This is a genomic window from uncultured Alsobacter sp., assembly GCF_945952055.1.
Lineage (GTDB): Bacteria > Pseudomonadota > Alphaproteobacteria > Rhizobiales > Beijerinckiaceae > Alsobacter.
Window position 1 is genome coordinate 103,641 of record NZ_CAMFHB010000008.1, and the last position, 55,889, is coordinate 159,529.

General features: G+C 69.9%; 50 protein-coding genes (2 of these 50 cut by a window edge). 23 read left to right on the top strand and 27 right to left on the bottom strand.

The window, feature by feature from the left end; genetic code table 11:
• Positions 1 to 197, top strand: the 3' portion of a protein-coding gene (locus Q0Q47_RS08655; RefSeq protein ID WP_293857465.1) for a M20 family metallopeptidase. It extends 961 nt beyond the left edge of the window; the window shows 197 of its 1,158 coding nt (coding positions 962-1,158); its start codon lies off the left edge, out of view; the stop codon is at positions 195 to 197.
• A gap of 140 nt (positions 198 to 337) precedes the next feature.
• On the opposite strand, the gene Q0Q47_RS08660 is transcribed toward Q0Q47_RS08655, so the two are convergent.
• The 6 genes from Q0Q47_RS08660 to Q0Q47_RS08685 all read right to left on the bottom strand — a co-directional run bounded on the left by Q0Q47_RS08660 (position 338) and on the right by Q0Q47_RS08685 (position 6,607).
• On the bottom strand, positions 338 to 1,006 hold the full coding sequence (locus tag Q0Q47_RS08660; RefSeq protein WP_293857468.1) for an aspartate/glutamate racemase family protein: 669 nt from the start codon (positions 1,004 to 1,006) through the stop codon (positions 338 to 340).
• A 4-nt stretch (positions 1,007 to 1,010) separates the two neighbouring features.
• Positions 1,011 to 1,985: an ABC transporter ATP-binding protein gene (locus Q0Q47_RS08665; protein ID WP_293857471.1), complete on the bottom strand. Its 975-nt coding sequence runs from the start codon at positions 1,983 to 1,985 to the stop codon at positions 1,011 to 1,013.
• Complete coding sequence (locus Q0Q47_RS08670; RefSeq protein WP_293857474.1) at positions 1,982 to 3,025, bottom strand: ABC transporter ATP-binding protein; 1,044 nt, start codon at positions 3,023 to 3,025, stop codon at positions 1,982 to 1,984. Before Q0Q47_RS08670 ends, Q0Q47_RS08665 begins: the two co-directional genes overlap by 4 nt.
• Positions 3,022 to 3,909: an ABC transporter permease gene (locus Q0Q47_RS08675; protein ID WP_293857477.1), complete on the bottom strand. Its 888-nt coding sequence runs from the start codon at positions 3,907 to 3,909 to the stop codon at positions 3,022 to 3,024. Before Q0Q47_RS08675 ends, Q0Q47_RS08670 begins: the two co-directional genes overlap by 4 nt.
• Position 3,910: 1 nt before the next feature.
• Positions 3,911 to 4,864, bottom strand: coding sequence for an ABC transporter permease (locus Q0Q47_RS08680; protein WP_293857480.1), 954 nt, complete (start codon positions 4,862 to 4,864; stop codon positions 3,911 to 3,913).
• Between the two features lie 162 nt (positions 4,865 to 5,026).
• On the bottom strand, positions 5,027 to 6,607 hold the full coding sequence (locus tag Q0Q47_RS08685) for an ABC transporter substrate-binding protein (protein WP_293857648.1): 1,581 nt from the start codon (positions 6,605 to 6,607) through the stop codon (positions 5,027 to 5,029).
• 472 nt (positions 6,608 to 7,079) lie between these two features.
• On the opposite strand from Q0Q47_RS08685, the gene Q0Q47_RS08690 reads away from it, so the two are divergent.
• Positions 7,080 to 8,288, top strand: coding sequence for an MFS transporter (locus tag Q0Q47_RS08690; RefSeq protein ID WP_293857483.1), 1,209 nt, complete (start codon positions 7,080 to 7,082; stop codon positions 8,286 to 8,288).
• On the opposite strand, the gene Q0Q47_RS08695 is transcribed toward Q0Q47_RS08690, so the two are convergent.
• Genes Q0Q47_RS08695 through Q0Q47_RS08705 form a run of 3 tightly spaced genes read right to left on the bottom strand, consistent with a single transcriptional unit; the run spans position 8,227 to position 10,275 of the window.
• Complete coding sequence (locus tag Q0Q47_RS08695; RefSeq protein ID WP_367278222.1) at positions 8,227 to 8,655, bottom strand: MmcQ/YjbR family DNA-binding protein; 429 nt, start codon at positions 8,653 to 8,655, stop codon at positions 8,227 to 8,229. The two genes, Q0Q47_RS08690 and Q0Q47_RS08695, sit on opposite strands and share 62 nt — an antisense overlap.
• Positions 8,656 to 8,696: 41 nt before the next feature.
• Complete coding sequence (locus Q0Q47_RS08700; RefSeq protein WP_293857486.1) at positions 8,697 to 9,452, bottom strand: GntR family transcriptional regulator; 756 nt, start codon at positions 9,450 to 9,452, stop codon at positions 8,697 to 8,699.
• Positions 9,412 to 10,275, bottom strand: a complete 864-nt coding sequence (locus Q0Q47_RS08705; RefSeq protein ID WP_293857489.1) for an isocitrate lyase/PEP mutase family protein — start codon at positions 10,273 to 10,275, stop codon at positions 9,412 to 9,414. Before Q0Q47_RS08705 ends, Q0Q47_RS08700 begins: the two co-directional genes overlap by 41 nt.
• Positions 10,276 to 10,446: 171 nt before the next feature.
• On the opposite strand from Q0Q47_RS08705, the gene Q0Q47_RS08710 reads away from it, so the two are divergent.
• From Q0Q47_RS08710 to Q0Q47_RS08720, 3 genes are all read left to right on the top strand, one after another.
• The gene (locus Q0Q47_RS08710; RefSeq protein ID WP_293857492.1) at positions 10,447 to 11,061 is read left to right on the top strand and encodes an isochorismatase family protein; all 615 of its coding nucleotides are present in this window, start codon (positions 10,447 to 10,449) and stop codon (positions 11,059 to 11,061) included.
• A 263-nt stretch (positions 11,062 to 11,324) separates the two neighbouring features.
• A complete protein-coding gene (locus Q0Q47_RS08715; protein WP_293857495.1) occupies positions 11,325 to 12,071 on the top strand; it encodes a hypothetical protein in 747 nt (248 codons plus the stop codon).
• Between the two features lie 4 nt (positions 12,072 to 12,075).
• Positions 12,076 to 12,972: an MBL fold metallo-hydrolase gene (locus Q0Q47_RS08720; RefSeq protein ID WP_293857498.1), complete on the top strand. Its 897-nt coding sequence runs from the start codon at positions 12,076 to 12,078 to the stop codon at positions 12,970 to 12,972.
• Between the two features lie 151 nt (positions 12,973 to 13,123).
• On the opposite strand, the gene Q0Q47_RS08725 is transcribed toward Q0Q47_RS08720, so the two are convergent.
• Positions 13,124 to 14,320: an FAD-dependent monooxygenase gene (locus Q0Q47_RS08725; protein ID WP_293857501.1), complete on the bottom strand. Its 1,197-nt coding sequence runs from the start codon at positions 14,318 to 14,320 to the stop codon at positions 13,124 to 13,126.
• Positions 14,321 to 14,472: 152 nt separating this feature from the next.
• On the opposite strand from Q0Q47_RS08725, the gene Q0Q47_RS08730 reads away from it, so the two are divergent.
• From Q0Q47_RS08730 to Q0Q47_RS08760, 7 genes are all read left to right on the top strand, one after another.
• Complete coding sequence (locus Q0Q47_RS08730) at positions 14,473 to 15,390, top strand: hypothetical protein (RefSeq protein WP_293857504.1); 918 nt, start codon at positions 14,473 to 14,475, stop codon at positions 15,388 to 15,390.
• Positions 15,387 to 16,406, top strand: coding sequence for a branched-chain amino acid ABC transporter permease (locus Q0Q47_RS08735; protein ID WP_293857507.1), 1,020 nt, complete (start codon positions 15,387 to 15,389; stop codon positions 16,404 to 16,406). Before Q0Q47_RS08730 ends, Q0Q47_RS08735 begins: the two co-directional genes overlap by 4 nt.
• A gap of 31 nt (positions 16,407 to 16,437) precedes the next feature.
• Positions 16,438 to 17,310, top strand: coding sequence for a branched-chain amino acid ABC transporter permease (locus Q0Q47_RS08740; RefSeq protein ID WP_293857510.1), 873 nt, complete (start codon positions 16,438 to 16,440; stop codon positions 17,308 to 17,310).
• On the top strand, positions 17,300 to 18,091 hold the full coding sequence (locus Q0Q47_RS08745) for an ABC transporter ATP-binding protein (RefSeq protein ID WP_293857513.1): 792 nt from the start codon (positions 17,300 to 17,302) through the stop codon (positions 18,089 to 18,091). Before Q0Q47_RS08740 ends, Q0Q47_RS08745 begins: the two co-directional genes overlap by 11 nt.
• Positions 18,081 to 18,788 carry an ABC transporter ATP-binding protein gene (locus Q0Q47_RS08750; protein ID WP_367278223.1) on the top strand — a complete coding sequence of 236 codons (708 nt, stop codon included), beginning with the start codon at positions 18,081 to 18,083 and terminating at the stop codon, positions 18,786 to 18,788. The genes Q0Q47_RS08745 and Q0Q47_RS08750 overlap by 11 nt, the downstream gene beginning before the upstream one ends.
• Positions 18,789 to 18,821: 33 nt before the next feature.
• Positions 18,822 to 20,021, top strand: coding sequence for an ABC transporter substrate-binding protein (locus Q0Q47_RS08755; protein ID WP_293857516.1), 1,200 nt, complete (start codon positions 18,822 to 18,824; stop codon positions 20,019 to 20,021).
• Positions 20,022 to 20,180: 159 nt separating this feature from the next.
• A complete protein-coding gene (locus Q0Q47_RS08760) occupies positions 20,181 to 20,918 on the top strand; it encodes an SDR family NAD(P)-dependent oxidoreductase (protein ID WP_293857519.1) in 738 nt (245 codons plus the stop codon).
• 249 nt (positions 20,919 to 21,167) lie between these two features.
• Here Q0Q47_RS08760 and Q0Q47_RS08765 read toward each other — a convergent pair whose 3' ends face one another.
• From Q0Q47_RS08765 to Q0Q47_RS08780, 4 genes are all read right to left on the bottom strand, one after another.
• A complete protein-coding gene (locus Q0Q47_RS08765; RefSeq protein ID WP_293857522.1) occupies positions 21,168 to 23,279 on the bottom strand; it encodes an acetate--CoA ligase family protein in 2,112 nt (703 codons plus the stop codon).
• 10 nt (positions 23,280 to 23,289) lie between these two features.
• On the bottom strand, positions 23,290 to 24,099 hold the full coding sequence (locus Q0Q47_RS08770) for an enoyl-CoA hydratase/isomerase family protein (protein WP_293857525.1): 810 nt from the start codon (positions 24,097 to 24,099) through the stop codon (positions 23,290 to 23,292).
• A gap of 31 nt (positions 24,100 to 24,130) precedes the next feature.
• Positions 24,131 to 25,054, bottom strand: a complete 924-nt coding sequence (locus Q0Q47_RS08775) for a pseudouridine-5'-phosphate glycosidase (RefSeq protein WP_293857528.1) — start codon at positions 25,052 to 25,054, stop codon at positions 24,131 to 24,133.
• A 224-nt stretch (positions 25,055 to 25,278) separates the two neighbouring features.
• Positions 25,279 to 26,388, bottom strand: coding sequence for a carbohydrate kinase (locus tag Q0Q47_RS08780; RefSeq protein ID WP_293857531.1), 1,110 nt, complete (start codon positions 26,386 to 26,388; stop codon positions 25,279 to 25,281).
• 131 nt (positions 26,389 to 26,519) lie between these two features.
• On the opposite strand from Q0Q47_RS08780, the gene Q0Q47_RS08785 reads away from it, so the two are divergent.
• From Q0Q47_RS08785 to Q0Q47_RS08815, 7 genes are all read left to right on the top strand, one after another.
• Positions 26,520 to 27,473, top strand: coding sequence for a 2-oxoglutarate and iron-dependent oxygenase domain-containing protein (locus tag Q0Q47_RS08785; RefSeq protein ID WP_293857534.1), 954 nt, complete (start codon positions 26,520 to 26,522; stop codon positions 27,471 to 27,473).
• Between the two features lie 38 nt (positions 27,474 to 27,511).
• Complete coding sequence (locus tag Q0Q47_RS08790; RefSeq protein WP_367278224.1) at positions 27,512 to 28,549, top strand: ABC transporter substrate-binding protein; 1,038 nt, start codon at positions 27,512 to 27,514, stop codon at positions 28,547 to 28,549.
• A 206-nt stretch (positions 28,550 to 28,755) separates the two neighbouring features.
• The gene (locus Q0Q47_RS08795) at positions 28,756 to 29,808 is read left to right on the top strand and encodes an ABC transporter ATP-binding protein (protein ID WP_293857541.1); all 1,053 of its coding nucleotides are present in this window, start codon (positions 28,756 to 28,758) and stop codon (positions 29,806 to 29,808) included.
• A gap of 2 nt (positions 29,809 to 29,810) precedes the next feature.
• Positions 29,811 to 30,671 carry an ABC transporter permease gene (locus Q0Q47_RS08800; RefSeq protein WP_293857544.1) on the top strand — a complete coding sequence of 287 codons (861 nt, stop codon included), beginning with the start codon at positions 29,811 to 29,813 and terminating at the stop codon, positions 30,669 to 30,671.
• Entirely contained in the window at positions 30,668 to 31,450 is a 783-nt protein-coding gene (locus tag Q0Q47_RS08805; protein ID WP_293857547.1) for an ABC transporter permease, read from the top strand. Before Q0Q47_RS08800 ends, Q0Q47_RS08805 begins: the two co-directional genes overlap by 4 nt.
• Position 31,451: 1 nt before the next feature.
• Entirely contained in the window at positions 31,452 to 34,919 is a 3,468-nt protein-coding gene (locus Q0Q47_RS08810) for an indolepyruvate ferredoxin oxidoreductase family protein (RefSeq protein ID WP_293857550.1), read from the top strand.
• A gap of 20 nt (positions 34,920 to 34,939) precedes the next feature.
• Positions 34,940 to 35,881 carry a nucleoside hydrolase gene (locus tag Q0Q47_RS08815; RefSeq protein WP_293857553.1) on the top strand — a complete coding sequence of 314 codons (942 nt, stop codon included), beginning with the start codon at positions 34,940 to 34,942 and terminating at the stop codon, positions 35,879 to 35,881.
• 12 nt (positions 35,882 to 35,893) lie between these two features.
• Here the strand turns inward: Q0Q47_RS08815 and Q0Q47_RS08820 are convergent, their stop codons facing one another.
• The 10 genes from Q0Q47_RS08820 to bcsS all read right to left on the bottom strand — a co-directional run bounded on the left by Q0Q47_RS08820 (position 35,894) and on the right by bcsS (position 48,623).
• Positions 35,894 to 36,637, bottom strand: coding sequence for a hypothetical protein (locus Q0Q47_RS08820; protein WP_293857556.1), 744 nt, complete (start codon positions 36,635 to 36,637; stop codon positions 35,894 to 35,896).
• Positions 36,638 to 36,657: 20 nt separating this feature from the next.
• Complete coding sequence (locus Q0Q47_RS08825) at positions 36,658 to 37,908, bottom strand: serine hydrolase (protein ID WP_293857559.1); 1,251 nt, start codon at positions 37,906 to 37,908, stop codon at positions 36,658 to 36,660.
• A 102-nt stretch (positions 37,909 to 38,010) separates the two neighbouring features.
• Positions 38,011 to 38,238, bottom strand: a complete 228-nt coding sequence (locus Q0Q47_RS08830) for a helix-turn-helix domain-containing protein (protein ID WP_293857562.1) — start codon at positions 38,236 to 38,238, stop codon at positions 38,011 to 38,013.
• Complete coding sequence (locus tag Q0Q47_RS08835) at positions 38,163 to 38,723, bottom strand: cyclic nucleotide-binding domain-containing protein (RefSeq protein ID WP_293857565.1); 561 nt, start codon at positions 38,721 to 38,723, stop codon at positions 38,163 to 38,165. Before Q0Q47_RS08835 ends, Q0Q47_RS08830 begins: the two co-directional genes overlap by 76 nt.
• 21 nt (positions 38,724 to 38,744) lie before the next feature.
• A complete protein-coding gene (locus Q0Q47_RS08840) occupies positions 38,745 to 40,184 on the bottom strand; it encodes a response regulator (protein WP_293857568.1) in 1,440 nt (479 codons plus the stop codon).
• A 168-nt stretch (positions 40,185 to 40,352) separates the two neighbouring features.
• The gene (locus Q0Q47_RS08845) at positions 40,353 to 42,092 is read right to left on the bottom strand and encodes a hypothetical protein (RefSeq protein ID WP_293857571.1); all 1,740 of its coding nucleotides are present in this window, start codon (positions 42,090 to 42,092) and stop codon (positions 40,353 to 40,355) included.
• An 11-nt stretch (positions 42,093 to 42,103) separates the two neighbouring features.
• Positions 42,104 to 43,210, bottom strand: coding sequence for a glycosyl hydrolase family 8 (locus Q0Q47_RS08850; RefSeq protein WP_293857574.1), 1,107 nt, complete (start codon positions 43,208 to 43,210; stop codon positions 42,104 to 42,106).
• Positions 43,207 to 45,456 carry a cellulose biosynthesis cyclic di-GMP-binding regulatory protein BcsB gene (locus Q0Q47_RS08855; protein ID WP_293857577.1) on the bottom strand — a complete coding sequence of 750 codons (2,250 nt, stop codon included), beginning with the start codon at positions 45,454 to 45,456 and terminating at the stop codon, positions 43,207 to 43,209. The genes Q0Q47_RS08850 and Q0Q47_RS08855 overlap by 4 nt, the downstream gene beginning before the upstream one ends.
• Positions 45,453 to 47,843, bottom strand: coding sequence for a UDP-forming cellulose synthase catalytic subunit (gene bcsA, locus Q0Q47_RS08860; RefSeq protein WP_293857580.1), 2,391 nt, complete (start codon positions 47,841 to 47,843; stop codon positions 45,453 to 45,455). Before bcsA ends, Q0Q47_RS08855 begins: the two co-directional genes overlap by 4 nt.
• Positions 47,844 to 47,855: 12 nt before the next feature.
• Entirely contained in the window at positions 47,856 to 48,623 is a 768-nt protein-coding gene (bcsS, locus tag Q0Q47_RS08865) for a cellulose biosynthesis protein BcsS (protein ID WP_293857583.1), read from the bottom strand.
• A 419-nt stretch (positions 48,624 to 49,042) separates the two neighbouring features.
• On the opposite strand from bcsS, the gene Q0Q47_RS08870 reads away from it, so the two are divergent.
• Positions 49,043 to 49,678: a response regulator transcription factor gene (locus Q0Q47_RS08870; RefSeq protein WP_293857585.1), complete on the top strand. Its 636-nt coding sequence runs from the start codon at positions 49,043 to 49,045 to the stop codon at positions 49,676 to 49,678.
• Between the two features lie 18 nt (positions 49,679 to 49,696).
• Here Q0Q47_RS08870 and Q0Q47_RS08875 read toward each other — a convergent pair whose 3' ends face one another.
• On the bottom strand, positions 49,697 to 50,029 hold the full coding sequence (locus Q0Q47_RS08875) for a hypothetical protein (protein ID WP_293857588.1): 333 nt from the start codon (positions 50,027 to 50,029) through the stop codon (positions 49,697 to 49,699).
• 245 nt (positions 50,030 to 50,274) lie between these two features.
• Positions 50,275 to 51,291 carry a flagellar motor switch protein FliG gene (fliG, locus tag Q0Q47_RS08880; RefSeq protein WP_293857591.1) on the bottom strand — a complete coding sequence of 339 codons (1,017 nt, stop codon included), beginning with the start codon at positions 51,289 to 51,291 and terminating at the stop codon, positions 50,275 to 50,277.
• Between the two features lie 205 nt (positions 51,292 to 51,496).
• Here fliG and Q0Q47_RS08885 point away from each other — a divergent pair, with 205 nt between their 5' ends.
• Both Q0Q47_RS08885 and Q0Q47_RS08890 read left to right on the top strand, forming a co-directional pair.
• Complete coding sequence (locus tag Q0Q47_RS08885; RefSeq protein ID WP_293857594.1) at positions 51,497 to 51,982, top strand: response regulator; 486 nt, start codon at positions 51,497 to 51,499, stop codon at positions 51,980 to 51,982.
• On the top strand, positions 51,967 to 52,428 hold the full coding sequence (locus tag Q0Q47_RS08890; protein ID WP_293857597.1) for a response regulator: 462 nt from the start codon (positions 51,967 to 51,969) through the stop codon (positions 52,426 to 52,428). Before Q0Q47_RS08885 ends, Q0Q47_RS08890 begins: the two co-directional genes overlap by 16 nt.
• A 170-nt stretch (positions 52,429 to 52,598) precedes the next feature.
• Here the strand turns inward: Q0Q47_RS08890 and Q0Q47_RS08895 are convergent, their stop codons facing one another.
• Entirely contained in the window at positions 52,599 to 54,926 is a 2,328-nt protein-coding gene (locus Q0Q47_RS08895; protein ID WP_293857600.1) for a hypothetical protein, read from the bottom strand.
• A 219-nt stretch (positions 54,927 to 55,145) separates the two neighbouring features.
• Here Q0Q47_RS08895 and Q0Q47_RS08900 point away from each other — a divergent pair, with 219 nt between their 5' ends.
• Positions 55,146 to 55,889, top strand: partial view of an alpha/beta hydrolase gene (locus Q0Q47_RS08900; protein WP_293857603.1) — the 5' portion only. It continues 243 nt past the right edge of the window; only the first 744 of its 987 coding nucleotides appear in the window; it begins with the start codon at positions 55,146 to 55,148; the stop codon falls past the right edge of the window.

A 55,889-nucleotide genomic window follows, 5' to 3' on the forward strand; every position in this document is an offset into this window, starting at 1 on the left:
AGCTCGGCTTCGAGGTCGAGGCGGTGTTCGGCGGCGGCTGCGCCGATTCCGGCCTCACCGCGGCCCAGGGCTGCCCGACCCTGTGCAGCGTCGGCCCGGTCGGCGGACACGGCCACACGCCGGAAGAGTTCTGCGACCTCGACACGCTGGTGCCCTGCGCGCAGGCGCTGGCGCTTTCCGTGATGCGGTTGGACTAGCCCTAACCTCTCCGCCGTCTTGGCCGGGCTTGGCCCGGCTCAATGGTTGAAAGCTTTAGTCGTGGGTGCCCGGGCCAAGCCCGGGCATGACGACCCATTCGTTGCGATACGTTTCAATCAGGGCCAGCCCTGTAGCAGCATCACGCCACGGCCGAGCGCGCCTCGCCGGCCCGCCGGATCGCGAGCCGCACCGCGGCGGGCACCGGCTCGATCACGGGGCAGGACAGCAGCGCCGCCAGCGTCCGTGCCGCCCGCGCCAAGGGGCCGCCGCCGATGACGATCGCCTCGGCCCCATGCTCGTCGATGGCGCGGCGGCAGGCGCCGTGCAGGGCTTCGGTGAGGCGGTCCGGGTCGGCCATGAGCCGCGCGGGCTCGCCTTCGGTCAGCACCACGCCGGCGAAGAACGGCGCGTGGCCGTAGCCGGCGGCGGTCGTGGCGATGGACCCGGAGAGCTCGGGCGTCGTGGTGACGACGGCGAAGCGCCGGCCGCCCTCGGCGGCTTCGGCCATGCCGGCCTCGGCGATGCCCGTCACCGGGCAGGGGCAGGAGGCGCGCACCTGCTGCAGGCCGGGATCCCCGAAGGCGGCGACGATGACGCCGGACGCCCCCTTCAGGTCCGCGTCGGCCAGCGTCTCGGTGACCGACCAGGCGGCCCGGCGCAGCATCTCGGGGTTGGTGATCAGTGGCACGCCCTGGCGCACCGTCAGGCCGTCGATGCGCACATCCGGCGGAGCGCTCTCGCGGGCGATGCCGACCATGAGCGTCGTGGTGACGGCGTTGGTGTTCGGGTTGATCAGGACGAGGCGCATGAGCTCATTCCGCAGGCGTCATGGCATTGAAGCACGCAACCGCCCTGCCCTGTCCATCGACCATCAGCTCGGGGGGCGTCGTCTGGCAGGCGGACGTGGCGCGGCTGCAGCGCGGGCCGAAGGCGCACCCCGGCGGCAGGGCGGCGAGGTCGGGCGGCGAGCCAGGGATCGTTTCCAGCCGCTCGCCGCGGGCGACGCGTTCGACGCGCGAGGCCAGGAGGCCGCGCGTGTAGGGGTGGCGGGCATCGTGCAGAAGCGCCGCGACCGGCCCTGTCTCGACGATCCGCCCGGCATACATCACGGCCACCCGGTCGGCGATTTCCACCGCCACGCCGATGTCGTGGGTGACGAAGATGATCGACAGCCCGAACTCCCGCTGCAATTCGCGCAGGAGCAGCAGAATCTGGATCTGGACGGTGGCGTCGAGCGCGGTCGTGGGCTCGTCGGCGAGCAGCACGCTCGGCTTGCAGGCGAGCGCCAGCGCGATCATGGCCCGCTGGCGCATCCCGCCCGACATCTCGTGCGGGTAGGCGTCGAGCCGCCGCTCGGGCGAGGGAATACGCACGCGCTCGAACAGCGCCAGCGCCCGGGCCCGGGCCTCTGCCTTCGACACGCCCTCGTGCCGGACCACCGCCTCGGCGATCTGCTCGCCGACCGTATAGACCGGGTCGAGCGCCAGCATCGGCTCCTGGAAGACCATGGAGACGACGCCGCCGCGCAGGTCCGCGAGGGCGTCGGCGTCGAGCGCGTTCACGTCGCGCCCGCTCACCGTGACCTTGCCGGAGGTCCGGCTGCGCTTGGGATTGTGCAGGCGCAGGAGCGAGCGCAGCGTCACGCTCTTCCCCGACCCGGACTCGCCCAGCAGCGCCAGCACCTCCCCCTGCTTCAGCGACAGGCTGATGCCGTCGAGCGCGCGGACGGGCCGCGACCCGCCGGTGAACTCGACGACGAGGTTCTCGATCTCGACGGCGTTGGTCATGCGGCAAGCTCCGCGGCGGGGGCCCGGCCATGGCCGGAGCCGGGCGCCAGCATCAGGCAGGCTGCGCGATGCTCGGCGCCGGCTACGGCCAGGGCCGGATCGACGGTGGAGCAGACGGCCTCGGCGAAGCGGCAGCGCGTGTGGAAGCGGCAGCCGGGCGGCGGGTCGATGGGGTTCGGCGGGTCGCCGGAGAGCGGTGCCTCGCCGATGCGCCGGGTCGGGTCCATGGTCGGCATCGAGGCGAGCAGCGCCGAGGTGTAGGGATGCGCGGGGGCGGAGAACACGGCCTCCCCCTCCCCGATCTCGGCGACCTTGCCGAGATACATGACCATCACCCGGTCCACCATGTAGCGGACCACGTTGAGGTCATGGGAGATGAAGACGTAGGTCAGGCCGAAGTCGCGCTTCAGATCCTGCAGCAGGTTCAGCACCTGGGCCTCGACCGACTTGTCGAGCGCCGAGACCGCTTCGTCGAGGATGACGAGGCGCGGCTCGAGCGCCAGCGCGCGGGCGATGTTGACGCGCTGGCGCTGGCCGCCCGAAAGCTCGTGGGGGTAGCGGCCGGCGAACCGCCCGGGCTCCAGGCCGACGCGATGCAGCAGGTCGTGGGCGCGGGCCCGCGCCGTCGCCGCAGGGACGCCGTGGACCTTGGGCGCGAAGGCGATCGAGTCCTCGATGGTGAGGCGCGGGTTCAGCGAGGCGTAGCTGTCCTGGAACACCATCTGGACCTGCCGGCGATAGGCCGAGAGCGCCAGGGTGTCGCCCACGGATTCGCCGTCGAAGACCATCTCGCCGCTGTCGGGGCCGATGAGGTGCATGAGCAGGCGCGCCGTCGTCGACTTGCCGCAGCCGCTCTCCCCGACGATGCCGAGCGTCTCGCCCTTCAGGATGTCGAACGAGACGCCGTCGACCGCGCGCACCACGGCGCGTTTGCCGAGCCAGCCCTTGCCGCGCACGGGGAAGTGCTTGACGAGGTCGCGGACCGTGAGCAGCGGCTGGGCCGGGCCGCCGCGGTCTTCCGTTGCCGGGAAGGCGCTCATTTGACCTCCATGGCGGTGCGCAGGCCGTCGGAGAGCATGTTGAAGGACACGGAGGTGATGAAGATCATCAGGCCGGGCAGCGCCGCGACGAGGGGCTGCGTGTAGATCGCCGTGCGGAGCGTGTTCAGCATCAGGCCCCATTCGGGCTCCGGCGGACGCACGCCCAGGCCGAGGAAGGAGAGGCCCGAGGCCAGGATCATCGACACCGACACGAGGCTCGTGGCGTAGACGAAGATCGGCCCCAGCACGTTGCCGAGCACGTGCACGCGGATGATGGTCAGCGCGCCCGCTCCCGACGCTCTTGCGGCATCGATGTAGTCGAGCCCTCGCACCTGCGTCGTCACGCTCTCAGCGACGCGCGCGATAGGCGGAATGAACACGAGGGTGAGCGACACGAGCGCGTTGCCGAGCCCCGCGCCCAGCGCGCCCGACAGCGCCACGGCCAGCAGCACCGAGGGGAAGGCGTAGAACACGTCGATCGTACGCATGATTAGCGTGTTCACGACGCCGCCGGCAAAGCCCGCGATGATGCCCAGCGCACCGCCGATGACGAAGGCGATGGGCACAGGCGTGACGCCCATGATCAGCGACAGGCGGGCGCCATAGATGAGGCGCGAGAGCATGTCGCGGCCCAGTTCGTCGGCGCCGAGGGGATAGTTTGGCGTGCCGATCGGGCGCAGGCGGCGCAGCATCGAGCCCTTGGCCGGGTCGGCCGGCGCCAAATAGGGCGCGAAGATCGCCATGAGCACGATGGCCAGGATGATGACGAGCGCCACCATCGCGACCTTGTCGCGGCTGAGGCGGCGCAGCACGCCGGACCAGTAGCCGGGAGAGCGGGCGACGGGCGCGGCCAGGGAGGTGCCGGCGGAGGCGACGGCGGACATGTCAGGCCCTCTGCACGCGGGGATCGATGGCGGTCTGGACCACGTCGACGAGGAGGTTCAGGACCACGAAGAAGATGGCCAGCACGAGGATCGTGCCCTGCAGCAGCGGCAGGTCGCGCTGGAAGATCGCGGCGTTCAGCAGGAAGCCGGTCCCGGGCCACGAGAACACCGTCTCGATCAGGATCGAGCCGCCGAGCAGGTAGCCGAGTTGAAGGCCCATGACGGCGAGCGCGGTGGGCGCGGCGTTCTTGATGACGTGGCGGAAGACGCCCCGCTCGGTGAGGCCCTTGGCCGCCAGCGCCTGCACGAATTCCTGGTTCAGGATCTCGGCGACGAGCGCCTTCACCGTGCGGGCCACGATGCCCATCGGGATCACCGACATGGTGATCGCAGGCAGCACGAGGAAGCGGATGTAGTCCCAGTTGAGGCCCTTGCTGTCGGAGCCCTGCGGCCCGCCGCCGGTCGCCGGCAGCCAGTTGAGCTGCACCGAGAAGATGATGACCAGCACCATGCCGAGCCAGTAGTGCGGGACGCTGACGCCGAGCACGGCCGTGAAGGAGGAGAGCCGGTCGATGATCGTGCCGCGGAAGTAGCCGCCCAGCAGTCCGAGCAGGCTGCCGAGCACGAAGCCGATCAGCGTCGCCGCGGCGGCCAGCACGAGCGAGTTCTCGACGGCGTTGATGACTTCGCCGGCGACCGGGCGGCCCGACGCGATCGAGACGCCGAGGTCACCCTGCAGCACCCGGCCGAGCCACAGGCCGTACTGGACCGGCAAAGGCTTGTCGAAGCCGTAGAGCTTGCGCATCTCGGCCTGCGTCTCGGCCGAGGCATCGGTCGGCAGCACCGCCGACAGCGGGTCGCCGGGCGCCAGGTGCACCAGCAGGAAACAGACGAGGCTGACGCCGATCGCCACGGGCAGCATCAGCACGAAGCGCTTGGCGGTGTAGAAGAGCATTGCGAGGTCCGGGCGATCTGGTTGAGGCCGCGCTGTCTCTCTCAGCCGTCATCCCCGGGCTTGGCCCGGGACCCACGACTTCGCTGCAGCGGCGCCGAAGTCGTGGATGGCCGGGCCAAGCCCGGCCATGACGGTGGAGAGATGGAGCCCTGGTCGTCAGGCTCACTTCGCCATGGTGATCGGCGAGAAGTCCTGGAACCAGTTCTGGGCCTGCACGAAGCCCTTCACCTTGCCGCTCATGGCACGCGGGTTGACGTCGTGCGTGACCATGAGGAACAGGGCGTCATCCACGTATTTCTCGTGGATCTTCTGCAGGATGGCCGTCTGCGCCTTCGGGTCGAAGGTGTTGCGAACCTCGGCGAAGAGCTTGTCCATCTCGGGGTCGCAATAGTGGCCCCAGTTGGTGCCGGCCGGCGGCTGCAGGTCGCACTGCAGGTGGCGGATGAAGCCGGTGAACGGGTCCTGGATGAAGTAGGTGTAGTTCATGCCCGTGCCGCCGCGCGAGCTCTCGTGCTTGGCGCCCGCACGCCAGATGTTGATGAGGGTGTTCCACTCCACCACCTCGAAGTCGACCTTGATGCCGACCTCGGCGAGGTTCTGCTGCACGAACTCGTTCATCGGCAGCGGCTGCATCTGACCCGAGCCCGAGGCCGAGATCAGGATTTTCGTCTTGAGCGGCTTCTCGGGGCTGTAGCCGGCCTCGGCGAGCAGCTTCTTCGCCGCGGCCGGGTCATAGGTGAGCTTGAAGCTCGGCTTGCCGAACCACTGGTGCCCGGGCGGGAAGAAGCCTTCCGCCGGGATCATCATGCCGGCCAGCAGTTCCTTCAGGCCCTGGCGATCGATCGCGAGGTTCGCCGCCTTGCGGACGCGGATGTCGTTCCAGGGCGACCCCTCGACGCGCGACAGGTGCCAGGTCCAGTTGTGGGGGTAGGAGTTCGTGACGATGTCGAAGCCGGCCTTCTTCAGCGACTCGACGGCATCCGGAGCCGGCGCCTCGATCCAGTCGACCTGGCCCGAGCGCAACGCGGCGACGCGGGCGTTGGCTTCCGGCAACGGCACCAGGACCATCTTGTCGAGCTTGGGGATGCGCGGCTTGTCCCAGTAGTCGGGGTTCGGAACGAGCTCGACGCGCTCGCGCGGCACGAAGTTGACGATCTTCCACGGGCCCGTGCCCGAGGGCGACTTCGCCACGTTGTCCCAGTTCTTGCCCTGCTTCTCCCAGTTGGCGGGCGAGGACATCATGATCCAGGCGAGTTGGTAGGGCAGCGTCGCGTCGGGCGTCTTGGTGACGATCTCGACCGTGAGCGGATCGACCGCCTTGTAGCTGGCGATGGCCGGGATGCGCGAGCGACCCTGGGCCGACTGGCGCGGGTCGAACTGCGGCGACTCCTTGGTCAGCAGCTTGTCGAGGTTCCACACCACCGCGTCGGCGGTGAAGGCGCTGCCGTCGTGGAACTTGACGCCGTCGCGGAGCTTGAACGTCCACTTGGTCTTGTCGGTCGCGTCGGTGGTCCAGGAGGTCGCCAGGCCGGGCACGAGGTCCGACGGCTTTGTCGCGCTCGAAAGGTCCCAGTTCACCAGGGCGTCGTAGGCCGTGAAGCCCAGGAAGCGCTGACCCTCGCCGCCGTTGTCGGTCTGGCCGGTGGTGAGCGGAATGTCGGATGCGGTCATGCCGATCCGCAAGGTGCCTTGCGCCAGGGCGCCGGTGGAAGCGGTCGCCAGGAAAGAAGAGGCCAGGAGCATGGCTGCCCCGGTCATGGCCCAACGCACTGTCATGTCTTTTTCCCCTCCAGGAAGTGTCGGTGGAGCCGGGGTCGCAAGTTCCGGGCCATGGGGCCCAGGGACGGCGGCTCGGGAGGGGACGCGAGTTCTGTCTAGTTTCTAGGCAGCAGGATTGCCGATTGCCAATCCGGCCAGCAGGTCGGGCTCAGCCCTCGACCGTCTCGACGAACTGGCCGCAGTCGACGCTCACCGTGGCGGCCATCGTGGTCAGGGCGGACATCAGGATGTTCAGGAGAGCGGTCATCGGTGCGGTTCCTTTCGATGGATTAACCCTCGCACGGCCCCGTCCTGGCCGATGTGCGGCCCCGCACACGCCCGCGCGCGCCGCATGGCGGACCGATCATCCATGGATGGCCCGCGCCCTCGACCCCGCCTGAGAAATCTGTCTGTGTGTGCGGGAGGGCCATGCAGTGCCACGCAGGATCGCGCCGACATGACGTCATCGCCGAAGGTCGCCGGGTTCGACCTGCGGATCCTCCCCATCCTCGTCATCGTGTTCTTCGTGACGATTGGCATGGGCATGATGATCCCCGTGCTGCCGCTCTTCGCCGAGCGCCACGGCGGCGGAGCGGCGGCCTCGGGCCTCCTGCTGTCCGCCTTCGGCGCGGCGCGACTGATCGTCAACGTGCCGGCGGGCAGCGCGTCCGAACGCTTCGGCCGGCGTGCGGTGATGGCCGCCGGCCTCGCCTTGCTGACGGTGACGTCCTTCGCGGCGGCCCTGGTCGACTCGATCCCGGCGCTGGCGGCGTGCCTCTTCCTGAACGGAGCCGGTTCGTCGCTCTACGTGACGGCAGCCCTCGCCTCCGTCGCGGACATCGCCACGCCCGCCAACCGGGGACGGCTGATGGGCTACTACCAGGCGGGCCTGCTCGCCGGCATCTCGCTGGGTCCCGGGGCGGGCGGCGTGCTCGCCGACCTCTTCGGGCCGACCGGTCCGTTCATCGCCCAGGGCACCGTGATCGCAGCCGGGGGATTTCCCGCGCTGCTCCTGCTCAAGGAGACGCGGCGCCTGCAGGAGGGTCCTGGCTCCGCCTCGGGGCCACGCCCCGGGGTCCTGGCGATCCTGCGGCACGCCCCTTTCGCCGCGGTCTGCGCGCTCATGTTCGGCGCCTATTTCGGCCGCGTCGTCTCCAACTGGCAGATGGTCCCGATCATGGCCCGGGACCTCTTCCACTATGGCCCAAGCACCGTGGGCCTGCTGCTGACCACCGGCGCGGTGGGCCAGTTCATCGCCCTGCCCTCGGTGTCGCTGGCCATCGACAAGTGGGGTGCCTGGCCGAGCACCGTGGCGGGCGCGCTGCTGTCGATCGCCGCCGTCGTGTTCATGGGTCTCTGGCTGAAGGCGCCGGCGCTCTGGATCGGCGTGTTCCTGCTGGGGGCCAGTGGCAGCGTCCTGACCACGGCCTGCTCCGCCTTCGCCATCGAGCAGTCGTCGGGGCCCAACGGCGTCACCATGGGCGCGCTGCGGGCCGCGGGGGATTTCGGCCTCGTCCTCGGGCCGCTCATCGTGGGGGTGGTCGTGACCGGGACCGGGATCGCCAACGACACCAGCCTGCTCCTGGTCGGGCTGGTGATGGCGATCATCCTCGCCGTGTTCCTCGGCCTGACGCGGGACCGCGCCGCGAAGCCGACGGCCGGCTGACGACCGCGTCCGCGCCGCCCAGCGCGATCCGTGTCTTGCGCGGCAACCCCGCGAAGACCAGGTCGTAGCTGTGCTTCAGGTACAGCCTGAGATCGTCGTCGCTCATGCTCTCGTCGGACACGCGCTGGATCCACTTGAGGCCGCGCGAGGCGAGATAGGGCGCGGGTCGCAGGCCCGGCTCGGTCCTGAGCAGCTCGTAGCTCATCGGCGAGGCCTTGAAGGTGATCCCGGCATAGGGATCGTCGCCCGCCCACATGGTGGCGAACATCTTGCCCCCGACCTTCCACACGTCCGCCCCGCCCCACTGGACGACGTGGGTCGTGTGGGGCAGCGAGCGACAGAAGGCGTTGAAGTCGCTGGGCGTCATGGGCTCTTCGACAGGGTTGGGGCAGCCCCGGTCCGAGGCCTTCACACGTTGCGAAGGATGCGGCTCTTCGAAATGAAGGTCTCGGCGACGTGCCAGTTGTAGGAGGCGATCAGCGTGCCTTCCCGGGACACGTAGCGCCGCAGCACGCACAGCGCCACCGACCCGGGCTCGCGGCCGAGATGGCTGGCGATGTCCTCGTTCATGATCTCGCCGCGGATTTCCTGGTCGGCCTCCACGATCTCCTCGCCGGCGCGCTCCGCGAGATGGGCGTAGAACGGCCCGACCACGCCCGGCAGGCTCTTCACGTGCCTGTTGAGGCGCCGGGGAATGTAGGAGTGGGTGTAGCAGACGACCTCGCCGCCCTTCGCCGTGCGCCGGATGCCGGCGATCAGCACCCAGCGTTCGCCCGGCACGCCGCCCACCCCTTCAGCGATCGCCTCGTCGATGGCCACCGTCGCCGTCGACAGCACCTCGTAGTGCGTGTCGAGGGCGAACTGGAAGAGATCGGCGAGCGATGACAGCGACTGGACGTAACGGGCCTGGGGCCTTGCCGCGGTGACGACGCTGCCAGCGCCCTGCCGTCGGCTGACCATGCCCTGGTCGACGAGGCGCCGCAGCGCCTCGCGCACCGTGTAGCGGCTCGCTCCGAACTCCTCGCAGAGCTCGCTTTCCGTCGGCAGGCTGCTCTCGACCGGATAGAGACCGCCCTCGACGCGCCGGCGCAGCTCGTCGAGGATCTGCAGGTAGCGCGGCGGCTCACTCCGTTTCGGCGTAGCGCTTCTCGAACTCCCAGACATCCTTGAATCCGATCAGCTCGTTGAAGGCGGCGAAGGAGAACATCGGAATCGCGGGCGACGTTGTACCGTGCTGCTGCAGGTCGCGGTAGGCGTTGGTCAGGGCCTCGGCGGTGGCGAGGAACCCGACGGCCGGGAAGATGGCGGCGGAGAACCCGATCTCCTCGAGCTTGGACACCGGCAGCATGGGCGTGCGCCCGCCATTGACCATGTTGGCGATCACGGGCTTGTCTATGCGGCGCGCCACCTCGGCGAGCTCGGCCTCGCTCTCGGGCGACTCGATGAAGACGATGTCCGCCCCGGCCTCGCCATAGGCGATCCCGCGCCGGATCGCCTCGTCGAGCCCCAGCGTCGTGCGGGCATCGGTCCGGGCGATGATCAGGAAGTCGGCGCTCGAGCGGCTGTCGGAGGCGACGCGGATCTTGCGGACCATGTCCTCCATCTTGATGACGCGGCGGCCCGGCGTGTGGCCGCACTTCTTGGGGAACTCCTGGTCCTCGATCTGGATCCCGGTGACACCCGCGGCCTCGTAGCCGCGCACCGTGTGGCGGACGTTGAGCAGGCCGCCATAGCCGGTGTCGGCGTCGGCGATGACGGGCGTCTTCGTCATCTGCGCGATGCGGCCGATGACGTCGATCATCTGCGAATAGGTGGCCAGCCCCGCGTCCGGCAGGCCGAGCGACGACGCCACGGTGCCGTAGCCGGTGACGTAGAGGGCCCGAAAGCCCATGCGGTCGGCGATCAGGGCCGAAATCAAGTCGTAGACGCCCGGGGCCGCGATGAAGCGGCGGGCCTCGAGATGCTGTCGGAGTGCGGGATCGGCCATGATGCTCCTGCCGTGATGCGTCCTCACCTTTGTCCGGACATTCTCGATTGTCCGGTGCCGGTTCGCAAGCGTCGCCGTGCCGCAATGGCCCCTTTTCATGCAGATTTGTCCGGACAGATTTTCTGTGCGAGCCTCTGCCCTCCCCCGCCTCACCTCGCACGGGATCGTCGCATGAGCGAACTCGACATCTACAAGCGCCAGGGCTTTGCCCAGTCCGTGGGAATCGGGGCCCAGCCGGCCCTCGTCATCGTCGACTTCGTGGTCGGCTTCACGGACCCCGCCCATTTCGGCGGCGGCAACATCGGGCCGGCCATCGAGCGGACGGTCGGCCTGCTCGCCGACGCGCGAAAGCGCGGTTGGCCGGTGGCCCACACCCGCGTCGTCTATGCCGATGACGGGTCCGACGCCGGCTCCTTCGCGGCCAAGGCCCCGGGCCTGCGCAAGCTCACGGAGACGAGCCCGCTGAGCCAGATCGTGCCGGAGCTCGCGCCCGTGCCGGGCGAGCTCATCGTGCGCAAGCGCCAGGCCTCGGGCTTCTTCGCCACCGAGCTCGCCGGCTGGCTCGCCTGGCGGCGCGTCGACACGCTGTTCATCGCGGGCTGCACCACCTCGGGCTGCGTCCGGGCGACCGTGGTCGACGCCGTGTCCCACAACTTCCGCACCATCGTGCTCGTCGACTGCGTGGGCGACCGCGCCATCGGCCCGCACGAGGCCAACCTCTTCGACATGGGCCAGAAATATGCGGACCTGATGACCGCGGACGAGGTTCTGGCCGCCACGGGTTGAGGCGCTCAGCGTTCTTCGTTTCAGCAGCGGAAAAGCCTGGCTTCATTCCCCCCCTCCCCCGTCCTGCCCGGGCTTGGCCCGGGCATCCACGACTTTGCCGGGGCCATCCTCAAGGCGTGGATGGCCGGGCCAAGCCCGGCCAGGACGGCGGAGAGGGTTGGGCAGAGTGACGGGCAGGAGCGCTGCTGAACGGGTTTCGAGACAGCTTGGGGCCAGGTGAGGCCCGCAAACAGCATCGCAACACACTCCAGGGAGACACCACCATGGTCGATCACCAGGGTTTCCGCCGCAAGTTCGGCGTCCTCGGTCCCTCCACGAACACCATCGTGCAGCCCGACTTCGACGACATGCGCCCCTACGGCGTCACCAACCACTACAGCCGCATCTACACGCCCAACGCCAACGCGGTGAGCAACGAGAGCTTCCGGGCCGGGGCCGAGGTCATCGCCTCCAACGTGCTCGACGCGGTGCGCAGCGTCATGACCTGCGCGCCCGACTATCTCGTCATGGGCATGTCGGCCGTGACCTTCTTCGACGGCGCCAAGGGCGCCGACGCCTTCGTGAAGCAGGTCGAGGAGGTCTCGGGCGTCAAGATCTCCATCGGCAGCCACGCCTGCACCGCGGCGCTGAACGCCTATGGCGGGGTGAAGCGCATCGCGGTGCTCTCGCCCTACTGGCCGGTGATGAACACCGAGGTCGCCCGCTACTTCGGCGACATGGGCTTCACCACGGTGCGCGACGTTCCCCTGCAGTGCCGGTCCTGGACCGCCATCGCCGAGGTCGACGACGCCAGGCTCTGCGCGGTGCTGAAGCAGCTCGACGGCGACGACGTCGACGCGATCGTGCAGGTCGGCACCAACCTCTCGATGGTGCGGCTCGCGGCCTTCGCGGAGCTGTGGCTGGGCAAGCCGGTGATCGCCATCAACACGGCGACCTACTGGCACGCGCTGCGGACCAACGGCATCATGGACAAGAAGGGCGGGTTCGGCCGCCTGATGTCGGACTTCTGAGCCCATGGCCACTCCCCCGGACCTCGCCCTCGGTGGGGTCAGCGTGCACCGGGTCGTCGACCTCGACCCCTTCGTGCTGCCCTTCGACATGATCTTCCCGGGCGCCGACCCGGCGGCGCTCGGATCGTATCGGGCCGAGTTGGAGGGCCACGTCGACCTCGACCGCAAGGAGGTGCTGCTGGCGATCCAGACGCACGTGGTGCGGATCGCGGGCCTGACGATCCTGGTCGACACCTGCGTCGGCGAGCACAAGCCTCGCCCGGTGCGACCGGACTGGAACCAGCGCGCGGCGTCGGGCTACCTGGACCGGCTCGCCGCGGCCGGCGCCAGGCCCGAGGACGTCGACATCGTGCTGTGCACGCATCTCCACGCCGACCACGTGGGCTGGAACACGCAGCTTCGGGATGGGCGCTGGGTGCCCACCTTCCCGCGCGCCCGCTACGTCATGGGGCATGGCGAACTCGCCCACTGGCAGGCCGCCGTCGCCAAGGACCCGACCGTGAGCCATGGCTGCTTCACCGATAGCGTGCTGCCGGTGATCGAGGCCGGACAGGCAGCGCCCATCGCACCGGGCGACTCGATCGCCGAGGGCGCGATGACGCTGGCCCTGCCCGGCCACACGCCCGGCCAGATCGGGCTCAGGATCGAGACCGGCCAGCGGCCCGTCTTCTTCTGCGGCGACGCGGTCCACACGCCGGCACAGGCGCTGGAGCCCGACTGGTCGAGCCGTTTCTGCACCGACCGGGAGCAATCGGCCGTGACGCGGCGGGCGCTGTTCGAGCAGGTGGCCGCCGAGGATGCGGTGCTGGTGCCGGCTCATTTACGAGCAGCCGGGATGCGGCTGCGGCGCGAGGGCTCGCGCTACAGGCCGACGATGTGCGGGTGCGACGGGAGCTGCTGAGCATTTTCAAACAGCTCCCATCTCTCCGCGTCCTGGCCGGGCTTGGCCCGGCCATCCACGACTTCGGAGCAGTTGAGAGCTTCAGTCGTGGGTGCCCGGGCCAGGCCCGGGCATGACGCGGGGAGATTGAGCGCTCTGGAAATCCAGGCACTCACTCGATCGTCGCCACGTCCCTCAGCGACTGGATCATCGAGGTCCGCATCAGATAGCCCTTGTGGGCCGCGGGGTCGTCCACCGTGCGGCGCAGGTCGTCGTAGTAGGCCTGGCGCGCGGCGGGCTCGCGGGTGTTGAGGATGGCGCGGTTGCGCAACGTGGTCTGCTGGACGACGTCGAGCGCCACCTTGCGGCGCTGGCGCTCATAGCGGGAGAGCGTCTCGAGCGGCGCGCCCTGCACCACCGCGATGAGCTTTTCGGTGAGGTTGAAGGCATCGTGGATGCCGCCGTTGAGGCCCATGCCGCCCAGCGGGTTGTTCACGTGCGCCGCGTCGCCCGCGATCAGCAGGCGGCCCGAGAGGTAGCTGGAGGCCACGCGCTCATGCACCCGGTAGGCGGTGCGGTGCAGGACCTCGTAGGGCTGCGATCGGGGCGCGGCGCCCTGCAGCAGCTTTTCGCCGCGCTCGGGCGAGGTGACCTCGGCGTCCGACAGGGTCGGGTCCACGGGAAAGAGCGCGCGCCAGACCCGGGCGGTGCGAATCAGGACGAACCACTCGGTCGGGTCGGAGAGGTAGGCGATGTTGGCGATGTCGGGCATTGCCTCGCGGAAATCGAAGGTCGTGGACAGCGTCAGGAAGATTTCCGGGATGGTGAGCCCGTCGAAGGCCGCGCCGATCGACTTGCGCACCACGCTGCCGATGCCGTCCGCGCCAATGCAGAAGGCGCCCTTCAGCGTCTCCGCCGTGCCGTCGGGCCCCACCACGTCGAGCTCGACGCCCGCGGCGGTCTGGCGCACGGCCGACGCCTTGGTGGAGAATCGGATCTCGGCGAGGTCGGACTGCCCCTTGAGGCGCTCGTGCAGCATGTCGCCGAGGCGCCACTGCTCGCACTGCAGCCGATAGCAGTGGTTGGTCTCGCCTTTCAGCCGGTCCAGCTCGAAGGTCGCCACCACGCCCTCGCGCCGGTCGCGGAACTGCCAGGTCGGGCACTTCAGGCCTTGCGCGATCATGCTGTCCACGACGCCGAAGCGCTCCAGCATGTCGAGTGTCGGCGGGTGGAAGGTCGAGGCCCGCAGGTCGTGCGGCAGCTCGGAGGCGGCTTCCACCAGCGTCACCGGGATCCCGGCGTCGACGAGAAGGCAGGAGGCGACGAGGCCGACGGGGCCCGCACCGACGATGAGGATCCTGGAGTTCATGGTGAGCATTCCGACGGGGTTCCTTGACAGGCCGCGTGGGCCGGTCATCATGGAGTTGTCCGGACAAACATGACCGGGTTCGGCGTCCCCGACAAGGGACATCGCGCCGCTCCCGGAAACCGGACGAGGCCCTGAAAGGAACGAGCGATCCGATGCGCTACCCCTTCGTGCCCCTTCCCCACCGTGGCCCGCTGCGCTGGCCTGACGGAAAGCGGCTCGCGCTGATCATCACGATCAACCTCGAGTACTGGGACCTCATGAAGGAGACGAGCGCGCCCTACTACGCGGGCGGCCCACCGATCCTTCCCGACATGCTGCCGGGCAACATCCCGGACTTCCCGAACTGGTCCTGGCGCGAATACGGCCAGCGCGTCGGCGCATGGCGGCTGTTCGACACGTTCTCGCAGGCCGGCGTGCGGGCGAGCTGCACCATGAACGCCAAGATGGCGCTGGAGCGCCGCGCGGTGATCGAGGGGGCGCTGGAGCGGGGCTTCGAGCTCATCCCGCACAACTACGAGCAGGGCGAGCTGCTCTGCCACCTGCAGCACAAGCCCGACGAAGAGCGCAAGGTCATCGCCGAGACCCTGAAGGTCTACGAGCAGGTGGCCGGTCGCAAGGCCAAGGGGTGGCTGTCGTCGTCGCTGCGCGGCACGACCAACACCCCGGCCATCCTGGCGGAGAACGGCCTCACCTTCTGGTGCGACCTGATGAACGACGATCAGCCCTACATGATCGACACGCCCTCTGGTCGGATCGTCGGCGTGCCCTATTCCATCGAGATGAACGACTTCACCCTTCTCGCACGCCGTGGCCTCACCAACGCCGCCGCGCTCGAGAGCCTCAAGGAACAGTTCGACGTGCTCTACCGCGAGGGCGAGAAGACGGGGATGATGATGAACGTGGGGCTGCACCCGCACGTCATCGGCGTTCCGCACCGCATCGGGCTCTTGCGCCAGTTCCTCCACTACGCCGGCCAGTTCGAAGGCGTGTGGTGGGCGACGCGCGAGGAGGTGGCGGAGGCCTATCTCGGCCAGCACGAGACCCACATCCCGCCGTCGGCCTTCGCATGAGCGCGCCTCCCGCATCCCCCGCCAGGCGCCCGGCCATCGGACAGCCGGTGATCATCGCCGCCGGCCTGGCGCTGGCGGTCGCGCTCGGCATCGGGTTCGGCGGCAAGGTCATCGCCCAGCAGATCGTCTCCGGCCTGATGCTGGGGGCGATCTACATGACGGTCGCCATGGCCTTCACGCTCACCATCGGCGTCCTGAACTTCCTGAATTTCACCATCCCGACGCTGTTCATGCTCACCGGCATGGTGGCCTGGGGCCTCATCCACCAGGGCTGGCTCGCCTTCGCGGGCGGCTCCGCCTGGCTGGTGGCCCTGCTCATCGGCGTCGGCGTCGCCGTCGCGGCCTCCCTCGTCGTCGAGCGCTTCACGTTCCGCTACCTGCGCACCCGGCACGGGGACGCCACCGAGCACGCCATTCCGCTCGTCTCCTCGCTCGGCTTCCTGCTCATCTTCGAGCATCTCGTGCTCATCGGCATGGGCTCGGAATCGCAGCGCTTCGCGGTGCCGTTCAAGGCCGACATCCGCATCTTCGGCGTGGTGCTGGGCGGCGCGCAGCTCGCCAGCATGGTCCTGGCCGTCGTCATCGTCGCGGCGCTGACCTACATCCTCAAGCACACCCGCATGGGCCGCGCGCTGCGCACCATCGCGGAGAACCCCGACACGGCCTCGCTGCTCGGCGTCGAGGTGACGCGCATCGTACCCGTCGTGTTCATCCTGACGGGCCTGCTGGCCGGCGTCGCGGGCGCGCTCTTCACCATCAATTACAGCGACGTGTCGCCCTTCATGGGAGACCATGTCGGCACGAAGGCGATCGCCGCCATGGTGCTCGGCGGCCTGGGCTCGATCTGGGGCGCGATCGCCGGAGGCATTCTCGTCGGGCTCACCGAGACGCTCTCCATCCATTTCCTGGGCGGCGATTCCGTCCAGATGACGGTGTGGGGTCTCCTGCTCGCGGTCATCATCCTGCGGCCGCAGGGCCTCTTCGGCACGGCCTCGATCGGCAAGGGGAAGATGTGATGGACGCCCTGACCACGCGCGGAGGGCGGCCATGAGCGGCTACATGTCCGGGATCGTCGCGATCCTGTGCATCAACCTCATCTTCGCCTACGGCATCTACGTCACGGCCGCGGCCGGGCAGCTGAACCTCGGCGGCGCGGGCTTCCAGGCCATCGGCGCCTATGCCGCAGCCTGGCTCTCCAGCGTCGCCATGCAGCCGATCTGGCTCACGATCCCGGCGGCGATGGTCATCACCGGGTTCGTCGGCTTCCTCATCTCGTTTCCAGTGCTGCGGACACGCGGCGTCTACATGGTGCTGGCCACCTTCGCCTTCGCGGAGGTGGTGGCCGGCTACCTGTTGCGGTCCAAGGTCTTCGGCGGCGCCATCGGCATGGTGGTGCCCGACCACATCGACGTGCCCGTGCTGATCGGCGCGGCCGTGCTCGTCACGCTCGCGGTCTTCTACCTCATGGCCACCCGGCTCGGGCTCGCCATGCGCTCCATCCACGACGACGAGCCGGTGTCGAGCCTCATGGGCGTCAACGTGCGGGCCATCCAGGTGGCGAGCTTCACGCTGGGCGGCGCCTTCGCCGGGCTCGCCGGCGCGCTCTACGCCCACCACTTCAGCTTCGTCGAGGCGCAGTACTTCAACTCGCTGCTGTCGATCTACGTGCTGCTGTTCGTGCTCATCGGCGGCACGCAGACGGCCTGGGGCCCGCTCGTCGGCAGCCTGTTCTTCACGCTCATTCCGGAGCTGCTGCGCGTCGGCGGCTCCTGGCGCTACGTGGTCTTCGGCGTCGCCATCGTGCTGATGATGATCATCCGGCCCGAGGGCATCGTCACCCGCGAGCTCGTCGCCCGCCTGTCGCCGCGAAACTGGTTCGGCGGCAAGCGCCCCGCCCTGGGAGAGCGCCATGCCGGCTGAGCCGATCCTGCGCGTCTCCCACGTCTGCAAGCGCTTCGGTGGCCTCACCGTCACCGACGACGTGTCCTTCGACGTCGAGCGCGGCTCGCGCACGGCCCTCATCGGACCCAACGGCGCGGGCAAGACGACGCTCTTCAACCTGATCTCGGGCGTGTATCCCATCAATTCGGGCAGCATCGCTCTGGAAGGGGGGGTCATCGATGCCCTCCCCTCGCGCAAGCGGATCAGCGCCGGCCTGTCGCGGTCCTTCCAGAACATCCGGCTGATGCCGCACCTGTCGGTCATCGAGAACGTGATGCTCGGCCAGCATTCGCAGGCCTCCGGCATCGTCGACCTGCTGGCGCCGGTGAGCTGGCAGAGGCATGGCCGCTGGCGGCGCATGGCGGAGGAGCGGCTGCGCGAGGCGGGCCTCGACGTGGATCCCGACGGCTCCGTGTCCGGCCTGCCCTATGGCGTGCGCAAGAAGATCGAGGTGGTGCGCGCGCTGATGAGCAATCCGCGCCTGCTGATGCTCGACGAGCCCGCCGCCGGCCTCAACCCGCGCGAGACGGCCGATCTTTCGGCCTTCCTCAAGGGTATCGCCGCAGGCGGCGTGACGCTGCTGGTGGTGGAGCACGACATGTCCTTCGTCCACGACCTGTGCGAGCGCACCGTGGTGCTGAACTTCGGCCGGCTGATCTACGACGGGCCGACCCGCGGCGTGCAGGAGGACGAGGCCGTCCGCGAGGCCTATCTGGGCTCGCGCCGCGTCGAGACGGGGAGCGCCGGCCGTGCTGCTTGAGGTCGAGGAGCTCGACGTCCGCTACGGACGCACCCATGCCGTGCGCGGCGTGTCTCTGACGGTCGGCGCCGACGAGATCGTCACCGTGCTCGGCTCCAACGGCGCCGGCAAGACATCGCTGCTCAGGGCCCTGCAGGGCCTCGTGCCGATCGCCGGCGGGAGGATCCGCTTCGACGGCGCCGACATCACCAGGCTCTCGCCGCCGCAGCGGCTGCGGCGCCATCTCGCGCTCGTGCCGGAAGGCCGGCAGATCGTGTTGAGCCTCACGGTGCACGAGAACCTGCAGATGGGCGCCTATTGCCGCGATGACGGCGAGGTCGGGCGCGACATCGACGCCATCTACGACCGTTTCCCGAACCTCGCGAACCGCCGTCTGATGCCCGCCTCCGTGCTGTCGGGCGGCGAGCAGCAGATGCTCGCCATCAGCCGCGCGCTGCTGGCGCGTCCGCGCCTGATGATGCTGGACGAGCCGTCGCTCGGCCTGTCGCCGCTGCTCGTCGAGCGGCTCTTCGGGCTCATCTCGGCGCTGCGGGACGAAGGCATCGCCATCCTGCTCGTCGAGCAGAACACGCACATGGCGCTCGAGGTCGCGGGCCGCGGCCTGGTGATGGAACTCGGACGCGTCGCCCTCGAGGGGCCGGCGCAGGATCTGCGGCAGAGCGACCGCCTCGCGGCGGCCTATCTGGGACACGGGTGAGCCGCGAAGCGGCCGAAAAATGGGAGAGGGAGAATGGCAATGAAGTGGACGATGGCGCTCGCGGGCGCTGCGGTCTCGGTGATGGCGCTCGGCGCCGGCGGGGCCTTCGCGCAGGACATCACGATCGGCCTCGCGATGGTGAAGTCCGGCCCGCTCAAGACGGTCGGTGAAGCCACGGAGACCTCCGTCGACATCGCGGTCGAGGAGATCAACGCCAAGGGCGGCATCAACGGCAAGAAGATCAAGCTCGTGAAGTTCGACACGGGCTCCGATCCCAAGCAGGCCGCCACCGCGACCCAGAAGTTCGTGCAGGACGACAACGCGCTCGCCATCGTCGGCCCGTTCTCCTCGGGCGAGGCGGCCGTGGCGTTCCCGGTGGGCGAGCGCCTGGGCATCATCCAGATGCCGAACGCGGCTTCGACGCCCGGCCTGACGGGCAATTTCAGCTATGCCTGGCGGCTGACCGCCGACGAGGGCAAGCAGTTCACGCGCCTCATCGCGACGCTGCGCAACAAGAACATCAAGCTCGACAAGGCCGAGATCATGTACGTCTCGGACGAGCGCGTCTCCAACATCTCGGGCACGCAGTTCTATCCGGCGATCTTCAAGGCCTCCAACATCGCCTTCGGCGAGCCGGTGGCCTTCCAGTACAAGAGCTTCGACGTCGCCCCGCAGGTCGCCCAGGTGCTCGAGCGCAAGCCCGACGTCGTGGCTCTGGCCGCCACGCCCGACAGCGCCGGCAAGGTCATCAAGGAACTGCGCCGCCAGGGCTTCCAGGGCCGCGTCATCGGCTCGCAGATCTTCGCCGACCCGAACGCCCTCGACCTCTTCGGCCGCGACGCGGACGGGCTCCTGATCGTCGCCGGCTACTGGTCCGACCGCAACGACGCGACGCGTTCCTTCACGAAGAAGTTCGCCGACGAGAACGCCAAGCGCGGCCTCTCCACCAAGAAGATCCCGCACCACACGGACGCGCAGGCCTACGACATCGTCTACCTGCTCAAGCAGGCGATGGAAAAGGCGAACGTGACCGGCGACCCCGCCAAGCTCGCGGCCGAGCGCACCGCCATCCGCGACGCGATGAAGGGCATCCGCTTCACGGGCGTCACCGGCGACAACACCTGCTTCAACGCCGCCCGCGACGCGCAGCTGCCGGGCTTCGTCATCGAGATCAAGGATCTCAAGTGGAACCTGTTCGACCAGCACCCGGCCGATCCCTGCCCGCAGGGCTGATCGTCCAGGGGCTTCAGGCAATCCCCTCCGCGCGTCATGCCCGGGCTCGGCCCGGGCACCCACGACTTGAGAATGCCCCCGGCGAAGTCGTGGATGGCCGGGCCAAGCCCGGCCACGACGCCGGAGAGAGGGGCGCGTTTCCGGAATGAGGACTTCATCATGCGCGTAGCGGTACTGGGCGGTTGCGGCGGGATCGGGCGCAGCCTCGTCGAGGCTTTGCTGGCGCAGGGCGACCGTGTCGCCGTGATGGACCTGCAGGCGTCGCTCGACCGTCATCCGCCCGCGGCCGGCACGCTCGCCATCCCGGTCGACGGCAGCGACGAGGCCTCGGTGAAGGCCGCCTTCCACATCGTCCGCGAGGCGTGGGGCGCGCTCGACGGGTTCGTGAACCTGGCCGGCTTCATGGTGGGGATGAAGCCGCTGCGCGAGGTCACCGCCGACGTCTTCGACACGACCATCGACGGCAACCTGCGCACCACTTTCCTCGCCTGCACGGCCGCCATGCCGCTCCTGGAGGCCGGCGAGGGCGCGAGCCTCGTCAACATCGCGTCCGGCCTGGCCCAGTTCATCCGGCCCCACTACGGCCCCTACGCCGCGGCCAAGGCCGGCATGATCGCGCTCACCAAGACGCTGGCCCACGAGCATGCCCCCAAGGTGCGCTGCAACGTCGTGGCGCCCGGCGCGGTCGACACGGCCTTCCTGCGGGGCGGGACCGGACGCTCCGACGAGCGCCAGCAGACCACGATCGACGTCGCCGCCTATGGCGCGATGATCCCGCTCAAGCGCATCGCCGTGCCCGACGACATTGTCGGACCGATCCTGTTCCTGCTGGGGCCGGGCAGCCGCTACATGACCGGCCAGTCGCTATGGGTGAACGGCGGCGCCTACATGCCGTGAGGCACTGAAACCCGGCCGAGTCCCTCGGCACGCGGCCTGCGGCCTCCTTGGACCGTGTGAAGCGTTCGCCGAACGACGGGCGGTCCAGCTCAAGCCCACGTCTCGGCCGTTGTCCCCTGGCTTGGCCCGGGGACCCACGACTGTGCCGGCGCCATTCTCCAATCGTGGGTGGCCGGGCCAATCCCGGCCATGACGGGGAGAGAGTGAGGGACGCTGGTTTGCCGCAGCATTCACGGCAGCCGCCGCCCCTCATGCCGTGATCAGCGCGTCCACCACGCGCACGCCGCGGCCGCGGGGCAGCACGACGAGCGGGTTGATCTCCAGCGTGCCGGCCACATCCGCATAGGCTGCGGCGATCGCGGCCACGCGTGCGACGGCGGCGATGGCGGCATCGCGGTCTGCCTCGGGCGCGCCGCGGAAACCGGCCAGCAGGGCGGACAGGCGGGTGCGCTCGATCATTCCCGCCACGATGCCGGGGTCCACCGGAAGCGGGCTCACCGCCACGTCGCGCAGCAGTTCGACGAGGACGCCGCCGGGCCCGATCGCCAGCACCGGGCCGAAGGTGGGATGGCGGGTGACGCCGACCAGCATCTCGATCCCTCCCGTCACCATTTCCTGGACCAGGACGCCGGCGATGCGGGCGTTCGGCGCCCAGGTGGCGACGGACTGGACGATCTGCACGAACGCCTGGCGCACGCCGTCCTCGTCCGCCACGCCGAGCACCACGCCACCGGCCTCGGTCTTGTGCAGGATGTCGGCCGACTCGATCTTCATCGCCACCGGGAAGCCGATGCCGCGGGCGGCCGCCACGGCCTCCTCGACGGTCGTGGCGAGGTCCTCGCGCGGCACGGGCAGGCCGTGCCGGGCCAGGAACTGCTTGGCCTCGCGCTCGGTGAGGGGACCGGCCGCCAGGCGCTCCACCCAGGCCTTCTCGGGCAGGATCGGGGCAGGCGGCGTCACGACCGCCGGCAGCGGCGGCTCGAGGAGGCTCGCCAGGGCTCCGAGCCCGGGCCGCAGGCCGCGAAGAATGGGCAGGACCTCCCCGGCGCCGCCGGCGAAGTCGGGATGCTGCTCGGGAACCTGCGTGACCGCCGCGACAGGGATGTCGGTGGATCTCGCGAAGGCACCGAGCGCCGAGGCGATCCCGGCATACTCGGCCGCCCCGTTGGCATCGAGGCCGGCCGGAACGTCCTGGACGGCGGCGATTGCGCCGATCGCCGGGTCGGCCGCGACCAGGCGCAGGGCCGTCTCGTAGACGGACGGATCCGCGAACGGCAGGCCCGTCAGGTCGAGCGGGTTCTGCGGCGTGGCGAAGCCCGGCAGGAGGTCGCGCAGGCCGTCGACGGTCGACGGCGCAAGGGACGGCAGGGCCAGGCCGGCGGCCGAGGCCAGGTCGCTGGCATGGGCGAGGCCGCCGCCGCTGACGCCCACAAGCGCGAGACCGCTGGGCTCGCCCCGCCCCCTGCGCCGCCCGGCGGTCGAGGAGAGCAGCACCGCCGTCTCCAGGGCCTGCGCGCCGTCATCGACCAGGATCGCGCCGATGCGGCGGAAGAAGGCCACGAACGCGGCGTCCGATCCGGCGAGCGCGCCGGTATGGGCGGCACTCGCGCGCGCGCCCACCTCGCTGCGGCCCGCACGCAGCACGACGACCGGCTTGCCCGCCGCATGCATGCGCTCCAGCGCGGCCGTCCAGGCCTGCGGATCGCGCACCGCCTCGACGACGAGGAGCGCCACCTGCGTTCCCGGATCGTCGGCCAGATGGGCCAGGTAGTCCGGCATGTCGGTGACGGGCGCGTTCCCCGCCGAAACCATCAGGCTCACGCCGATCCGACCTGAATGGGCGAAGGCGATGCCCATCGCGCCGGAATGGGACAGCACCGCGACGGGTCCGCGCGGCACGGGCGGAAGGCGGGAGCTGTAGAGGGCGAGCCCCGTGGCGTTGTTGAAGAGGCCGAGGCAGTTGGGGCCGCACAGCGCCATGCCGTGCCGCCGGGCGGCGGCCACCAGCGCGTCCTGGCGCTCCGCGCCCTCGGCGCCGGTTTCAGCAAAGCCGCTGGCGAGCACGACGGCGGCGCGGATGCCGAGGGAGCCCGCCTCCTCGATCACGCCGGTCGCGGCTTCGGCCGGCAAACCGACGAGGATCGCGTCGGGCTTGTCCTGCAGGTCGGAGAGGCTTCGGGCCGCGGGCAGGCCGAAGACCGTCGGCGCGCTCAGATGCACGGGGACGATGCGGCCCGCATAGCCCCGGGCCAGCAGGTTGCGCATGACGAAACCGCTGGACGCCCCGGGGCGCTCGGACGCACCGACGATGGCGACGGATCGGGCGCCGATCAGCTGCGCGAGGGCCCCGCCGCCGTCCAATGCGCCGCTCTCAGTCCAGCCCGCGGAAGGGGGCGTCGCGGAATTCCAGGTATTCTTTCAGGGACATGTTGGCGAGCTTTGCCATCCATTCGCGGCCCTTGGTCGAGGTGTGCAGGGCCGCCATCGCCTCCACGTTATAGTCCCAGGAGTTGCGAAGACCAGCGATCATCTGCTGCTGGTTCAGCGAGGCCTTGGCGAACTTGATGGCGGGCGCCGGCATGCGGGCGAGCTTGCGGGCGAGCTTCAGCGTCGCCTCTTCGAGCTCGGCCGCCGGCACCACCTTGTTGACGAGGTGCATGCGCAGGGCCTCCTGCGCGTCCACGAGGTCGCCGGTGTACATGAGCCAGCGCGCGTCGCGGCTCGCCAAAAGCCACGGCATCATAAGCGTCGGCGGGCCGGAATTGTGCCGCACCTCGGGCTCGCCGAACTTCGCGGTGTCGGCGACGATGGCGAGGTCGCAGCTCATCATCAGCTCGAGGGCGCCGGCCAGCGCGTAGCCGTGCACCGAGGCGACGACCGGAATGGGAGCGCGGTAGACCTCGAGCCACGCCTCGGCGTTCTCGGTCATGTCCTCGCGCCAGAACTCGATGTCGACGTCGAAGTCGCCGCCCTGCAGGTCGTAGCCGGCGGAGAAGGAGCGCCCTGCCCCGCGGATGACGAGCGCGTTGACGGCCGGGTCGGCCGAGCACGCCTTCACCGCATGGACGATCTCGTGGATGACGGTCTTGTTGATGGCGTTGAGCTTGTCGGGCCGGTTCAGCGTGAGGATGGCGAAGGCATCCTGGGGGTCCTTGTCGAGGAGGATCGTCTCATAGGCCATCGGGCAGGCTCCGGCAGGTCGGGGTCGAGGATCAGGGTGTCGCGGCGAGCGCCACGGCGATGCGGGCGGCAAGGTCGGCGTTGTTGCGCACCAGCGCGATGTTGGCGGTGAGGCTGCCGCCCTTGGTGAGCTCGTTGATGCGCGCGAGCAGGAAGGGCGTCAGCGCCTTGCCGCCGATGCCCTGCCGGTCGGCGTCGGCCACGGCCTGGGCGATGGTGGTCTCGATGGCCTTGGCGTCCAGCGCCGCGGCGGCCGGGATCGGGTTGGCGATGAGCATGCCCGTGCCGACGCCGAGCCGCTGGTGCAGGCGCATGGCGCGGGCGATCTGATCGGGCGAGTCGAGGCGCAGGCCGGCCGCGTGGCCGCTGTGGGGCGTGTAGAAGGCCGGGAACTCGTCGGTCCCGAAGGCGATGACCGGCACGCGCTGGGTCTCCAGCACTTCGAGCGTCTTGGGGATGTCCAGGATCGACTTGGACCCGGCGCAGACCACCGCGACGCCCGTGCGGCCGAGCTCGATGAGGTCGGCGGAGACGTCGAACGTCGTCTCGGCCCCGCGGTGCACGCCGCCGATGCCGCCCGTCGCGAACACGCGGATGCCGGCTCGCTCGGCCAGCAGCATGGTGGAGGACACCGTGGTGCCGGCGGATTCGCCGCGCACCATCATCACCGCGAGGTCGCGGGCGGACGCCTTGCCGGCCGCCTTGTCGGAAGCGAGCGCCTCGATCTGCGCGGGCTCCAGGCCGACGATGGGCACGCCCTTCACCAGCGCGATGGTGGCCGGCACGGCGCCTCGCGCACGCACCACCTCCTCCACGCCCCGCGCCATGGCGAGGTTCTCCGGGTACGGCAGGCCGTGGGTGATGATGGTCGACTCGAGCGCCACGACGGGCTTGCCGTCCGCCAGCGCGGCCGCGACCTCGCCGCCCATCTCCATCGCGATCTCGTGTGCGGGCATTGGGGTGTCCTCAGATTGAAGTGTTCATCGCGGACAGGACAAGAGCCGCGCTCTCTCCAGCTCGCACAAGCCTCTCCACCGTCATGCCCGGGCTTGGCCCGGGCACCCACGCCTTGGGGACGGCCCCGGCAAAGTCGTGGATGGCCGGGCCAAGCCCGGCCAGGACGCGCGGGGAGGTGCTGGCGCGCACCACGAATCTGTCGCAGGCGTTTGGGCACCCCATCTCACGTCAGCTCCGGAACGCGGTCCGCGGCTGCGTCGAGCAGGCGGGGCGAGAGCTCGGGGAGGACGGTGAAGCGGCTTTCGACGGTGAGCGCGGCGAGCACGGAGCCGGCGCGCAGGGCCTCGGCCAGGGCTTCGCCGGCGATCAGCCGGTAGAGAGTGCCGGCGATCAGCGCGTCGCCCGCGCCGGTCACGTCGACGGGCCGCGCCGGCGTGCTCGGCACCTCGACGACGCCGTCGGCATCGGCGACGACGGCTCCGGCGCTGCCCTGGGTGATGATGACCGCGCCGGCGCCGCGTTCGACCAGCGCCGGGGCGGCGAGCCGCGCCGTGGGGTGGTCGGCGCCGAGCAGCGCGTTCGCCTCGTCGAGGTTCACGAACAGGATGTCGACGCCCGTCAGGTCCTCGGGCAGCCGCATGGCCTTGGGGGTGGAGACGCCGTTGACGGCGAGGCGGAACCGCCCGCCCTGCCGGCGCGCGACGATGGCGCGAATGACCTCAGCCGGCAGGTTGCAGTCGATGAACACCCAGGCGGCCGAGGCGAGCTGCGGCCAGGCGCGGTCGATGTCGGCGACGGTGATGAGGTCGCAGATGTCCATGTCGGCGAGGCCGACCACGAGGTCGCTGTCGGGTCCGAGCACCGCCACGTATTCGGCCGTCCGCTCGCCACGCAGCGCGGTGACCGCCGAGACGTCCACGGCGAGGCCGCGCAGTTGGTCGACGATCGCGCGGCCCGCCTCGTCCTCGCCGACGCTCGAGACCATGCTGACCCCGACGCCGAGCCGGGCGAGGTTCTCGGCCACGTTGCGTGCGACGCCGCCGAAGGAGCGGCATCCCGAGACGGGATTGGATGTGTGGGGCACGATCGGCTTGTCGGCCGAGTACTTGCGGTCCAGCACCGCGCCGCCCACGCAGACCACGCGCTTGGCCTCGGGCAACACGTAGCCGCGGCCCAGGATGTGGCCCTTCTGGATCAGAGAGACGATGTGGGCGGCGACCGTCGAACGGGCCAGCCCGAGCGCGTTCGCGATCTCCTGCTGCCCGACGAACGGGTTCGACGCGATGGCGTCGAGCACCGCCTTTTCCTGATGTCCGAGTTCCGTGGACGCCATGGCGTTGCGCCTCCGTTGAAGCCGATAAGCACAACAAAAAACGATCTTGTCAACAATTGTTGCCGCCGATAGCCTGACAGTGCTGATGTTGGCCGAAAGCGTGCGCGATCGGCCCGATTGCAGGGGTTTCCATGGCTGCCACCGCCGACCTCGCAACGATTCCCGTCATCGACATCGCCCCGTTCCGGCGCGGCGAGGCAGGGGCTGCTACCGTCGTGCGCGCCGTCGAGTCGGCCTGCCGCGACACCGGCTTCTTCCTGGTGACCGGCCATGGCGTCTCGCCCGAGGCCACGTCCCACGTCTATTCGCTGGCCCGCGCCTTCTTCGACCTGCCCGAGGACTACAAGCGCGCCTACGGCCGCGGCACGGACGTCATGGGTGGCATGGCCTTCTCGCCGCTCGCGGAGGAGGCGCTGGCCGCCACCCTCGGCATCGCCACGCCCGGCGACTACAAGGAGAGCCTCAACTTCGGACCGCGGCTGGCCGGCGGAACCTGGGCCGACAAGCCGGACGGGCTGAAGTCCGCCTTCCTCGCCTATTTCGGCGAGATGGAGACACTCGCGCGCACCCTGCGCGGCGTGTTCTGCCAGGCGATCGGCCTCGCTGACGACCACTTCGAAAAGGACTTCACGCAGCATCTCTCGGCCCTGCGGGTCATCAACTATCCCGAGCAGACGGTCGATCCGCTGCCCGGCCAGATGCGCGCCGGCGTGCACACGGACTACGGCTTCATGACGATCCTGCGCTCGGAGGCCTCCAGCGGCGGCCTTCAGGTGCAGCGCCGCGACGGCGAATGGCTCGACGCGCCCAATGTCGAGGGCGCCTATGTCGTGAACATCGGCGACGCCTTCATGCGCTGGACCAACGACGCCTGGGTGTCCACGCCGCACCGCGTCGCCAATCCGCCGAGCCAATCCGGCGGCTCGTCGCGCCGGCAATCGATCCCGTTCTTCCTGAACCCCAATGCGGACACGCTGATCGCGTGCCTGCCGCAGTTCGAGGGGCCGGGACGGCCGGCGAAATACGAGCCGATCACATACGCAGACTACATCGCTCTGAAGACCAGCCAGGCCTTCAAGCGATAGGCTTCGAACCACACACACCGCTGACGGAGGGGAAGGCGATGATGGCAATCGACAGGCGGCAGGCTCTCGCGGGCCTTGCGGGACTTATGGGTGCGGGCATGGCCGGCTTGCCGGCGCGCGCGCAGGGCAAGACGCTCATCATCCCGACGCTGGGCGGCGTCTGGGAGCAGTTCTGGCGCAAGACGATCGGCCCGGCCTTCACCAAGGCCACCGGTGCGGCGACCACCTTCGAGGTGGGCAACGGCCGCGTCTTCGGCGCCAACCTGCGCGCCGCGGGCGTGAAGAACCCGCCCTACTCGATCGTGATGACCAACGAGGTCTTCGCCTCGGCGCTGCGAAAGGAAGGCTTCTTCGAGAAGCTGGATCTCACCAAGATCCCGAACTATGCGGACCTCTATCCGCTGGCCAAGTCCGCCGACGGCTTCGGCGCCATCGCGGCCGTCTCGCCGATCGGCATCGGCTACCGCACCGACATGGTAAAGACGCCGCCGAAGGCCTGGAAGGACATCTGGTCCAACCCGGAGTTCAAGGGCAAGGTGGGCCTCTACAACTTCGCCAACAGCGCCGGAAAGATGGAGCTGCTGCTGGCCTCCAAGATCTTCGGCAAGGACCAGTACGATGTCGACGCGGGCTTCGCCGCGCTGGCCAAGCTGGGCAAGGTCATCCAGGTCGACTTCAACCTCTCCACCGCATTGTCGGCCGGCGAGATCGTCGTCGCCCCGTTCGACTTCGCCGAGATCGCCCGCCTGAAGGGCCAGGGCCTGCCGGTCGACTACGTGGTCCCCGAGGAAGGGATGATCATGTTCGACCAGACGCTCAACATCCTGGCCAACGCGCCGGAGAAGGAGCTCGCCTACCAGTACGCCAACTTCATCCTCTCGCCGGAGATCCAGGACCTGATGATGAAGGAGTTCTTCATCTCGCCGACCAACCAGAAGGTCGTGGTCCCGGCCGACCTGAAGAAGGCCGTTCCGATCTCCGGCGCCGACATGGCCAAGATCCTGACCTGGGACTGGGACTTCGTGAACAAGAACCAGGGCGACCTCGCGGAGCGCTGGGCCAAGACGCTGAGCTGATCTTTCCAGATCGGCTCGATCCGTCCACCGTCATGGCCGGGCTTGGCCCGGCCACCCACGACTTCGGTGGGGACACGCAACCCGTCCCCGGCACAGTCGTGGATGCCCGGGCCAAGCCCGGGCAGGACGCGCGGAGGGGTTGGCGCACGCAGTGCCCCGCGCCCGCCGCCCCTTTTATATCTCCCCTCGCAGGACCCAGGACCACGATGACCCAGGTCAGCATCAGTCACCTGACCAAGAGCTTCGGTGCGGCCCCGGTCGTCGACGATCTCTCGCTCACCATCGACCACGGGGAGTTCGTCTCCCTCCTTGGCCCGTCCGGCTGCGGCAAGACCACGACGCTGCGCATGATCGCGGGGTTCGAGATCGCCAACTCCGGGACGATCGCCTTCGACGGGGTCGACGTAAGCCCGGTGCCCGCCGAGAAGCGCGACATCGGCATGGTCTTCCAGAACTATGCGCTGTTCCCGCACATGACGGTCGGGCAGAACCTCGCCTTCGGGCTGGAGATGCGCAAGGTCGCGCCGGCGGAGATCGCGCAGCGCACCGCCCGGGTGCTGGACATGGTGCAGCTCGGCGGCTTCGCGGAGCGCTATCCGGCCCAGCTTTCGGGCGGCCAGCAGCAGCGCGTGGCGCTGGCCCGGGCGCTCGTCATCGAGCCGCGGATCCTGCTGCTCGACGAGCCGCTCGCCAACCTCGACGCCAAGCTGCGTGAGGAAATGCGCGGCTTCATCCGCGACCTGCAGAAGCGCGTCGGCATCACCACGGTCTACGTCACGCACGACCAGGCCGAGGCGCTCAGCATGTCGGACCGCGTGGTCGTGATGTTCGGCGGCAGGATCGCCCAGCAGGGGGCGCCGGACGCCATCTACGACCGGCCGGCCTCGCGCCAGGTCGCGGGCTTCGTCGGCCAGGTGAACATCCTGGAGGGCATGGTCTCCGGCAGCGACGGCGGGCGCGCCGTCGTGCGCCTGCCGCAAGGCGAGATCACGGTGCCGGCGGCCTCCGTGCCCGCGGCAGGGTCGAAGGCCGCCATCGCCATGCGCCCGGAGGCCGTGGCGCTGGGCGCGGCCGGCGAGCCCGGCTGGGCCGGCACGGTCGTGTCGCGCCAGTACGGCGGCAACCTCGTGGACTACAAGGTCGAGCTCGCGGGCGGCTCGACGGTCCACGTCCAGTGCCTGTCCGCGACGCCGGTGGCGCCCGGCACCGCCGTGACGGTGCGCCCCGACCAGTCCCGCCTCTGGCTGCTCGGCGCCTGACGATGGTCGCGCGCCGCCCCTCCCTCGCCCCCCTGCTGCTGGCGCTGCCGGCCGCGATCGTGCTGATCGTGTTCCTGGCGATCCCCTACGCCAACATCGTCATGATGAGCGTGCGCAGCCCCGGCAACGGCACGCCCTACGGCCCGGGCTTCTCGCTCGCGGCCTACATCAAGTTCTTCTCGGATGGCTTCTACCTGCTGCAGGTCGCCAACACGCTGTGGATCGGCGCGCTGGTGACGCTGTGTGCACTCGTCATCGGCTTTCCGGTGGCCTGGCAGCTCGGCCGCGGCAAGACGAAGCTGCGCGGCATCTACTACGCCATCGTGCTGGCGCCGCTGCTGGTCGGCATCGTCATCCGCTCCTATGGCTGGACGGTGCTGCTCGGCAACAACGGCGTCATCAACCGGTCGCTGCGGGAATGGGGGCTGATCGAGAGCCCGCTGCCCCTGATGTACAACGGGCTCGGCATCGTCATCGCGCTCACCCACGTGCTGCTGCCGTTCATGGTGCTGCCGATCATGGGCGCCATCCAGGGCATCGACCCCTCTCTCGAGAACGCCGCGCGCTCGCTCGGCGCCGGGCGCTGGACGGTGCTGCGGCGCATCCTGCTGCCGCTGTCGATGCCGGGCATCCAGACCGGCTGCATCCTCGTCTTCGTGCTGGCGATCAGCGCCTACGTGACCCCGGCCCTCATCGGCGGGCTGCGCGTGAAGACCATGGCGGTCACCATCGTCGACGCGCTCATCGACACGTTCCAGTGGCCCTTCGGCTCGGCGCTGGCGTTGATCCTCTCGGTCATCGGGGCGCTCTGTGTCGTCGCCTTCGCGCGCGCCACGCGCATGCGCTGGAAGGTGGCGTCATGAGCGGTCGCATCCTCACCGGCTACTGCCTGCTCGTCTATGCCTTCCTGCTGGCGCCGATCTTCGTGGTAGTGGCCGCCTCGTTCAACGCCGGCAACTTCCTCACCTTCCCGCCGCAGGGCCTGTCGCTGCGCTGGTACGTGGTGTTCTTCGAGAACGAGGTGTTCATGCGGGCGATCCGCACCTCGCTCTGGGTCGCGGCCGTCACGATGGTGATCTCCACCGCCATCGGCACGGCGGTCGCCATCTTCCAGGTGCGCTATGCCGGGCGGGCCAAGGAGGCGGTCCGCGTCGCCATGTTGGCGCCGCTGCTGCTGCCCGAGGTGCTCACCGCCATCGCGCTGCTGTTCTTCTTCTACGCCATCGGGCTCGGCACGCGAACGATGGCGGGCATGATCATCGGCCACGTCGTCATCACGCTGCCCTTCGTGTTCATGAACGTGTCCGCCGCCATGGAGAGCTTCGACCCGGCCTACGAGCTCGCCGCCCGCAGCCTCGGCGCGGACCGGTGGACGCGCTTCACGCGGATCATGCTGCCGCTCATCAAGCCCGGCGTCATCGGCGGGGCGCTCTTCGCCTTCATCATCTCCTTCGACACCTTCACCATCTCGTTCCTGCTGAAGGGCATCGGGACGTCGACCCTGCCGATCCAGCTGTTCGATTACCTTCGCACCAACTTCACGCCGGAGGCCGCGGCCGTGTCCTCGGTGAGCATCGCGATGACGGTCCTGGCCGTGCTCTTCATCGAGAAGGGGCTGGGGCTGAAAGTGCATCGGTTCTGACATGAGCGACGCCCCCGCCCTCGCCCGCACCCTGGAAGAGCGCTTCACGCTGGAGCGCGGCCGCGTGCTGCTCACCGGCAACGAGGCCATCGTGCGCCTGGCGCTCGCCCAACGGGCGCGCGACGTGGCGGCGGGTCTGAACACGGCCGGCTTCGTCTCGGGGTATCGCGGCTCGCCGCTCGCACGCGTCGACCGCGAGTTCCAGAAAGTGGGGCCGCTGCTCGATCGCAACCACATCGTCTTCCGGGCGGGCCTCAACGAGGACCTCGCAGCGACCGCCGTCTGGGGCTCACAGCAACTCGGCCTGTTCCCCGGCGCGCGCTACGACGGCGTGTTCGCGCTGTGGTACGGCAAGGGCCCGGGCGTCGACCGCAGCATGGACGTGATCCGCCATGCCCAGGCCTGCGGCACCGCCGAGCACGGCGGCACACTGCTGCTGCTGGGCGACGACCACGGGGCGGTGTCCTCCACCCTGCCCCACCAGAGCGACCACAACATGATCTCGGCCATGGTGCCGATCCTGAGCCCCGCCGGCCTCGGCGAGTTCATCGACATGGGCCTCATGGGCTTCGCCATGAGCCGCTTCTCGGGCAGCTGGATCGGCTTCAAGTGCCAGACCGACATCGTCGAGAGCACCGGTTCGGTGGACGTCGACCCGCTCAGGCCCGCGATCGTGCTGCCGGTCGTCGAGAAGCCCGCGGGCGGCCTCGGCATCCGCTGGCCGGACGGCGGCCAGGCGATGGAGCGACGCCTGTTGGGTGCCAAGCTCGACGCGGTGAAGGCCTTCGCGCGGGCCAACGCCCTCAACCCCGTCTCAGGGGCCGGCACCGGCGCCCGCCTCGGCATCGTCGCCTCCGGCAAGGCCTGGCTGGACCTGAAGGGGGCGCTCGCGCTCCTCGGGCTGACCGAACAGGGCGCCGCGGCGTTGGGCATCCGCTTCCTGAAGCTCGGCCTCGTCTGGCCTCTCGATGCGCAGGAGATCGGCGCCTTCGCCGACGGGCTCCAGACGGTCCTCGTCGTCGAGGAAAAGCGCGGCGTCATCGAGGGCGAGCTGAAGCAGATCCTCTACAACGCGCCGGAGGGGCGCCGCCCGCGCGTCATCGGCAAGGAGGATCTCGAAGGCCGGCCGCTGCTGCCGGCCTGGGGCGAGATCAACCCGGCCATGGTGGCCCGCGCGCTCGCCACGCTGCTGCCCACCGGCTTCGTGTCCGGCGAGAGGCTCGACCAGCTGGCGCCGAAGACCACTGCCGCCGCGGCGGAGATCCAGCGCGAGCCCTATTTCTGCGCGGGATGCCCGCACTCGGTCTCGACCCGCCTGCCCGAGGGCAGCCGCGCCTCGACCGGCATCGGCTGCCACATGATGATCGTCGGCCTGCCGGAACGCGCCACCGCCACGTTCACGCAGATGGGCGGCGAAGGCGTCGCCTGGACGGGGATGGCGCCCTTCACGGACGAGCGGCACATCTTCGTCAACATGGGCGACGGGACGTACTTCCACAGCGGCCTGCTCGCCATCCGCGCCGCGGTCTCGTCGGGCGTGAACGCCACCTACAAGATCCTGTTCAACGACGCCGTCGCCATGACCGGCGGCCAGCGCATCGACGGCACGCTGACCGTGCCGGACATCGTGCGCCAGCTCGAAGCCGAGGGCGTGAAGCGCGTCGAGGTGGTGGCTGACGATCCCGACCGCTGGCTCGGCGCCCTCCCGGGCGTCACGGTGAGCCACCGCGACGAGCTCGACGCGGTGCAGCGGCGCCTGCGGGAGTTCGACGGGGTCACGGCGCTCGTCTACGACCAGGTGTGCGCGGCCGAGAAGCGGCGGCGCCGCAAGCACGGATCCCTCGCCCAGCCCGCGGCGCGGGCCTTCATCAACGAGGCGGTGTGCGAGGGGTGCGGCGATTGCTCGGCCGTCTCCAACTGCATCGCCGTGGAGCCGCTGGACACGGCGCTGGGCCTGAAGCGTCGCGTCAACCAGTCGGTCTGCAACACCGACCTCTCGTGCACCAAGGGCTTCTGCCCGAGCTTCGTGACGGTGGAAGGGGTCGTGCCCCGCCGCAAGCAGCCGGGCCAGAGCGCCCTCACGCCGGCCGTGGCCGACGGCCTGCCCGAGCCCGTGCTCGCCCGGCCGGACCGGCCGCTTGCGATCCTGCTGGCCGGCATCGGCGGGACCGGCGTGCTGACGGTGAGCGCCGTGCTGGCCCAGGCCGCGCATCTCGACGGCCTCGCCGCCCAGAGCCTCGACCAGACCGGCGTTGCCCAGAAGAACGGCGCCGTGCTGTCGCATCTTCGCGTCGCCCGCAATCCCGGCGAGCTCGCGGCCGCGCGGATCGCGCAGGGCGAGGCCGACCTCGTGCTCGGGTTCGACCTGATGACCGCGGCCGGCACCACCGCCATCGCGAGCCTCGCGCCGGGGCGCACCGCCGTCGTCGTCGATCCCCACGTCACGCCGCCGGCGGCCTTCGTCAAGAACAACGCGGTCGACCTGCGCTCGGGCAGCCTGCAGCGGGTGATCGCCCGTGCGGCGGGGGCGGAGCCGGTGACGCTCGACGCGGGGGCGCTGGCCACGCGGCTCCTCGGCGATGCCATCGGCGCCAACATGATGCTGCTGGGCTTTGCCTGGCAGAAGGGCCTCGTGCCGATCTCGCGGGCCGCCATCGACGAGGCGATCGCGACCAACGGCGTCGCCATCGCCATGAACCGCACGGCCTTCGCGCTCGGCCGGCTCGCCGCCCACGATCCCGCTTCGCCGGTCTTTGGCTCGGCGCGGCCGGACGAACCGCCAGCCGAGGATCTCGCCGCGCGCATCCGCCGCCATGTCTCGTTCCTCACCGCCTACCAGGACGATGCGTATGCCGCGCGCTTCGCCGCCGCGGTCGAGGCGGCCCGGCTGGCCGAGGGCCAGCGCGCGCCCGGCCTGACGGGCTTTGCCTCGGCGGTCTGCGAGGCCACGTTCAAGGCCATGGCGATCAAGGACGAGTACGAGGTCGCGCGTCTCTACGCCGACCCCGCCTTCGCGCGCCGCCTCGCCGAGACTTTCGAGGGCACGCCGAAGCTGACCTTCCATCTCGCCCCGCCGCTGCTGGCGCAGCGGCTCGACCCGCGCACGGGCCGCCCGGCCAAGATCGCCTTTGGCCCCTGGATGGCCCGCGCCTTCAAGGCGCTCGCCGCCGTGCGGCGCTGGCGCGGCACGTGGCTCGATCCCTTCGCGCGCATCGACGAGCGCAAGCACGAGCGCCGCTGGCGGGACGAGCACCTCGCTCTCGTCGAGCGCCTCTCGCGCGAGCTCACGCCGGAGAACCACGCGTTGGCGGTCGAACTCGCGAGCCTGCCGCTCGACGTGAAGGGCTTCGGCCCTGTGAAGGAGGCGAACGCCGCCCGCGTTGCCGAGCGCCGCGAGACCCTGCTGGCGCTGTGGGACGGCAAGCCTGCCGCCACCCAGGCCCGCGCGCCCGCCCCCGCCGTCGCCTGACCTCCCGGAGACATCCGCCCGTGCCCCAGAAGATCATCATCGACACGGATCCCGGCCAGGACGACGCCGTCGCGATCCTCATGGCGCTGGCCTCGCCCGAGCTCGACGTGCTCGGCATCGTCACGGTGGGCGGCAACGTGCCCCTGCCCCGCACCACGCTGAACGCCAGGCGCATCCGGGAGCTCGCGGGCCGGGCGGACGTGCCGATCCATGCCGGCTGCTCGCGGCCGCTGTCGCGCCCGCTCGTCACCGCCGAGCACGTCCATGGCCCGACGGGCCTCGACGGCCCGCACTTCCCCGACCCGGTTCTGCCGGTGGGCGACACGCACGGAGTCGACTGGCTGGTCGCCACGCTGAAGGCTGCAGCACCCGGCTCGGTCACCGTGTGCATCCTCGGGCCCATGACCAACCTCGCCATGGCGCTGGTGAAGGAGCCCTCCGTCGCGGGTGCCATCGACCGGGTGGTCGCCATGGGTGGGGCCTATTTCGAGGTCGGCAACATCACGCCGGCGGCCGAATTCAACATCTATGTCGATCCGGAAGCAGCGCACGTGGTGCTGACGAGCGGCATCCCGGTGACGCTCGCGCCCCTCGACCTCACCCACAAGATCCTCGTCACCAAGGAGCGCTTCGGCAAGATCCTGGCGGTCGGCAACGCCCAGAGCCACGCCGTCGTCGAAATGCTGAAATTCTCCGAGCAGTTCGACCTGAACAAGTACGGCTGGGGCGCCGCGCCGATCCACGACCCCTGCGTCATCGCCCACCTGCTGCGCCCCGAGCTCTTCACGGGCCGCCACATCAACGTGGAGATCGAGACGGCAAGCGAACTCACCCGCGGCATGACGGTGGCCGACTGGTGGCGCGTCACCAAGCGCGCGCCGAACTGCCTCTTCCTGAAGGACGCCGACGTCGACGGCTTCTTCGACCTGCTGGTGGACCGACTCGGCGCCTATTCGCGGTGACGGATCCGGCCCTTAGTCGTCGATCTCGGCAAGGCGCCGCGCCTTGGCATGCTCGACGCCGAGGACCTGGACGATGTGCAGGGTCACCATGTCCTGCGTCGGTCGCCACTTTGCGCCCGGCGTGGCACGGCCCCACTCGCGGCTGACCCGGACGTCGAAGGACAGAGTGGGGCTGACGACGTAGCCGAGCGACAGGCGCGGCATCACGGCGTTCAGGTAGTTGAACCGGTCGTCGATGATGTATTTCGGCTCGACCTCGAGCTTGGCGCGGACCGTTCCCGGCTTTCCGGGGGTGTCACCGAACTGGTACTCGACATAGGGCCGCAGGCGCAGGCGGTTCTGGAACGTGCTGCGCCCCGTGACGTCCTGGAACCGCGCCTCGTAGCGCAGCCACGCGCCGATCTCGAGGTTCGGGGTGACCTCGTGCTTCGCGGTGATGCCCAGGACAGGCCGCACCTCGAGCTTGTCGGGCCGGCGGCTCAGGATGTCGTGGTTCAGCATCAGGTAGCTCTGGACGGACAGCCAGTCGTTGAACTTGTGCTCCACGCCGGCGGGCACGCCGATCAGGCTCCACTGGTCGAATGCCGGCGCCCGGACCAGGCCGGCAGCCGCGGTGATGGCCGTGGCTTCGTTCAGCGGCAATGCGGCCTGGTAGATCCCGCGGTAGATGTTGGGAACGTCGCCGGCCTGAGCCGGGGCGCTGGAGACCGCCAGCAGGCACAGGAGTGTCGCGGAACGCAGACGAGCGGGCAGCATGGGGATCCTCTTCGACCAGGTCAGCGGTTGCGCAGGGCAGCGCGAATGGCCTCGACGAGGCGTGTCCAGTTGCGGGGATCCGGCCCGGGGCCCGTGAAGGAGCCGAACTGCACGATGACGAGGCGCTCGGCCGGATTGACGTGCAGGTGCTGACCGAAGATCCCCAGCCCCTCGATGGCGCGCGTGCCGTCGTTCACCTGGTACCAGTAGCTGCGGTAGCTCATCTTCGGCTGCTGGCGAAGCATCAGGACGTTTCCGGCCGCCGTCCGCGCGGCATTGCCGGCACTGGCGCCCAGCCGCTCGATCACCGCGGCCGGCACGACCTGGCGACCACCCACCTTGCCACCGTCGGCCATCATCTGGCCGAAGCGGGCGGCGTCCCGGAGGGTGGAACTGAAGCCTCCGGCCGCGGCCGCCTGGCCCTGGGTGTCGAGCCAGATGTCGCCCGACGCCTCGGTCCTCAGCGGCGCCCAGACGAGATCCCGGGCGAGGCCATGCCAGCTCTGGCCAGTGACCTTGGCCATCACGAGGCCGACGGTCTGCGGGGCGTTGTTGGTGTAGAACCAGGCCGTTCCGTTGGGGCCCTTTTGGGTCGCGCCGCTGTCGCGCAGCGCGTCGAGAAAATGCGCCTTGCTCCAGAAGTCGGGGGGAAGCTCGGCGGCCCGCGTCGAGGGCTCCTCGACATTGACCTCCATGTCGAGGAGATGGCGCAGCGTCGCCGCTCCCCATGGCGTCCCGCGCAGGTCGGGCACGTAGTCGGCGGCCGTCCGGGCGGGATCGAGCTTGCCCTGCTCGATCAGGATCTCGGCGAGGAGTCCCGTGAACGACTTCGTCATCGATTGCCACAGGTGTCGGTCCGAGGCCTGCATCGACGAGAAAAGCCCCTCGTAGACCAGGCGGCCGCGATGCAGGACGATGAAGCCGTCGATGAATTCGCGGCGGAAGTGCTCGGCTGCGGTCACCGTCTTCCCGTCGGCGGCCTCGAAGCGGATCTGGTCCACGGCCAGCGCCTCGCCGCGGCGCAGGCGCGACGCCGTTTCGGCGGTGCGGGCGACCTCCCCCGTGGGAAAGAGCTCGCGGACGTGGCGGAAGGCCCATCGGTTGAAGGGAAAGACCAGCCAGTTCCGCAGGGTCACCTGCTTGTCCGCCGCCAGCGGGTATCCCTGCATCAGCCCGACGGCCACGGGATCGCTGTCCTGGGCGCGCGCCATCCCCGCCGAACCAATGACCAGCGCCGCCGCCACGGCGAGACCCATCCACCTGTTGCCCATGCCTCGGTCCTCCCCAAGGCTTGAGCTAAGCCAAGCGGCCCGGGCGGGATTCTCCACCGGTGAAGATTTCGAGACAGAGAGGGAAGAAAGTCCTTGGGCGCCCTAGCCGGCCAGCGAGGCCAACATCGCCTGGGGCTCGCGCAGGCGCACGCTGCCATAGCCGAGCTCGATCCAGCCCTGGGCCTCGAGCTGGCGCAGCTGCCCGTGAACGAAGCTCTGGGAGCAGTTGGCCATCGTCGCGATCTCCTGGTGCGTCACGGGAACGCGCAGCTCCGGTGCCGGGCATGGCGGAGCGGGGCGGACGCCGCACAGGCGCAACAGCGTCGCCACGACGCGGTCTCGATGGCCGCGCGGAGCATGAGATCGCGCGCAATGCAGGCCGTGAGGGCCCAGTGGACCTCCATCAGCCGGGCAATGGCTGCCCAGCCCTCGGGCTCCTCCTGCAGCATGCGCCGCACCGCCGTCAGGGGCGCCACGGCGATGGTCACCTCGGTGCGGGCGACCGCCGTGAGGTGCCGGCGCGGTTCGCGCGTCGCCAGCATCGTGGCTCCGAGCCAAAACCCCGGCGAGCAAATGTGGGAGACCGTCTCTTCGCCGGAGACGAGCGGGAACAGCAGCGCGAGGTGTCCGGAGGCCAGCCCGACCAGGGCGTCCGCATGGTCTTCCGAGGCGTAGAGCGACTGGCCTGCCGGGATCCGCTTGAGTTTCGTGAGCCCTTCCAGCGACAGGCGGAACGCGGGTGGCTCTCGGCCGAGCCACCCTGCCTGGAGACCCTTGCCGGGATCGCTCCTGTCGAGGTCTTCCGGCATCGTCATCCCGCCCCGGTCACGTCGCCTTCAGGCGACGAGGCTCAAGGCCCGCGCCGCCCTGATGGACAGACCCGCCACGCGGTGGATGTCGCTGAGCAGGACGCTGCAGACCTCGTCCTCGCCCGCCACGCGCTGCTCGATGGCCGAACAGTGCAGCGACAGGGTCTCGAGGCCGAGCATGCGGGCGGCCGTGCCCACGCAGGTGACGACCCGCGGGAGATCCTCGGCCTCGGCGGCGAGCCGGTCCTCGACCAGCGCCTGGAGCTGGCCCAGCAGCCGGTCGACCGTTGCGGCTCCCAGGGTGCGAACGAGATCGTCGAGGACGCCGCGGTCGAGGAGAGACGGGTCGACGGTCGGGCTCTCCAGGGCGGCGAGGCCCTCGACCAGCGCCTGCAGGTCACGCGGATGACGCGGACGGTCGCAGACGGCCGTGAACAGGCCGGCATCCCCTTCCGACAGCGGTGCGTTCGGCGCGGCGAGCGCGATGAGGGGGGCGAGGCCAGGGCGCGACATCGCCACGCTGGCGAGGACGGCACGGCGCGCCGTCGCGTCGGACGGGATGTCGACGAGGATCACGCCCTCGCGGACGCCCGCCAGATCCAGCGGCTCGCGCGTCACGTCCCTGGCATCGACCGCGTGGCCGATGCTCTGGGCGAAGGAGGACAGGATCGCGGCCACGAGCTGGTCGGCATGGACGAGCCTCAGCACGGGCTGGCGACGGTGATCGACATGGCTGTCCGCCGGGGGCTGGCTGGCGCCCAGGAGCGAGGCGAGACGTCCCCAGCTCTCCTCGTCGTCGATGGCGAACAGTGCGTCGGCGACGTCGGCCAGGTCATCGCTCAGCGCCACGATCGGCAGGCCGCGGGCGGCCTCCGGGATCAGCCGCAGACCATGGCGCTCCAACAGGAGGACGCAGGCGGCGGCTTCCGGCTCGACCAGGTCGAAGCACAGGCTCAGGGCCTCGCGCCGCTCGGCGAAGGGTGCGGGAAGGGGATAGGCCCTGGGCAGGCCGCGGATGCCGCGGGCGGCCCAGATGGCGACGGCGGCGGCACGCGCCTCCTCGGCGGTGAGGCTCATGTCGGCCTCCCCGGGGTGGCGCGTGGCAACGTCGTCGAGGATCGCGCGGATGCGCGAGGGCGCGTCGTCGCGGGAGATCGCCGCGGCGAAGGCGGCATCGCGACCGCGATGCAGGATGAGGGCGCGGCTGCCGTCCGCCAGGGCGACCAGCGGCGTGTCGCGCCCGAGGGTGCGCAGGATCGCGGCGAACGACCGGGCGAGCGCGAAGCCGGCCATTCCGGGAAGCTGGTAATCGAGGACGATCGCCGCATAGCTGCAGCGGCGCAGGAGCGCCAAGGCCTCGTCACCGCCGGGAGCGGTGTCGACGACCCAGCCACCATCCGAAAGGACGTGGCCCATGTCGGACCGGGTGCCGGGTTCTCCGGCCACCAGGAGAAGACGTCGGTGCATTCCGGTACCCTTCTGAGACCGGTTTTCCGGCCGGCGGCCTCCTGGCCGCCGGTTTGGCTCGGTGGAATTCTCCCACCGGCCGTGCCCACTATGGGGCGGGACTCGTGAATGATCGGTTGCGGGAACACGGAGAGACCGATCGATGCGTGCGCTTGTCGGGTCATTCGGTCACCGGGGCGTCGTGGACGGGACGAAGCGCGAACCGTCGGCCTGCTGGCGCCTGGCCGTGGACAGGGTGGTCCGCCCTCCCCGCGCCATGACCTCCCAGCGCGTGCCCGGCACGGGCGGCGCCTGGTCGGCGGCCACGGTGGCCGGGGTCTCCTGGCCGGTCCAGCCCGGCTGCAGCGCCAGCCCGGCGCCCTCGTAGGGCATGGAGCCCACGCCGCCCACCCGGCGCGCCGTCCTGGGCGCAGGCGGGCCGGAAGGCTTCAGCGCCAGGCGCCGCCCGGCGGCGCCGGCTTCCACGCGCATCGGGTTCTCCGGATCGACCGGCACCGGATACTCGCCCTTGACGAAGGCGGCGACCTCGGCCGACCCGGGCCGGGGGACCACCGGGACACCGGGGCGTAGCGAAGCGGTGGTCCGGGTGCCGGGCGCGCACGTGTCGCCGCTGCCGCCGGCCGTGCGCATGACGAGGGTGACGACGCGCGGGAAGAGGCCGTCGTAGCGGTTGGCGAGTTCGGCGGCGTCCTTGCGACGGCCGAGGCGCTGGAGGGCGAGGCCGAGGCCGAGGACGGCTCCCTCGCGCGGATGCCAGGCGACAGCCCGCTCGAACCACGGCAGGGCGGCGGCGGCATCGCAGGCGTTCCAGGCGTACCAGCCGAGCGCCTGCGCCCCTTCGCCCGACGCGGTCCGGAGCGTCAGCCGGGCCATCTGGTCCAGCCGGCCCGCGGCGATCGGGACGGCAGGGACCATCGTGAGATCCTCCGCCATCAGGTCGACGAACAGGATCGCATTGTGGGCGAGTCGATCGCTCCAGGCGAAGGCCAGGTCGCGGGCTTCCTCGCGATGGCCGAGCTGCAGCAGCGACTGGGCGAGCCCGTGGGCGACGAGCGGGTCGCCGCCCGCGGCGAGCGCCCGGCGAAACCATGTCACGGCCTCGGCGTGGTTCTGGCGGGACACCTCGTACCAGGCCACGAAGGCGAGATCGCCCCCCTGGCCCGAGCGCAGGGCCTCGTCGCGCAGCAGCGCGGCCTCGGCTGGCGTGAGGTCGCGCGTTTCCTCCTCGCGCATCAGGGCACCGGCCCTGGCGCGGACGATGTCGGTGCGCAGCGCAGCGAGATCGAGCGGCGCGGGGCCGGCCTGGGACGCGGCCAGGAGCTCGTCCACGAGTTTCATCGGCAGCACGGCCAGGCTCTTGAGCACGGTCGTGCGGCGGCTCTCCGCCGGGCTGTCGGCCGCCAGCAGCATGCGGTAGACGGCCGCGGCCTCGGCCGGTGCCCCGCTTCGCGCCCGCGCCTCGGCGACCGCCCAGGCGAGTTCGAGATCGGACGAACCGGGATCGATGCCCGCCGCGGCACGCCCCGCATCCTGCCAGCGCCCCTCCGCGGCCGCCTGGAGGACGGCGCCGCGCAGGCGCTTGCGGGCGATCTTGCCGGCAAGGTCGCCGGACGGCTGCCAGCCCGGCTCGCGGCGTTGCCGTTCCGCGATCGCCACCGCGAGGTCGTCGAGCCTGTCGGCGGCGAAGAGCCGCCACAGCGGCGCCTCGTCGGGCCCACTGGGCCTGGCGGTCCAAAGGTCCGCCGGCGGTTGCCAGCCGGGGTGAAGGGCTTGCAGGCGACGGATCTCGGCCTCGGCGCGGTCGCGGCGGCCCTGCCCCGCGAAGTAGCGCAGCGCCGTTTCGTCCTGCGCGACGGCAGGCGCCGTCCCCAGCCCGCCCGTCACACCGAGCGCCAGGAGCAAGGCCAAGCAGGACCGCCTCATCGCAGGCACTCCGGATGGCGGGCCGCCACGGCGACGAGCCCGAGCAGATGGAGGGTGGCGGGATAGTAGTTCTGGTTGGCGACCGGCATGCGCGCCGCCGCCGGCAGCGGCGCGCCCGTCGCGGCGCAGGCGGCGAGCGCGGGCAGGATGCGGTAGCCGGGCTCGTCGAGCGTGGCCGTGACCGCGCCGCTGGCCACGTCGACCAGCACGGGCGCCCGGTCTCCGCCGCCCCACAGGCGCAGGGCGGACGCGAAGCTTTCCGGCGTCCCGGCGGCGGCCCAGGCCAGGTGCAGCACGATGCGGATGCCGTTGTAGCCGAACACCGGATCGAGACCGGCGGCCGGAACCGGCGTCGCGGTCCTCAGCGCGATCCAGTCTGCCGGAACGCCGGCGCGATTGGCCCCCGCCTTGCGCAGCAAGGCCAGGCCCGACCGGGAGAGCCCGGCCCAGTCGACCTCCGGCGCGGCGATCGGCAGGCGCTCGAAGGCCGGAAAGATCAGGTAGGAGGGGTTCGTCAGCGGGCCGTCGCTGCGATCGGCGGCGGAAAAGCCAGCGGGTCCCGGCAGCAGGAACGGGGCATGCTCGCCCTTGAGGACGATCAGCTTGCGGCCGATCTCGACCGCCGACCGCCGGGCCGCGATCTGCAGCGCCTCGTCGGACCAGGCCTCGCCGGCCTCCGTCAGCGCCCAGGCCACCAGGATGTCGCCGTCGCTCGCCGCGTTCATGTCCGCGACCGCCGGGCGCTTCTCCGGCTCCCAGCGCCAGGCCATCAGCGCGTCCTCGCGCACCATCAGGTTGGCCCGGGTCCAGCCCCAGATCCGATCGAAGGTGGGGCGATCACCGGCAGCCACCGCGAGCAGCATGCCGTAGCCCTGGCCCTCGCTGTGGCTGATCCCGCCATTGCCGGTGTCCACCACGCGCCCTTGCGGCGTCACGAAGCGGTCGCGCCACGCCGCCCAGCCCGGCTGGCCGGCGAGCCGTCCCGCGACGGGCCCCTGGGCCGCCTGGCTCGGCCCGGGCGCGGCGGGCAACGTCTGCCCGACCGCCGGACCCAGGGCGTGCACGGCGAGAAGACCGGCGGCTGCTGCGGCGAGAACCCTCATGGCTGGCTCCGTCCCGAACGGCGAACGACCCCCGCGGTGCAGGCGCCCAGGGCCGCCGCCGCGAACAGGGACATGGACACATAGGCATAGGCGTTCAGCGCGAGCCATCCCGCGAGGACGCGGCGCAGATTGCCGGGGGTCCAGGTGGTGGGCCGCAGGGTCACGCCGGCGGCCCGCACCGCGGTGACGCCGCCGGAGGCGAGTTCGAGGGCCGAAGACTGGCCGCCGAGTCGGCTCCACGTGCGGGGACGGGAGACGCAGGCCACCCCCTGCTCGAGGGTCGCACTGTCGCGGGCGGTGGCGACCAGCGCGCCGTCGTCCGCCTGGGCGATCACGAGGTCCGCGGCCGTGGCGAGGCCCGACCCGCCATCCTTGATGCCGCGCCCGAAGCCCAGGCGATCGACGCCGCGCTGGGCCAGCGAGGCCATCCAGCCCTCCCGGGGCCGGCCGGCGTCGTTGCGCGGAGCGCCGGGCGCGCCCGCGGCCACGACAGTGGCCGCTTCCATGCCGGACCCCGGCATCTCGCAGGGGTCGTCGCCCGGCGCCCGGCGCGGCGAGGCCCAACCGGCCTGGAGCTGCGCCCGCTGCAAGCCGGTGGAAGCCAGACGATCCGCGCCGATGGCGCCGACCGGCCCCACCGTCAGGACGGGCCCGGAGGACGCCAGGGGCGCGTCGACCGCGAAGACCGGGGCGAGCACCCGTCCGGACGCCACGGCGAGCCGTGCCGTGAGCGTCAAGGCCGCGGCCAGCGAACCGCGATCGGGGCGCGGCACGTGCAGGGTGAACACCCCGCTCTCGCCCGTGGGCCAGCCGCCGGCGGACAGTCCCGCCAGTTCGGGAAGGCGCAGGGCGCGGGCGGGCTCGGACAGCTCGATGGCGGACTCGGGCGCCAGGGTGAAGCGCGTGGCCTCCGTCTGCCGCAGGGGATCGCAGGCGAGGTCCGCCGCGGTCGGCAGGTCGGCCGCGAGGTCGATGCGGTTGCGGCCGGGCCGCAGGAGCCCGTAGGGCAGCGCCACGGTGGCCTGGTCGGCCTGCCCCCAGCGGCCGCGCGCCAGCGTCGTGGCCGCGGCCTCCCGGCCGTTCACCGACACGAGGAGCCGGGCCGACGGCAGGACCTCGGGCGACAACGTCCCACGGACCTTGACCGTCGCCTGGCCATAGTCAGCCGGGAACGCATCCGCCGGCAGCACGATCTCCGCCGACAGGCTGGCCCGCGGGCCTTCGAGCCGCCGGGTGGCTTCGTTCGGCGCGAGTGGGATGGCGTTCGTCAGCCGGGACGCCGCATCGGCTCCGGCCGCACGGCGCGCGAGATCGGTCAACGGGACCAGGGCACGGTCGATGGCCTCCGGCGTCTCGCCGGTGACCACGAGCACGGGCGCAGCCCCCTCGGCGGCCGGCACCACGGCGAGAGGTCCCTGGCGCAGCGCCTCCTCGGGCAGGACCCTGGCCAGCGTACCTTGCGGTCCGAGCGCCACAACGATGCCCGACGGCGCGGCGGCGTCCGCCGTGATCTCGACCACCGGATGAAGCGTGCCGGTGAGCAGGGCGAGACTTTGGACGGCGCGGGCCACCCGCGGCACGAGATCGGGCGCCAGCGTGCGGTCCGCGACGACGGAGACCACCAGGGCTCCGTCGGCCCTCGGCGAGGCGGCCGCGAGGTCGGCCAGGGTCGTTGCCCGCGAGGGTGCGACGACAAGGCCCGACGCCGTGGCGTCGAACGCGGTCGTGAGCTCCGCCGTGGCCTGGGGACTGCAATCGACGCGATGTTGTTGCCGCACCGTCGCCGTGAGGCTGTTCCAGCCGGCCTGCAGCAGACGCGGGGGAATGCGGATCGTCGTGGGCGTGTCGGGAAGCCCGAGGCGCATGCGGCCGATCGCCGTGCCGTTGACGCCGATCTCGGCGGTGGACGTGTCGGGACGCACGGCGATGGAGGACAGGGGCGCCAAAGTGAGGGACACCTCCTGCGCGGCCTGCGCCGCCGTGAGCATGACCGGCCAGGTGAGCGTCCCCGCGGGACCCTTCACCGCCGCGGGGCCGGCGAGCGCCGGGAGCGGCCGCAGGATCGTGGCGGCTTCGGCGGGCCGGCTGTCGGTCTCGGCGGAGGGCGCGGGCGAAGCGGTGGCGCCGAGCCCCGGCGGCAGCAGGAGCGGCCTGCGCGGACCGGCGGCATCGAAGGATTGCGAGGCCGCCGGCGCGGTGGCGAGCACCACGGCGAGCGGCAGGATCCGGGACGTCCACATCGTCATGCCACGTTGCTCCTCTGGCCGGCGGCCGGGCGCGACAGCCGCGCGGCGCTCTCGGCCACGAGGCGCGCGAGCGCGGCCTGGGATCCCGTCAGCGCGACGGGCGGCGTGGCCGGCTCCGCCTTGGGAGGCAGGTGCCCGGCCATGCGGCGGACGAGCGCTGCGGCGACCCCGGACGGGTCGTCCCACCCGGTCGCACGCATCTCGGGAACCGCCGCGGGCGCGATTGCCGTGGCCGGCGTGGGCTTGCGGCGAGCCAGCGCGTAGGCGCAGACGCGCACCGGTCCCGCGATGGCCCAACCGATCATCTGCGCCGTCCCGGCCAGCAGGCCCTTGTGGCGGCGCCGGTCGCCGAGCATCCGGGCGATGGCCGCGGCGTCCGCATAGACGAGGTCCGCCACGGTGTTCGCGGTCCGCGCCGACGGCTCGCCCCAGGTGAGGACGAGCCGCCCCTGCCCGTCCGCGGCGACGTCGACCCGCACGCTCTCCAGGTGCTCGCCCGCGTTCCAGGGCTCGACCGACAGCTCCCCCGTGCGGCCGGGAGCCGACAGGTCCTGGACGTCGGCGGACACGAGACAGTCGCCGGTGGAGGCCGCCGTGATCGTGACGGGCACGGCGCGGCCGTCGATGCGCAGCACGCCACGCCGGTCAACGGGCAGCCGGGGCCAGGGTGTCTCCTGCCGGCGCTCGGCGAGCGCGCCCATGGCCGCGCCGGCGATGACCGCGCTGAACAGGCACCAGCCCCCGACCACAGCGGTCACGTCGAGCGAGCCCGGGTCGGTGACCGCCCGCCAGGCCGCCAGGGCGACGCCACCCAGCAGTGCCGCGAAGACGGCAGCATAGGGCCACACGAGGGCCGACACGTGATCGTGGTCGGGCGCGTCGCCCTTGGCGGTGACGTTGAAGGTGGGCTTGCGCGGGGACAGGAGCACCGCCCCGATGGCGCGCGCCAGGTAGAGCCCCTGGGCGTATTCGTAGAGCTCGCTGACCCACGGCCAGCGCAGGCGACCGTAGAGATGGTTCTGCAGGATGGCGCCGGCCACCATGTAGGGCACCGAGTAGGCCAGCGTCTCCTGGAAGCTCGCCACGAAGAAGCGCACGTCGAGCACGAGGTAGACCAGCGGCGCGAGCATGAAGACCAGCCGCGGCAGCGGGAAGAACCAGAAGGTCATGCTGGAAAGGTAGGCCAGCCGCTGGATGAGCGAGAGACCGGGCCGTCGCGCCGGGTTCTTCAGCAGCAGGATCTGGAGCATGCCCTGGCACCAGCGCGAGCGCTGGCCGATGAAGCTGTCGAAGGTCTCCGGCTGTAGGCCGGCGATGAGCGGCTTGTCGACGTAGAGGCTGGTCCAGCCGCGGGCATGCAGGTCGAGGGCGGTCTCGCAGTCCTCGGTGATGGTGATGCCGGAGAAGCCGCCCACGCTCTCCAGCGCGGTGCGCCGCAGCAGCGCCGCCGAACCGCAGAAGAAGGAGCCGTTCCACTTGTCGAGGCCGCGCTGCGTCAGCGCGTAGAACATCTCGTTCTCCGACGGCATCCGGTCGAAGGTGGCGAGGTTCTTCTCGATCGGGTCGGGGTTGAGGAAGACGTGGGGCGTCTGCACCAGGAAGAGCCTGGGATCCTGGCCGAAATGCCCGACCGTCTCGGTGAGGAACTGCCGGAACGGCGCGTGGTCGGCATCGAGCACCAGCACGAGTTCGCCCTGCCCGTGCAGGAGGCCGTTGTTGAGGTTGCCGGCCTTGGCGTGCTCGTTCCTGGCCCGTGTCAGGTAGACGGCCCCGAGTTCGCGGCAGAGCCGCTGCAGTTCCAGCCGCCGGGCCCGGGCGGCGGCGGCCCGGGCGGGATCCTTGTCCGCGCATTTCTGGTCGCTGCCGCCGTCGTCGAGCAGCCACACGGTCTTGCGGCCGGCCGGATAGTCCATCCGCAGGGCGGCGGCAACCGTCACCGCGAGGATGGCGGTGCTCTCGTTGTAGGTGGGAATGAACACGTCGACGGTCGGGGCATCGTCGGGCGTGGGGGCCGGCGGCGCGGGCCGACGCAGCGGATCGGCGTTGACCAGCAGACTCACCGCCAGGATCGCCACGCAGTAGAACTCGGCCGCCACGAGGATGAGCCCGACGGCCAGACCGACGGGATCGCTGGCCGGCGGCAGCGTGCTGTCGAGCCGCCAGACCACGTATCGCACCACCACGAAGACCGCGGCGGCGGAGACGACGTGCCGGGCCACCAGGCCATGCCCGAAGCAGGCGGCACCGACCATCAGCAGGATGAGGGACGGTGCCAGCAGCGTCTGCACCGATACGCCGACCGGCAGCGCGAGCCAGGCAATGGCCAGGCCACAGCCCACGAGCCAGGGAAGGCCTCGCCGCGAGCGGGCCGAAGCGGAGGATGTCATGCCGGCGAACCCTCAGAAAGCGCCGCGCATGTCGACGGTGGCGTAGGTGCCGGCCTTGCCGGTCTGTTCCCTCAGGTAGCCGCCGGACACCGACACCTGGACGGGCCCGAGGCGCATCCCGGTCAGATGGGCCCCGGCTCGCCACTGGCTCGACGCGTCGTCGCCCAGGAGCACCACCTCGGGGCCCGCATAGACGTTGCCGAAGACGGCATAGCCGGCGCGGGCCTGCAGGTAGTAGGCATCCGACAGCGTGCTGTAGGACGCATAGGCGCTCGCCATCGTCTTCTGCGTGGGCTGCCACCAGGCCTGGGCGACGAGCTTGGCTCCGATCGAGACGCCGGTGTCGCGTCGCGCCGGGTCCGTCGGCGCCAGGCTGGTGTTGCCGAGCGTGGGTCCGGCGAACAGGGCGAACCTGGCGTTCGTCCACGTCCACTCGTAGCCCACGAGGCCGGAAAGCTGCGTCCTGGACGCGGTCGTGGTGCGGCCCGAGGCGGCCTTGTAGTCGTACTGGCCCGCCAACGCCTCCACCTTGACCCGCAGCCCGTCGAGCCCCGCCTGGGGCCCGACCGGGACGGTCACGGAGGCATCGACGAACTTCGACTGGGTGGAGGTGATGGTGATCGAGGCGCTCGCGTCCACCACGATCTCGTCGGCCTTGGGCTTGGGGCGCGGCGCAGCGGAGGCACAGGACGGCGAGGCCCATGCGGCGGCAACGCCGAGCGCGACCACGCCCGGCACGATGCTCCTTCCAACCGCCGCCATGCTCGTGTCCATCCTCATCTGCAAGTCTCCCGTCCGTGTCGCTCGCGACCGTGGCGGCCGGCGGTAAACGGGAGCATGACGGTGGCGTCGCGCTGATGGCCTAGGCCGGAGGAGTCGCCCCACGGGGCCCGCGGAGGCCATTCCCGGAGCGGCCGCCCTGCCCCGGCCCGTGGATCGGGCCGGATGGCGGAGCCACGGGGCTCGCGAGCGCCGTGCCCCTCCCCCGATCGGCCTAGGCCATTCGGGAGAGCCATTCCGGGATGCCCGGGCGATCAGGCCTTCGAAAAAATCCGGCCCCACATCCGTCAAGTCGGCAGGACTTAGAACGTCGTTAAGTCGCGATGAAGATAATACCCTGAGTTGTATGCGTTCACGCGTGAGGCCCGATGTCGTCCGACGGATCCGCATTCGCCGCGGGAAACGAGGTTTCCCGGCCGGTGGGTTTGTCAGCGCTGGTGGTCGACGGCGACGAGTTCTTCCGCGTCGCCTTCGCCGCCGTCCTGGAGAAGCGGTTGGGCTTCGCCCGCGTGATCGAGGCCACGGGTATCGAGGAGGCGCGCGCGCTTCTCGTCGACGAGCCGGACCTCAGGCTCGTGCTGGTCGACCTCGCCTGCACGGTGCCCCCCGGCCCCGCCGCCCTGGTGGCGTTGCGCGACGCGAGGCCCGATCTGGTCGTGGCCGTCATGGCCAACACGGTCGAGCGCGACCAGGTGCTCGCGACCCTGGCGGCCGGCCTGCATGGCTATGTCTGCAAGGCCGAGGGCCTCCAGGCGGTTACGGCGGCGCTGAGGGCCATGCTCGCCGGCTCGATCCACGTCCCGGCCAGCATGGCGAAGCGCGACCCGCATATCGGCGATCCGGAGACACCCGCGCCCACGCGCGGCGCCCTCACCCACCGGCAACTCGACGTGCTGCGCCTTCTCGTGGAGGGTCGCAGCAACAAGGACATCGCGCGGATCCTGGGCCTGGGCGAAGGGACCGTGAAGACGCACGTCGCGGCTCTCCTGCGCGTGCTCAAGGTGCAGAACCGCTCGGCCGCCGCCGTGACGGGCCAGAAGATCCTGGCGGCCTGACGGGGCCGCGGGGTCTCCCTAGCCGGCCCCGACGCATTTGCCGCAGGTGCAGAAGCAGCACGGCGCGTCGGCACAGGCGTCCTCCACCTCGATGCAGCCAAACACCTGACTCGCATTCCGGATGGTGGGACCGGGCTCCGCCGATCCGAACTGCAGCCGAAGGCCACTGAAACCCAGGAGGTCGATCGGAATGTCCGAAACCCGAAGCCAGACGGCGATGACGCCGTTGACCGTCCCCCAGCGGCCGCCAATGGGAATGACGCTGCTTTCCACCCATGCCAGTGCACGCTCCGAGAGCGGCTCCATGCCGACTGCCATCCCGACGGGATCAGGCCTCACGCGCAGGACCATGGGGAATTCCAATGCTATTGCCGCGACTTCGGTAGCATACCGCCTCGATACCGCTCGGTGTCATATTAGCCACCAGCAATGTGTGACATGCATGGTTCGGACCACTTACCACTGTTGTGCTCAAGGCGTAAGCCGCTGTATTCGTGACCGATTGGTGTCAAGATACCGCTTTCATACCAGCTTGAGCTGAGCCCTGGTGTGTTGACATTTCTTAACGTCCTCGAAAGCGTCGCCAGGCTCGGCGCCTAGACGAGGATCAGATCGTCCTCGCCGCCGCGCGACAGGATGATCTCTCCGGTTTCCTCGAGCTTCTTGACGACGCGGAGAATGTTCTGGCGTGCCTCGTCGACGTCCTTCAGCCGGAGTGGCCCCAGCGCCTGCATGTCTTCGCGAAAGCGAGCAGCGCCGCGGCCCGTCATCTGGTTCAGGAAGAAGTCCTTGAGCCCCTGGGAGGACCCCTTGAGAGCCTTGGCCAGTTCGGTCTTGTCGATGCTGCGCACGATGACCTGGGCCGACATCGCGTCGATGTTGATCAGGTCGTCGAAGGTGAACATGGCCCGGCGGATCTTCTCCGAGGTGAATTCGTTCGACACGCGCAGGAGGTACATCAGTCGCTCGCCGCTGTCGGTGTCGAGCGAGTTCAGGAGATCGGCGATGTATTTGTGAGCGTCCCGCCGGGAGCCCTGCGACAGCGACGAGATGAAGCTGTCCTTCAGGCTGCTTTCGACGATCTCCAGGACCTCGCGCGAGACGCTTTCCATGACCAGGATGCGGTTCATGACCTCGAGCGCGAGATCGTCGTCCAGCTCCGCCAGGATGCGTGCCGCATGGGCGTTCTTCAGCTTCATCAGGATCACGGCGATCGACTGGGGATGCTCGAGCTTCAGGTGATTGATGAGAACGTCGACGGGCATGTTCTGGATCTTCTGCCAGATCGTCCGTCCCTTCGGCGCACCGAGTTCGGCAGCCACGTGCTCGAGCCGCTCGTCCGACAGGACGCCGCGGATCAGGCTCTGGACGCGCATGGTGTCGCCCAGCATGGCCGGCGCCGACGATTTCTGCGCAAACTCGATCAGCACGCTGTCGATGATGCCGCCTGGCACGTTCCCCAGCCCCGCGATGGTCTGGGACAGGAGCCGGATCTCATCGTCGTCGAGCTGCGACCAGATCGGACCGCCATAGGTCTCACCGAGCGCCAGGAGCACCACGGCGGCCTTCTCGATTCCGCTGAACTGATCGATCCTGTCTCGTTCGGACGGCATCCGCTTCTCCAAAACCCGCTCGATTTTTGATTTTTGTTTGTTATTGTTTTAACGGTTTTGGTTAACAGACCCTTTCCATCGCTCATTTTCTTGATTTTTGTGGTATTGTGTTTTGCTCTTTGTTGTTTGCTAACGCCCTGGCGCGAAAGTGATCGGCATCACGTTCGTCCACGGTGAGGCCGCGATGCCGAATATCGAAGACTTCATGAGAGGCGCCGGAGAGCCATGGACGCGGGAGCAGGTCGAGCCCCTGCTTCTCGTGGACGACAGCACCACGTCGCGGTCGATCGTCCGGTCGCTCCTCACCAGCCTCGGCATCTACGACGTCGTTGAGGCCGGCGATGCCCGCTCCGCCTTCGACAGGATCGACGACAAGCGGTTCGCGCTGGTCATTTGCGACATCGAGATGCACCCGATCTCCGGCATCGAGTTCCTGAGCGCGCTGCGCTCCAATGGTTCGACCAGCGAGATCCCCGTCATCATGATGACGGCCAACCGCGCCCAGAAGAACGTGCAGGCGTCCAAGCAGTTTCGCGCCAACCAGTTCCTCCTGAAGCCGTTCTCGGTCGCGGCGCTGACGCAGGCGATCAAGAACGCCGTCAAGAACGTCACGCCCTACCGCAAGCCCGAGGCGCCGAAGAAGGGCAAACAGGTCAGCTTGAGGAGGGTCGCCCGATGGACGGAAAAGTGAACGAGCCCGTCATCGTCCTGGGCGACACGTCGGAGCCCAAGCCCGCCTTCGTCGTCAACTGCGAGCCCGCGATCGTCATCGACGACAGCGAGTCCATCCGGCGCATCGTCCGCGCCATGCTGATGGGCATGGGGTTCACCCAGATCAAGGACTTCGCCAGCGTCGAGGAGCTGATGAGGGACCGGGTGCACGGCGCCCGCCTGATCATCTCGGACATCGAGCTGAAGTCGATCTCGGGCCTCGACCTCCTCGCGGCGCTGCGCCGGGACGACCAGTTGAAGAGCGTGAAGATCCTGCTCATGACGGGATCGCGCCGCGCGGACCACGCCCGCACGGCCAAGCGGCTTGGTGCCAACGGCCTGCTCCTGAAGCCCTTCACCCAGCCGGTGCTCCAGCGCTCCATCGAGCTGGCCTCCAGCCTGTCACGCCGCCGCAACGCCGGCTGACGGGCGGATGCGGTCAGCCAGGCCAACCGACGTCCTGGCCCCCCCTTGGCTCCGCCTTGGGTGACCTGGACGCGACCCAGCCTCTTCGCCCGCACGCGCCTCCACTCCTGTGAAAACAGTCGGCGGGCGCCCCACCACGGGGCAGCCACGCGCGCGTTGCGCGCCAACTCTCACGAGGCTTCGTAGGCCGCGTTGGTGATGTTGCCGGCCACCGTGCCGTTGATCCTTGCGGGCAGCCTGTCGACCACGCAGTTGCGGACGGTCATGCCGGCGGGCACCGTCGCGCCGGTGTGCGAACCGATCGGCGGCATCCTGCCGGCCGTCTCGACGCGTATGCCTTCGACGAGGACCTTCTTGGTCGCATCGTCGCAGCGAAAGGCGAGACTGTTCTCGCGGCCGAGATCCGGAAGCCTGATCCGGCCCGACGGGGCCGAGACCGGCTTGTTCTTGTATTTTCCGCGGACGATCACGTTGTCGACGGCGCCGCTGACGCTGATGACCTGGAGCCCCTGCCCCGACCAGACCGGGCCCTGAACGTCGAAGTCACAATTCTCGACCAGGATGCCCGTGCCCGTGCGGCTTCCCGACGAGTTGTCGATGTTGGAGTTCAGGTTGACCAGCGGCTCTATGGGGGACGGCATCATCACTTCCGGACGCCTCGTGAGGTTCCAGGCTGCGTCGCCGCAGCCTCGCTCATAGACGATCGCGCAATCCTGCAGCGTGAGGTCCTTGTCCGAGTTGGACGAGATGCAGGCGTTCCGGCCCCTGGCCCCCCGCAACACCGAGCCCACGGAGCGGAAACTCTCTAGGCCCTTCATGAGGACGGGGCAGTCGAAGGTCGCTCTCTCGATCAGGCAGCCTGTCGAATCCGCCACCATGTACGCCCATTGGAAGTAGTCCGCGTGGCCGGTCTCGTGAACGGCCGTGGCGTCGCTGATCCGCGCCCCGGTGCTGCCATTGATCGTCATGATCGCCTGGGCGTGGTTCGTGCCGGTGATGCGCTCGGCCACGAAACCGTCGCTGGAGGTGACCCGGCAGAACTCGCCCGCCGTCCGGAACGCGTCCGTGGTGAAGTGGAAGCCGAACATGTAGCCCTTGTCCGCGCGGCACGATCCGCGGAAGGCCAGGTCGCGGACGCCGCCGTTGGCGGCGCCCACGATGTTGAACACCCGGCTCATCGTGCCCGGCGGGCAGACGATCACCGTCGCGGCTTCGCCCGCGCCGACGATGTGCAGGCCCTCGTGGCCCAGCGCGATGTTGGCGTTGGCGAAGCACCAGTCGGTTCCGGGCGGGATACGGATCGTCGCGCCCGTCTGCCGCGTGAAGCCGCTCGCGGCATGCTGCAGGGTGTTCGCCATCAGCACAGCGCTGTCGAAGTACACAGCCGCGCCGGTCGTTGCCGCCGTGGCCGCCTCGTCGAGCGTGAACGTCGTGCCGGAAATCGCCGTGATCGTCGCGACGTGCGCCCAGGGGACGATGCGGCCGAGATAATGTCTCAGATTCCCGTCGTAGGAGACCCACACCTTGCCGTCCCACCGGTAGGTGTTCCCGTTGGACAGCACACCGCAGATCTTGCCCGGAACCTGCGTGCGATCGCTGTCGCGGGTCGGCAGGTTGGCATAAAGGAGGCGCGGCCACTGCCCGCCCACGCCCCGCTCCCCCGGCACGCCACCGCCCGCCTCGCCGCCGACCGCGATGCAGATCCTGTCGCCGACGGCGAAGCCCGGATCGCGAGCGACCGTCAGCGTGGTCGCGCCGGCCTCCATCGAGCCCGTCGTGACGAGGGACTTCATCCCGAAGTCGCTCAGGTCGAAGATCTTCGCGGTGAGGTCGCTCGTCAGGGCGATGCTGGCCTTGTGGACGGCCGACACGTCGCGGAACCCGTAGTGTCTCTGGTCGGGATGGGCGCCGAGCGCGATCCGGCCGGGCTCGAGGTGGTAGAACTGCCGCGACCGCCAGAACTCCACCCCGTCGTATTTCAGGTAGACGTCGAAGCCTTCCACGCCGAACGTCCAGGCCTTGTCCGCGTTGCTGGCCGGGTTCCACCCCGGGACGTCGTCGATCGCCGGCAGCGGCGTGATGAACGAGGCGCCGATGACGGTTGCTCCGCCGGGCCCGACGCCTGCCGGGTTCGCGATCCCCTCGCGAAGGCCGTCGAGCACGTGCACGCCGTACCCGTTCGTCTCGGTCGAAACCGAGAAAGCGAGAGCCCTGCCGCCCGGCGTCAGGCGCAGATAGACGCTCCCGCGCTCCATGAACGTCGTGACTTCCTGATCGCGGCTGACGTCCTGCGTCCTGGCGACGAAAAACGCGCTGTCGGCCACGGACATGTACCGGGTTCCCTTGGCACCGCCGAAGGCGCCGGACACGAACACCGTGGTCGGCGGGCTTTCCCAGCCGGGAAAGGCGTTCGCGGCCTGGGGCCCGGTCGAGAGCGACTGCACCGGGATGGTGACGGTCGTGCTCTGCGTCCCGCGCCGTGAGCGGTCCTGCCCCATCGATTCACTCCTCGCCTGCCGAAGGCCAGTCTACGCAACTTCGTGGCAGCAATGGCGCGCCTGGGCCGGCGACGCGCGTACGGCGCCCAACGGCAGGTCGAACAGAGGACATCCGAGCGGGTAAGGATCCGAAAAGGTTAACAAGCTCAATGGAGAAACGGTCCAATTTGAATCGTATTTGCTGGAGACGGTGCGGCGTTCCTCAGCTGGAGAGTGCAGATGCGCGTCGTCCCCAAGGCCGCGGTGATAATTCTTCTGGCCGCCGGCCCAATGAACCAGCTGAATTTTGCATCGGCTCAGTCACGGCCGGAAGCCGCGATGTTCAACCCGGACCACGTCGTTGAAGGCATCAGGACATCAAAAGAGGACTGCGCCCCATACGAGGCACAAGACACCGCTGTATTCGTTACTGCAGCAGGTACGTCCGCGTGTATCCGGTACTATGCGTCTGGCCTGAAGAACGATCGGACCGCCAATCCAGTGACGATGGTCTGGCTGAACGGAGACGTGCTTGGGCCGTCTGGAAAAAACGCTGACAAGCGCCAAAGTGGCTTCGGGCCAGCCGAGATGGTTGCGCTGGAGGCACAGGTAAGCCGGCGGTTTGGCATACCCGCGGTTTATCTGGCACGGCCTGGCACGTATGGGAGTTCAGGCAAACACTACACAATGCGAGGAAGGCCAATCGAAGCAGCTCTTGTCGATGCCGCTCTGGACGCCCTCAAACAGCGCTATGCAATCGAGAAAATCAGCCTTGGAGGCCATAGCGGCGGCGGCACGCTGGTTGCCGAGCTCCTATCGCGTCGAACTGACTTGAACTGCGCGGTGATCTCGTCAGGAGCTTCGGCCTACCGCGCCTATCTTGAGGCTCGAAACTTGATCAAGCCTGGAGACCCAGTTTCTCGCTTCGATCCCTACGCATCGCTCGACAAAATTCGGATCGATCCGAAGCGCCGCGTGTTTGTG

Excerpts from the sequence above, each read along its gene's own strand:
- Q0Q47_RS08790 (WP_367278224.1), top strand. The coding sequence starts at position 27,512 with ATGATGGCAATCGACAGGCGGCAGGCTCTCGCGGGCCTTGCGGGACTT.
- Q0Q47_RS08735 (WP_293857507.1), top strand. The coding sequence starts at position 15,387 with ATGAGCGCGCCTCCCGCATCCCCCGCCAGGCGCCCGGCCATCGGACAG.
- Q0Q47_RS08885 (WP_293857594.1), top strand. The coding sequence starts at position 51,497 with ATGAGAGGCGCCGGAGAGCCATGGACGCGGGAGCAGGTCGAGCCCCTG.
- Q0Q47_RS08705 (WP_293857489.1), bottom strand. The coding sequence starts at position 10,275 with ATGGCCGATCCCGCACTCCGACAGCATCTCGAGGCCCGCCGCTTCATC.
- Q0Q47_RS08695 (WP_367278222.1), bottom strand. The coding sequence starts at position 8,655 with ATGACGCCCAGCGACTTCAACGCCTTCTGTCGCTCGCTGCCCCACACG.
- Q0Q47_RS08730 (WP_293857504.1), top strand. The coding sequence starts at position 14,473 with ATGCGCTACCCCTTCGTGCCCCTTCCCCACCGTGGCCCGCTGCGCTGG.
- Q0Q47_RS08840 (WP_293857568.1), bottom strand. The coding sequence starts at position 40,184 with ATGCACCGACGTCTTCTCCTGGTGGCCGGAGAACCCGGCACCCGGTCC.
- Q0Q47_RS08875 (WP_293857588.1), bottom strand. The coding sequence starts at position 50,029 with ATGGTCCTGCGCGTGAGGCCTGATCCCGTCGGGATGGCAGTCGGCATG.
- Q0Q47_RS08890 (WP_293857597.1), top strand. The coding sequence starts at position 51,967 with ATGGACGGAAAAGTGAACGAGCCCGTCATCGTCCTGGGCGACACGTCG.
- Q0Q47_RS08680 (WP_293857480.1), bottom strand. The coding sequence starts at position 4,864 with ATGCTCTTCTACACCGCCAAGCGCTTCGTGCTGATGCTGCCCGTGGCG.
- Q0Q47_RS08685 (WP_293857648.1), bottom strand. The coding sequence starts at position 6,607 with ATGCTCCTGGCCTCTTCTTTCCTGGCGACCGCTTCCACCGGCGCCCTG.
- Q0Q47_RS08720 (WP_293857498.1), top strand. The coding sequence starts at position 12,076 with ATGGCCACTCCCCCGGACCTCGCCCTCGGTGGGGTCAGCGTGCACCGG.
- Q0Q47_RS08700 (WP_293857486.1), bottom strand. The coding sequence starts at position 9,452 with ATGTCTGGGAGTTCGAGAAGCGCTACGCCGAAACGGAGTGAGCCGCCG.
- Q0Q47_RS08770 (WP_293857525.1), bottom strand. The coding sequence starts at position 24,099 with ATGGCCTATGAGACGATCCTCCTCGACAAGGACCCCCAGGATGCCTTC.
- Q0Q47_RS08855 (WP_293857577.1), bottom strand. The coding sequence starts at position 45,456 with ATGACGATGTGGACGTCCCGGATCCTGCCGCTCGCCGTGGTGCTCGCC.
- Q0Q47_RS08760 (WP_293857519.1), top strand. The coding sequence starts at position 20,181 with ATGCGCGTAGCGGTACTGGGCGGTTGCGGCGGGATCGGGCGCAGCCTC.
- Q0Q47_RS08780 (WP_293857531.1), bottom strand. The coding sequence starts at position 26,388 with ATGGCGTCCACGGAACTCGGACATCAGGAAAAGGCGGTGCTCGACGCC.
- Q0Q47_RS08675 (WP_293857477.1), bottom strand. The coding sequence starts at position 3,909 with ATGTCCGCCGTCGCCTCCGCCGGCACCTCCCTGGCCGCGCCCGTCGCC.
- Q0Q47_RS08775 (WP_293857528.1), bottom strand. The coding sequence starts at position 25,054 with ATGCCCGCACACGAGATCGCGATGGAGATGGGCGGCGAGGTCGCGGCC.
- Q0Q47_RS08690 (WP_293857483.1), top strand. The coding sequence starts at position 7,080 with ATGACGTCATCGCCGAAGGTCGCCGGGTTCGACCTGCGGATCCTCCCC.
- Q0Q47_RS08740 (WP_293857510.1), top strand. The coding sequence starts at position 16,438 with ATGAGCGGCTACATGTCCGGGATCGTCGCGATCCTGTGCATCAACCTC.
- fliG (WP_293857591.1), bottom strand. The coding sequence starts at position 51,291 with ATGCCGTCCGAACGAGACAGGATCGATCAGTTCAGCGGAATCGAGAAG.
- Q0Q47_RS08820 (WP_293857556.1), bottom strand. The coding sequence starts at position 36,637 with ATGCTGCCCGCTCGTCTGCGTTCCGCGACACTCCTGTGCCTGCTGGCG.
- Q0Q47_RS08895 (WP_293857600.1), bottom strand. The coding sequence starts at position 54,926 with ATGGGGCAGGACCGCTCACGGCGCGGGACGCAGAGCACGACCGTCACC.
- Q0Q47_RS08745 (WP_293857513.1), top strand. The coding sequence starts at position 17,300 with ATGCCGGCTGAGCCGATCCTGCGCGTCTCCCACGTCTGCAAGCGCTTC.
- Q0Q47_RS08660 (WP_293857468.1), bottom strand. The coding sequence starts at position 1,006 with ATGCGCCTCGTCCTGATCAACCCGAACACCAACGCCGTCACCACGACG.
- Q0Q47_RS08715 (WP_293857495.1), top strand. The coding sequence starts at position 11,325 with ATGGTCGATCACCAGGGTTTCCGCCGCAAGTTCGGCGTCCTCGGTCCC.
- Q0Q47_RS08710 (WP_293857492.1), top strand. The coding sequence starts at position 10,447 with ATGAGCGAACTCGACATCTACAAGCGCCAGGGCTTTGCCCAGTCCGTG.
- Q0Q47_RS08795 (WP_293857541.1), top strand. The coding sequence starts at position 28,756 with ATGACCCAGGTCAGCATCAGTCACCTGACCAAGAGCTTCGGTGCGGCC.
- Q0Q47_RS08805 (WP_293857547.1), top strand. The coding sequence starts at position 30,668 with ATGAGCGGTCGCATCCTCACCGGCTACTGCCTGCTCGTCTATGCCTTC.
- Q0Q47_RS08810 (WP_293857550.1), top strand. The coding sequence starts at position 31,452 with ATGAGCGACGCCCCCGCCCTCGCCCGCACCCTGGAAGAGCGCTTCACG.
- Q0Q47_RS08725 (WP_293857501.1), bottom strand. The coding sequence starts at position 14,320 with ATGAACTCCAGGATCCTCATCGTCGGTGCGGGCCCCGTCGGCCTCGTC.
- Q0Q47_RS08665 (WP_293857471.1), bottom strand. The coding sequence starts at position 1,985 with ATGACCAACGCCGTCGAGATCGAGAACCTCGTCGTCGAGTTCACCGGC.
- Q0Q47_RS08800 (WP_293857544.1), top strand. The coding sequence starts at position 29,811 with ATGGTCGCGCGCCGCCCCTCCCTCGCCCCCCTGCTGCTGGCGCTGCCG.
- Q0Q47_RS08835 (WP_293857565.1), bottom strand. The coding sequence starts at position 38,723 with ATGACGATGCCGGAAGACCTCGACAGGAGCGATCCCGGCAAGGGTCTC.
- Q0Q47_RS08785 (WP_293857534.1), top strand. The coding sequence starts at position 26,520 with ATGGCTGCCACCGCCGACCTCGCAACGATTCCCGTCATCGACATCGCC.
- Q0Q47_RS08670 (WP_293857474.1), bottom strand. The coding sequence starts at position 3,025 with ATGAGCGCCTTCCCGGCAACGGAAGACCGCGGCGGCCCGGCCCAGCCG.
- Q0Q47_RS08850 (WP_293857574.1), bottom strand. The coding sequence starts at position 43,210 with ATGAGGGTTCTCGCCGCAGCAGCCGCCGGTCTTCTCGCCGTGCACGCC.
- bcsA (WP_293857580.1), bottom strand. The coding sequence starts at position 47,843 with ATGACATCCTCCGCTTCGGCCCGCTCGCGGCGAGGCCTTCCCTGGCTC.
- Q0Q47_RS08755 (WP_293857516.1), top strand. The coding sequence starts at position 18,822 with ATGGCAATGAAGTGGACGATGGCGCTCGCGGGCGCTGCGGTCTCGGTG.
- bcsS (WP_293857583.1), bottom strand. The coding sequence starts at position 48,623 with ATGAGGATGGACACGAGCATGGCGGCGGTTGGAAGGAGCATCGTGCCG.
- Q0Q47_RS08825 (WP_293857559.1), bottom strand. The coding sequence starts at position 37,908 with ATGGGCAACAGGTGGATGGGTCTCGCCGTGGCGGCGGCGCTGGTCATT.